Raw genomic sequence first — 57,671 nt, forward strand, 5'->3', positions numbered from 1 at the left:
CAGATAGTCCATGTGATCGTTCAGTGTGGATTCTGAATCCAAATCCGCAACACGATCAGATATTTCTTCGATCTCTCGGACGATAGCCCGGTCCATAGCCGCTATGATGTCCGGAGAGACGTTTGGTCGGTGCTCCTCAATCGCATCGGAGATTTTCTGAAGATCGTCCGTTCCCATGTAACAGTTGAGTATGTCAATGACGCCGGCTTCTAAATGTCCGACCATTACCTCGACAAAAGGAAAACGTTCGAAATAGTCGGGATCGGGCAGCTCATAGAGGAGTTCGATTATCTCCGCCCCATCCCGCCAGGCGCTAAATCCGCCCGGAGGGTTTGCTGCCAGTTCAACCGCGAGAACCGCGAACCGAACTTCGTCGCTGGCTGACCACCAGGCCAGGAGCAGCTTGAGCCGATCGATAACCCCTATATCCGATAGGATGAGTGAGTTGGGCTTGTCCGGATCCGGGGCCCACATCCTGATGGCTGGAAAAGTTTCAGCCACGGACTGAAATGCAAGCGCTAGATCTCGCCGGGCGGGAGTATTGAACCAGTCTTTGCTCCCGAACTTCCAGATCGCTTTTGCGTAGTTGGCTTTATGCGCGGCACGGGCGAATACTGCCAGTAAGGTGTAGTCATTCAGATACTCCGTCATATAGTCGCGAACGGACGGATTGATGTAGCTGATCGACCTGCCGCTGATAGAAATAAAGCCGCCTTCCAGCGTTCGTATCGCTTCCTCAAAGTCTTTTGGGTCATGTGCAACGCCGTAGCGTGCGCATAGCGCCGTGTGGAGTGGATCATAGGCTTGCCGGAGCGTATCGCGCTCAACGCCGTACTCGGAGCAGAAGAACATCGCGAAAAGAAGGTGGCGACACTTCTCATCGATATGGGTTCGAAACGCATTGTCCCACAACCGCGAGGGATTCTTGAGCGTGGTCAGGAAGGCGTTCGCATAGTCTTCCGGCTCGACATCCTGGATATGAATGGCGTCGGTCATCCATTCGATGATGCGCGGGTTGTAGTTCCTGTGGTCGACGATCTCGGGAATTTTCCCGCTGTGAATGAGTGTCTGCACATGCGCGACTGGCGTCCCCGCCACTACGAGATGGTTGTAGAGGATGCGCGCCCGGACACGCCGCGCATAGACGCCTACGTCCAGGACGTATTTGGTGACGTCGAGGCGGTGGTCGGCGAGGTTCTCAGACAGCCGCCTTGCGTCTTCGAAAATGTAGGCTCGTGTTGTCAGAATGAAGCGGGCGTTAGGCGACTTGCGCACCCGTTTCATGAAGCGCGTGAGGTCGGAGTCCTTCGAGGCGAGCGCCTGCTTGTCGAGAGCGATCTTTCCCAGAAAGTCGTCGAAGAGAAAAACCTGTTTCTTGGCGTCGATAATAGCCGCAAAGCCGTCTTCAAGGCTACGGATGGGTACAAGGTCCCAATCCTGTCCGAGATAGGCATAGGCGATCATTTCACCGAGCGTGGTTTTGCCCACCCCGGGCGGTCCGGAGATGATGAGGAGATGGTGCTTTTCTAGTCTCTCGGATGCCTCAGCAAAGCTGGGGTTTGGGACATAGACCTTCACCTTCGCCTCGATCTCTTCCTTCGTGATGGCGGCGTAGGCGTGTGATGCGGATCGTACGACCCGGTCGAGTATGGCGGCGCTGGACAGCCAGAGCTTGATATGGGCGTTCTCGATGGTCGGATGTTTGCGAAGCAGGGACGCTAGATCGTCCGGACCGAGTATGTCACTTTCCGACAGAAGAGCCGGACCGATTTCGCTGGCGAGCGACGCCTTGTTCGCAGGGGTCAGCGACCGTGAGGTCGCCAGCACATAGCGCGAAGGCGAAAGTTTATCAATCGATGCGCGCTCCTTTCGCATCGCGGCCTTAAGCGCGGCGAAGCTCGAGCCTTCCATGTGCTTGGCCTGGAGAATGGTCGGCGCTTTGGCTGCACCCGGCGCATGCCGTCCATCGATCCCACCGTCCGGCCCGGCGCAGAATGCCTCGAATCGGATGCCGAGTTCTTCACCGATCAGATCGCGGACGAGATCTTCGAAGTCGGCCCCGTTGAGGGGTGAGAAATTTCTGCTCAAGCCTATTCGCCTTCGCCTCGGGTGAGGAATGTAGCTTGATGTTTAGCTCGCAAGCGCGCGTGGAGCGAGGTCGCTTAGCCAGCCGCGCGAACTGTTTTTCCGGGATCCGTCGCGCATAGCGTAGCCGCGATCACTGCGCCTCAGCCTTGCCACTAGCCCGGTCGTTCGGCTTTGCCTACTACGCCATGCTGGACAAACCAGCCATGGCAGCGTGACTCAAACGAAATGGCCTCCGACAAACCCGGCGCGGTTCAGCTTGTTGAGGTGCGCCAATTGCGGACTCTGGTGTCCGATTTTGGCGTATGGGTAGCGATAGTTTCGCCGCGGCAAGAGGTTCTCCTACCAAGCCTCTCAAAAGGGCGTTCTAGGTGCGAAAATGGAGTCGAACACCGGCGCTTTTTTGCTCGGTGTAGAACTTCAGACCCTCATCGCTTCGAGGATTGGGCAGGACGGTCAAGGTCGCTCGTTCCGGCCTCAAGGCATCGGTTACACGCAGTATCCGATAGTGGGACCGGTTTTCGGCTCGGCACACCTCGGCTTTAGCGATCTCGGTCGAACCCAGCTCGATCATGCCGAGGTCGCCCGGATCAGCGATGTATGTCGACTTGACTTCGAAGAACCAAGTCGATCTTCCGCTTTGAATCTCGAAATCGTAGCCCAGCCGATCTTCGCCGGTTTCGCCACAGGCGTGGAAGCGATACTCCGACTTCCAGCACGCGTAGTCGACGACCCGGTTTCGCCCGAATTTCGCTTGCAGCCAAGCGAACGCGATGGCCTCACCGAAGTAGCCAATGACCTTCTTTTCATCGTCGGTCATGCGGCTGGTAGAGTTTCCATACCCACCGGATCCGCCACCACCGCCGCCTCCGGGAGGCCTCGGTACGGGCGCGATCCCGCGCGCGGTCTTCGTGCTCGATGCCAACAAGTCGGCATTGCTCTGGGCGAGGTCGCTAATTTGCTGTGTCACCGCCGCGAGGCTCGTTTGCCCGACGACAAAGTCGCCACCGGAGTACTGCAGGATCCGAGGAGGGTTCAGGACCAGTTCGCGGGCCTTGCGCTCGGCCGCCTTCAAAACCTCGATGTCGTTCCCTGTCAGGCCGTGGTCGGACAGGGTCAAAGATAGGGGCAACCCCGCCGGCCAGTGGGCAGATCGCGCCAGCCAGCCCAACATGGCAGCCTCATCCAGAAGGTCGAAATCTATCCATCCTCCGACATTCGCCAAGCCCGCAAGTCGACCTTCCAAACCGTCGGGGTCGCGCCAGAAGCGCACGGCTTCGACATCCGCTCCCAGCCTCTTGATCAGGATAAGGCGGGCCATGGGCGCCGCCGCCTTCAGCAACTTCAGGTTTTGATCGCGCACCGTGTCGAGCGATTGGCTGTTCGGAGGCAGTACGTCCAGCTCGTTGACGCCCAGGCGGCGAAACCAGTCCGTCATCCAAGAAGCCCACTCCGCAGGCGTACTGCGAAGCAGGCTCGATCCGGCACCCGGGGGAACCGTGGGCGGAGGCAAATTCCTTGCCGCTATATATCCAGACAGATCTCCGGTCTCGAATTGAGGTCTGAAAGCCGCTCTCAAGCTCTCGCGTACCCGACGCTGCTGGCGCACTAGATGGGCGGCGAAGCCCTCCTTGTGATGAGATGTTCTATCGATTGCCTGATACGGCGGGCCTAGTTTAATCAGCACGCCGTTCAGCGCGGCCAGATCCACGTCGAGCTCGAGCGCGGCGGCTTCCACCGACCCAGTCCGGCAGGCCTCGATCAGTCGCTCGCCAGAGAGAGGCTTGTCTTCCAACTCGTCCAGTGCGGCGGCCATCTCCGCCTCGGTACTCCACTGCTGATCGGCCAACGCTTCGAGCGTTGAGCCTTCCGACCACATGCCGATGAAAGGCTTTGCGACGTGGACCAGCGCCGCGATGACGGACCGCGTGTCCTGCATGGACGCGAGGACATCGTCTTGCGACAGACCCAGGGCATCAGCCAAGCCCTGACTGGTAAGTCCGAGTCCCGTTTGCGCCATTCGAGAAGCGGCCGCGAAGAAGGCATCGCTTGCAAGTGCCCTCGACGCTATCGCCTCTCCCAGACTGGAAGCCAGAACCATCAACTCCCGGTCGGTTCCCTTGGCTGACCGCGGCGCAAGCAGCGTGTCGCCCTGCTCGGACGACACCAGCACTGCTGAATGCTGGAACGCCGGCACTTCGAGCTGGTGACTGCCGAACTGGAGCTTGAGCTCGTCTACCCAGCGGATACGCAGCGCTGACAGTTTGCCCACGATCCGGTCGGGACTTGCAGTGATGAACCTGCATTTGTAACGGACGGTCAGCAAGGCGAAGCTGCGTAAGTCGCCCGAAATCTCTGTTTCAATCAGCGGATCGGAATTGTCGTAGACGAACGGCTCCTCGGGCGTCCTGTAAACCAACTCCATCTCGGACATGCGCCGCAGGCGACCGGGGAGCTGTGCGCTCAGGTAACTGGCAACTTCCCGCGCTTTCGCCAATGGCGGCTCGAATATGATGACGCCTGGGGCGGCGCGGGAAAGGGCAGCCACCATGGTGCGATCGTCCGCGTCGGCGATGTAGATCGTCCGGGTCTCCGTACGAGGATCAAAAGCGATCACATCCCCGTCGGCCTTGGCAAGCAGGCGCAGTCCTGCCGGCAGAGGCCGTTCCAGACTAGCCCGAGCCCAGGCGTCCTGTGTAAGGGACCAGAGCCTGTCGCCCGGCTGCGACGAAGACGTTAGCCATAGACCTGCCTGTGTGATCAGCGGCCACGCGGAGCCCGGCTGTCCGAAGACGGACAAACCCAGATCGATCAGTGCCTCACGGGCTCGGTCAGAGCGTTCAATCGCAGCTTTGGCTCGGTGGCTGACCAATGGAGCCTGCACAGGAGGCGTCTCGCTTGCCGCCGGTAGCCAGGAGCGCCCCAGCAGCTCCCTGTTTCCCCCGATAACGGGTACCCATTGCTCGGAAACGAGAAACGCTGCGGCCGGCGAGGGCCATTGGCGCGCATTCGGGGCATGTGAATGATTGGGCCTGAAGACCGTCATGGCCACGATGCCCGGAGACTCTTCGAGCATGCGGACGATCTGCACCGCGTAAGCGTCCGCCGCTACCTTGGCTATCTCGGCATAATCGGCCTGTCCTGGAAACCTTGAGGCATCTCTGACAGAGAAGTCTGTGTTTGGATTTGTCAGCGTGCCCTGCTGATTGAGCTGGGTGATCCAGGCCTTCTTCTGCTCAACCGAAATAGCGACGTTGCGCCCTGACAATGTCTGGACCAGCCAATTACCGGTCTGTCGAACGGGTTGGCCGGTCAGTGCAGGAAGCGGCCGGAGATGGTCGCGAACACCCGCCAGCGTCAGGAACTTGATCCACGCGTCGCGGCGGCCGGAAGGAACGTGCCAATCTGGATATGGCTTCAGCCGAAACTCCCCGAGAGCCTGCAGCTCCCTGGACACGGGGCCAGCCCTTTCGAACAGCTCGTCGAGCTCGTCGGAGTGTGTTCCAGGCCAACCGCCGAAGAAGGTGTCTGACGCCCGCTGCCAACCGCTATGGGTCGGCAAGCGAAGATTAATCTCCGTGGCATCAGCAAGCGCACCGCCGTCTGCGGTGCAGATAGCCAGGATGGCGTTAAGCGCCTCCCATCGAGCCTGCTCTGGATCCTTCGCCTGCCCGGGGTCCGCTATTACGCTCGCGATGACCCGAAGGACCTCACGGCGGTCATACTCGCGAACGAGATTAGAGCTGGTGAGAAACTTGCGTCCCGGATTTGCACCGTCCCCGACGCAAGCCAGTTCCCCATGCAGGTACGTCATCCTGCGCTGCACCGCGAGCGGCAGGTCGAGTGGTGCAGAGTTGGCGCGCAACGCTGGGAGGAACACGGTCGACAGCCGGCGGCGCGTCCGTGAGGTCACTGTCGCAGCAGCCCCTTCTGCCGCGACCAGCTCCATGCGCTCGGTGAGGAGGATGGGACGACCCTGCAAGCGGGCACCATTACCAGGAAGGAGTTCAGGGAGAGCCGCATAGAAACGATCCCATTCGGCTATGGGGCTTTTTCTCCCGAACAGCTCCTGCGCGACGGCCACGATGACGTCCGCCTTCTGATCGGCGGTGACCGCCAGACTGGTGGCATTGCCGACGAACCTCCTGAGGGCCGCGATCCTCGTCAGACCCAGTCTGGTGTCAATTAGGGGAAAGGTAGCGACGGCTGCGGCGCGCTTCGCTGTGAAGAAGCCCGTGTGCTCCCAGTTGCGCACGGATTTCAGGTCCGACCACATCGGAGTTCCACGACGGGATTCGGCAGGGATCAATGCGACTTCGCCGTCCAACAAGGACTGCCGTATCGCCGCCGCCTCCGGCCCGGTCCACATGAGCAGGTCAGCCACAACGTGCCTGGCCTGTTCGTCCGGCAACACCGCTTTGGCTAGTGCCGCGGCGTCGAAGGCCAACCCCCGGCACTGCGCCAAAAGGTACGGATTCAGCGATCCGCCTTCCTCCACGTGCTTTCGCTCGATGGTCGCGAAGAACGGCGCGTCTAGATGCCCCGAAAGTGGAGCCTCGACGTCCCTGCCCATAGGAAGGAACGTATAGAGCCGGCCCTTCAGCGGCTCACCGGCGGCCGTCACGGCGAGCGACACGACCGCGTCACCCCGCCAGTCAGCCCAGCTCTCGGGCAGAGTCTCCGATGCAACGTCTTCGTCTATGACGGTCCGCACATCCGCCTCGCTCAGTGTCCGGCGTGCGACAACGTAGCTGCGAGACCCGCAGGTTACGCGTTGAAGCAGTATCCTGTCCTGGTGGGCGAGCGTCTCGACATGCCGGCCAAGGATATGGGTCTGGCCGTCGACCTCGATCTTCAGCTCGGCGATCCGGTCGAGAAACAGCTGTACGTCCGGCTCGCCAGCGACCAACTCGCCGAGCTGAGCTTCAACTGCAAGACGCGCATCCGCATTCTTGAGCGGTAACCTCATCACCGTGGAGTAGCCCTCGAGGCCTAAAGCCTGGACGATTTCCGACGGCTCATCGAGAGGCGTCGCCAGATAGAGCTGCGGCATGCTGGCGGCAATATGCTGGGTACGCGCGCCGAGACCCTCGAGTTCAAGAAATGCGCCCAATTTCGCGGCATCCGCGAAGGCGAAGCAAAACCCGTCAAAGTCGGCAGAAGCGGTTGGGCGAGTCCGTGAATAGACCTCTGGATGCGAGCAGATCTGAAAGACGCTTAGGAAGCCCACGCCCTTGTTGCCGATTGCCTCGTTCACCGCTTTCGTCGTGCGGGTCGGGCTACAAAGAGCGGTGAAGTTGTCCTGGGAGAATCCACGACCATCGTTGGCCGCATACAGCGTTCCAAAGTCGCCCTCCTCAGCCAGATAGAACCTTATTCTGCCACCCAGCTCTCCGATGTCGTGAGCGTCATGTGCATTCTGCAGCAGCTCAAGAACCGACCGGTTTCGGTAGGAGACCGATACTGTGGTGCACAAGCGGCGAAGGTCGGAGTAGACGTGAACGTCCTTCGGTGACGCCAGAAAGTGGTTGATCCGTTCGAACGTGGCGGTCCGAATTGCATCGGATGCTTTCATCGCCACAAAAGCATCCAGAAGGTCGTCCATCTGCCCGCGCCCAAGCTTCGTTGCCCCAGGGTGAAATAGCCAATATCCGTCTGGAAGTCATCGGGGCGACGGAATACACAACCGTTCTCTTGGGGCCCCGCATTGGGTCAGATGCTATCGGGACGATTCGCGTTAGATTTGGGTTCCGGTGCGGTGCTCAAAAGCGGACCTTCCCGACGGTAGCGATGGGTCAAACCTTCCCGTTGGCGGTCATCGTCGCCCTGCCGCCCGAAGCGGAGACAACCCGCTTTTCCTTCGGTTTCGAGTGGACTTCCCTGCGCAAGGAAGCAGTAGTGTGTTGCGGCGGCGGAGAGCCCGGTCGCGGATGAGCCCTGGAACCTGAGAGGTCCGGGGCTCGGGGTGGTGCAAGCGGACGCATGCCGCGTCTCGCCCACCGAGGACCCAACATGACCCGCCGTACCCGCTCCACTCCCGCCCAGCCCAGGATCGAGCCGAAGGCCGTTGTCGCCGTCGCCCGCAAGCCCCAAGTGAAGGCCGAGGTGAAGGCCGAAATGAAGGCCAAGGCCGCTGCTCCGTCGCGGACCGTGCCGGAGCCCGCACCACTTCCGTCGCCGACCACGCCCAAGGCGCCCTCCGGCAAGCTGGGCACCCTGCTCGGCCAGATCGGCAACCCTGCCGGCGCCGGCATCGACGAACTCGCCGATGCGACCGGCTGGCAGGCGCACACCATCCGCGCCGCCTTCAGTCGCCTCCGCCAGCGCGGCTTCCCGATCGCCCTCGTCACTGGCACTGATGGCCGCAAGGCCTACCGGCTCGAAGCGAAGGAGGGCTGATCCATGACCCTCCTTGATGACGGCCTCTCCATGGATTCGACCGGGGGCGCCTCGGCGCCTCCGGCTCACGTCGACCTTCGCGCGGAGCTGCCTTCCCGCCTCGCAACCCTCGGCACCCTGGACCGTGACGCCCTTGCCGGAGAGTGGCGACGCCAGTTCCGCGCGGCCCCGCCGGACCGCGTCCGGCGCGATCTGCTGGAGTTGGGCATCGCCTGGAAGCTTCAGGAGAAAGCCCTCGGCGGGCTGAAGAAGGCCATCTCCACCGAGCTGCGGGATCTGGCCCAGGCGCTTGCCGCCACCGGCGACATCCGCCGGGCCAAGGCGCCCCGCCTGAAGCCGGGCGCCCGGCTGGTGCGGGAATGGGGCGGCGTCACCCACGAGGTCACCGTCACCGAGGCGGGCTTTCTTTGGAACGGCAAGAGCTGGACATCGCTCTCCGCCATTGCTGGGGAGATCACTGGAGTCCACTGGTCCGGGCCGCGCTTCTTCGGGCTTGCCGGTGGCGGCAAGACGGCAGGGCGCAACAAAGCTAAGCCACGCATGGCTGGTGAGCAGGACGCTGGCGATGCGTAGGAATTCGCGAACTGGTGTCCGAGCGCCGACCACCAAGCCCTCCTTGGTCCGCTGCGCCATCTACACCCGCAAATCCTCCGAGGAGGGGCTAGAGCAGAGCTTCAACTCCCTCGACGCCCAGCGCGAGGCCTGCGAGGCCTATGTCGCCAGCCAGAAGGCGGAAGGCTGGATCGTCCTGCCACGGATGTACGATGATGGCGGCTTCTCCGGCGGCACCATGGAGCGTCCGGCCCTGCGGCAGCTCCTCGCTGATGTGGAGGCCAAGCTCATCGACACGGTGGTCGTCTACAAGGTCGACCGCCTCACCCGCGCGCTCGGCGACTTCGCCAAGATCGTCGAGGTGTTCGATGGGGCCGGCGTCTCCTTCGTGTCGGTGACCCAGTCCTTCAACACCACCAGCTCCATGGGTCGGCTCACCCTCAACATGCTGCTGTCCTTCGCCCAGTTCGAACGGGAGGTCACGGGCGAGCGCATCCGCGACAAGATCGCCGCCTCCAAGGCCAAGGGCATGTGGATGGGCGGACGCCCACCGCTCGGCTACGAGGTCCGCGACCGCAAGCTGGAGATCGTCGAGGTTGAGGCGCAGACGGTCCGGCACATCTTCGGGCGCTATGCCGAGCTTTGGTCGGTTCTGGAGTTGGGGGAGGAACTGGCCGCCGCCGGCATCACCGCCAAACGGCATGTGTCGGCCACCGGCAACGTGACCGGAGGCGGTCAGCTGGGCCGGGGTGCCCTCTATCACCTGCTGCAGAACCGGCTCTACCGCGGCGAGATCAGCCACAAGGAGATGATCTATCCCGGCCAGCACGAAGCGATCGTCGATGAGGTGCTGTGGGAGAAGGTGCAGGCCGTGCTTACCGAGAACCGGGTGGAACGGGCTGTTCGCTCCGATGCCGCCGCCCCCAGCCTCCTGGCCGGGCTGGTCCGCGATGAGGATGGGATCGCCCTCACCCCGAGCCACGCCAACAAGAAGGGGCGGCGCTACCGCTACTATGTCAGCCACGACCTGATCGCTGGACGGAAGGGTGTGGGCGATGATGGTGACAATAGGCCGAAGCGTCGCCGCAGCGCAGCGCGGCGCATCCCGGCGACAGACCTGGAAGCCATCGTCGAAGGACGCATCACTGCACTCTTCACCGATGCATCAGCCATCGACACGATCGTCGCGCCGCGCGCTCGGGATGTGGAGGAGCGCCGCGGGCTCGTTGCCCGGACCGGCGACCTTGCGCATCGCTGGCCCGGCCTTTCTCCGACGGAGAAGATCGCCAATCTGCAGCGGCTGGTGCAGGAGATCGTCGTGACTTCTGACGCGGTGGCCATCACCCTTCGCAGCGAAGCCATCCTTGCCATGCTCCGTGGCGAAGCCGATTCCCAGCGGGACGACGATGGTGAGACCCTCACCCTCGCCGTGCCGGCGACGCTGAAGCGGGTGGGGATGGAGATGCGCCATCTCATCGATGCCCCGCAGGCCCAGCAGAACCGCAAGCCCGACCACAGCCTGCTGCGGCTCATCGCCCGCGCCCAGAAATTCCGGGATCTGATCCTCCAGGGCGATGGCGCCTCCATCACCGACCTCGCCGCAGCAAGCTCCGTCACGCCATCCTATTTCACCCGCGTCGTCCGCCTGGGGTTCCTCGCGCCGGAGGTCATCGCGGCGATCCTTGACGGGCGCCAGCCCATCGAACTCTCGGCCCTGAAATTGTCGCTGGCCAGCCTGCCGAAGGACTGGTCGGAGCAGCACCGCGAACTCGGCTTCAGGTGATTCCATCGACTATCCGCAACCCGAGCAACTCGCGCCCCGCCATCCGGCGGGGCTTTTCGTTCCGGGGCCGGGAGTCCGCGACGCGTGATGGAGAGCATCGCAAAGCAAACCGTACCACCAAAGGGGCCTCGGGAGATATCGGCGGGTGATGCGGGCCGGTTCCGGTACCGATCCGGTCTCTCCATGCAGCTGCAGGACGAGCCTCGACACATGCCTTTGAACCGCCCGCGCTATTCGCGGCAGACGGAAAAAGTCCAAAAACATTGCAAAATCAATTAGTTCTGGCGGAGAGGGGGGGATTCGAACCCCCGATACGGTTGCCCGTATGCCGCATTTCGAGTGCGGTGCATTCGACCACTCTGCCACCTCTCCGCGAGGGCACGGCGCATCGGGGCGCCGGGCGTGTGGTTCTGCGCTTCTAGCGGACCCGAAGCGCGACGACAAGCCGTCCGATGCGTCGCAGGCCATATCCCCACAAGGAGGTCCAGGGCCGGATCGGCGCACAGCCACCGCGGCCCTTCAGCATGGGGGGGGCACGGGGGGGGGGGGGCGCGGGGCGGTGGCACGCAGGGGTGCCACATCATCGCCGGGGAACTGTTCTTCAGGGCTTACACCGCCTTGAGATGCCGAAGCGGCCGGCCGGGCGAAATGGCCTGGGCGGCGGCGACGATGGCGGCGGTGTCGAGGCCATATTGCGCGTAGAGGTCGCAGAGCGTCCCGGTCTGGCCGAAATGTTCCACGCCCAGAGCCCGCACCCGATGGCCCGCCACCGCCCCCAGCCAGCCCAGCGTCGCCGGATGGCCGTCGATGACGCTCACGATGCCGCAATGGCGGGGCAGCGGCTCCAGCAGCCGCTCCACATGGCTGGTGGCGCCCGCAAAGCCGCGCTCGCGGGCGCGGGCGGCCGCCGTCCAGCCGGCGTTCAGGCGGTCGGCGGAGGTGACGGCGAGCAGGCCCACGTCGCGCCGGTCCTCGGCGATGAGGGCCACCGCCGCTATGGCTTCAGGGGTCACGGCGCCCTGCACCGCCACCACCACCTCGCAATTGGGGCCGGGCTCCCGCAGCCAGTAGGCGCCGTCCACCATGCCACGCTTCTGTGCCTCGGTCAGCAGACGCTTCGGCTGCTCCAGCGGACGGGTGGAGAGGCGGAAATAGATCGAACCGCCGGTCTCGTCGCGCAGCCAGTTGCGCTCGTCGCCCGTCCCCTCCCCGTCGCGCTGCACATAGTCGAAGGCAAATTCCATCAGCACCGCCAGTTCGTCCACGAAGGCCGGCTCGAAGGCGGCGAGACCGTCCTGTGCCATGCCGATCAGCGGCGTCGAGATGGACTGGTGCGCCCCGCCCTCGGCTGCCAGCGTGATGCCGGAGGGCGTCGCCACCAGGATGAAGCGGGCGTCCTGATAGCAGGCATAGTTCAGCGCATCGAGGCCGCGGCAGATGAAAGGATCATACAGCGTGCCCACCGGCACCAGCCGCGCGCCGAACAGGGAATGGGACAGGCCGAAGGCCGAGAGGGTGAGAAACAGGTTCATCTCGGCGATACCCAGCTCCACGTGCTGGCCCTTGGGCGAGAACTCCCAGGCGAAGGTGGAGGGGATGCGCTCGCGCTTGAACACGTCCGCCAGCGCCGCGTGGGCGAACAGGCCGCGCCGGTTCACCCATGGCCCGAGATTGGTGGAGACGGTCACATCCGGCGAGGTGGTGACGATGCGATCGGAGAGCGCGCTCTCGCCCTTGGCCAGATCCTGCAGCATGAGGCCGAAGCCGGCCTGGGTGGAGATCACCGGGTTGGGCGGCGGCGCCAGAGCCGGCACGGCGAGGGCCGGGTCGGAGAAGCGGCGCGGGCCGCCCTGCGCGAAGGGCACGCGATCGAGGAAGGCGGACAACTCGGCTGCCGGGCGCTTCAGCCCCTCGAAGGGCTCCCATTCGCGGCCCTCGCCCACCCCCATTGCGGCGCGCAGGGCCTCCATCTGGGTCGGGGTCATAAGGCCGGCCTGGTTGTCCTTATGGCCGGCCAGCGGCAGGCCGTAGCCCTTCACCGTGTAGCACAGGAAGGCCACCGGCCGGTCGTGGTCGATGGCGTCGAAGGCTTTGATGAGGGCGGCGATGTCGTGGCCGCCCAGATTGGTCATGAGGGCGGACAGCTCGGCATCCGAGCGCCGGGCGATGAGGGCGGACACCTCGCCCTGGTCGCCGAGGTCGTCCATCAGCCGCTTGCGCCAGGCCGCCCCCCCATTGGCCGCCCCACCCTGGAAGGTGAGCGCGGCATAGTCGGCATTGGGGCAGGTGTCGATCCAGCCCTTCAGGGCGGCGCCGCCCGGCTCGGCGAAGGCGGCCTGCTGCAGGGTGCCGTATTTGAGCACGACCACCTGCCAGCCCATGGCCTCGAAGATGCCGGTGAAGCGCTCATAAAGGCCCTCGCGCACCACGCCGTCGAGGCTCTGGCGGTTGTAGTCGATGATCCACCAGGTGTTGCGCACCTCGTGCTTCCAGCCTTCCAGCAGCGCCTCGAAGACGTTGCCCTCGTCCAGCTCGGCATCGCCCACCAGGGCGATCATGCGCCCCTTGGGACGGTCGCCGGCAAGGCCGTGGGCGTGCACATAATCCTGCGCGAGGCTGGCAAACAGGGTCTGCGCCACGCCGAGGCCCACGGAGCCGGTGGAGAAGTCCACGTCGTCCGCGTCCTTGGTGCGGGAGGGGTAGGACTGGGCCCCCTTGAAGCCGCGGAAATTCTCCAGCCGCGCGCGGGTCTGGCGGCCCAACAGATATTGGATGGCGTGGAAGTTGGGGCTGGCGTGGGGCTTCACCGCCACCCGGTCCTCCGGGCGCAGCACATGGAAATAGAGCGCGCTCATGATGGCGGCGAGGGAGGCCGAGGAGGCCTGGTGGCCGCCCACCTTCAGCCCATCCGGGCTCGGGCGCAGATGATTGGCGTTGTGGATCATCCAGCTTGCCAGCCACAGCACCTTGCGTTCCAGCTCCGCGAGGATGGCGAGGTCGTCTGCGCTCGGCGGCGCCGGGCGCGGACGCAAGGGGGCGGAGCGGACGGTTGGGGAAGTCTGGCGAGACGTGGGGCGGTCCATGGCAAGTTCCTTGGGGCGGTCCTTGGGGGCGGTCCTCGAAGGGCGCGCTTCGAGCCCCGCTATTGGGCCAGCGCGCCGGCGACGCAGTCTAGCGCGCATGGGCCGGCAGCTTCGCTCAAATCTGCCTTAACAGACGAAGGATTGAGGCATAATCTGCCAATATAGGCTACTTCTGGAGCGGAAACATGCGCCTCGACGCCATCGACCGGAAGATCCTCGCCGCCCTCCAGGGCGACGGGCGCATGAGCATCGCCGACCTTGCCGACGCGGTGGGCCTCTCCCCCTCGCCGTGCCTGCGGCGCGTGCGGGCGCTGGAAGAAGAAGGGCTCATCGCGCGCTATGTGGCAGTGCTGGACCAGCGCAAGGCCGGCCTGCCGGTGAGCGTGTTCGTCTCCATCAAGCTGGAGCGGCAGAAGGAGGAGGCGCTGGATGCCTTTTCCGCCGCCATCCGCACCTGGCCGGAGGTGCTGGAATGCTATCTCATGACCGGCCAGCGGGACTACCTCTTGCGGGTGGTGGCCGCGGACCTCGATGCCTATGAGAGGTTCCTGAAGCAGAAGCTGACCCGGCTGGAGGGGATCGCCTCCATCGAAAGCTCATTTTCGCTGGAGCAGGTGAAATATTCCCACGTCCTGCCGCTGCCCTGAAGCCGCGCGGAGGTTGGCAACACGGTCGGCAGGATCTGGCAGGAGAAAGCCCCATGGGCGTGCGCGTCGGCATCGGCGAATGGACGACCGGCTCGGCCCGGACAGCTGACAGATCCAGCCAGAAATCAATAATATTTATATTTTACTTTACGTACGACTCCGCATCATCAATTCAGCTTCATAAAGTGCTTTGCCCAATCCGCCTTGACGAAGCGCGGACCCATGTCGTCCGTGATTTCGGGCGTGCGGCTGTCCACCGCGCCGTCCCAGCCGCCGCCGAGCGCCTTGTTGAGGTTCACGTATTGGGTGGCGATGGAGACGCGGCTTTCCAGGTAGCTGTCCTCCGCCGTATAGAGCGAGCGCTCGGCGTCGAGCACCTCCAGGAAGCTGGTGGCGCCCGCCTGATAGAGCGAGCGGGATAGGCTCGCCGCCTGCCGGTAGGAACTTGCCGAAGCCGCGAGGCTCCGGCTCTGGATGCGCCCTTGCTGGAGGGCGACCATGGCATTCTCCACGTCCTCCAGAGCGGTCAGCACGGCTGAGCGGTAGGCAAGGAAATACTGGTCCCGCTGGGCCTGGGCATATTCCACCGCCGCCTGCAGCTGGCCCGCGTTGAAGATAGGCACGGTAACGCTCGGACCAAAGCTCCAGGAAATGGAGGACGACTTGCCGAGGTCGCCGAATTTGGTGCCGGATGTATCTATGTTTCCGGCAAGACTCACATCCGGATAAAGCGCCGCCTGGGCCTCGCCGACCTGCGCGGTATACTGGGCGAGCTGCCGCTCGGCCATGCGCACGTCCGGCCGGCTGACGAGAACGTTTGCCGGCACGCCCTTGGGAATGGGCAGGCGCGGCACCGGGATGGGCGCGGACTTGCGCATATACGCGTTCAGGGTCGAAGGCGGCGCGCCCAGAAGGATGGAAAGCCGGTTGACCGCCTGCTGGTAGGAGGACCTGAGCGCCGGGATGTTGGCCTCGGTGCTGGCCGCCTGCCCCTCCGCATTGGCCACATCCACCGCCGAGGCGGAGCCGGCCTGAAGCTTGGTCCGGGTGAGGACTGCCGTCTCCCGCTGCGAGGTCGCCGTGCGTTGCGCCAGATCGATCCGGGCCTGATAGCCACGCGCTTCGGCGTAATAGGTCGCGACATCACCGACGAGGGTCAGGAGCGTGTTGCGCAGGCTCTCCTCGGAGGCATCAAGGCCGTATTTTGCGGCTTCCGCCGCCCGCCGGTTGGCGCCGAACAGGTCAAGCTCCCAGCTGGCGTTGAGCCCGAACTGGTAGGAATCGTAGGGGCCGGACACGGTCACGTCGCCGCTGCTGGACACATTGCTGCCGTCCTGGCCGCGGGTATAGCTCCCCGAGCCGGTGGCGGTGGGAAACAGCCCCCCCACCGCCTGCCGGTAGGTGGCGCGCGCCTGCCGCACGCGCGCCTTCGCCGTCGCCACGTCAAGGTTGCCGGCCACCGCCTCTTCGACGAGGCGGTTCAGCGCCTTGTCGTTCAGGCGCTCCCACCAGCGGCCGAGCTGGGGCGGCTTTGCGGCCGCTGCGTCCTTGCCGTCGGTGGCGACCACGGTGCTCGACGCTCCCCATGTGGCGGGCATCATCAGGACCGGCGCCTCGTAGTCGGGACCGACCGCGCAGCCACCGAGCACAGAGGCGAGGAGAACCGCCCCGAGGAGGGGCAGCGCCGGCGTCCCGCGACGCGGCCGGCATGAGGGTTGAAGAGGAAGCTGGGCACAGGTCATTCTGTCACCGCCGGAGAAGGGTTGCGGGAAGCGGGAGGATCAGGGCGCCGGGGACGATGCCGGACCCACCGAGGGGGCATCGGCTCCGGCGCCTGCCGCGGCAGTTCGCGCAAAGAGCCGCCGCACCAGGACGAACAGCAGCGGGACGAAGAAGATGCCGATCACGGTGGCGGCGATCATGCCGCCCATGACGCCGATGCCGATGGCGTTCTGCGCGCCCGAGCCGGCGCCGGTGGCGATGGCCAGCGGCGTGACGCCCAGGATGAAGGCGAGCGAGGTCATCAGGATCGGCCGCAGCCGCTGGCGGGCGGCGTCGAGGGTCGCCTCCACCAGCGGGATGCCGCGGGCCTGCCGCTCGATGGCGAACTCCACGATGAGGATGGCGTTCTTGGCCGAAAGCCCGATGGTGGTGAGCAGGCCGACCTTGAAATAGACGTCGTTGGACTGCCCGAAGAGATGGGCACCGAGCAGCGCGCCGAAGATGCCGATGGGCACGCAGAGCATGACCGAGAAGGGAATGGCCCAGCTCTCGTAGAGCGCGGCGAGACACAGGAACACGACCAGCGCCGAAAGCGCATAGAGCACGCTCGCCTGGCTGGAGGAGAGCCGCTCCTGGCTGGAAATGCCGGTCCAGGAATGGCTGTAGCCGGCCGGCAGCTGCGCGACGATGGCGTCCATGGCATCCATGGCATCGCCGGAGGAAACGCCGGGGGCCGCCTCGCCCTGGATCTCCAGCGCCGCGCTTCCGTTGTAGCGTTCGAGGCGGGGCGAGCCGTAGGTCCAGCGGCTGGAGGTGAAGGCGGAAAAGGGAACCATGCCGCCCTCCCCGTTTCGGACGTACCACTTGCCGAGGTCCTCCGGCTGCATCCGGAAGCCGGCGGCGGACTGGAGGTAGACCGGCTTCACGCGGCCGCGGTCGATGAAGTCGTTCACATAGTCCGAGCCCCAGGCGGTGGAGAGGGTGGTGTTGATGTCGGATTCCGAGATCCCGAGCGCGCCGGCCCGCTCCTGGTCGATGTCGATGACGAACTGCGGCTCGTCGTCCTGGCCGTTGGGACGGGTGGCCATCAGCCGCTTGTCCTGCGCTGCCGCGGCAAGCAGCTGGTTGCGGGCGGCCATGAGCTTGTCGTGGCCCGCACCGTTGATGTCCTGCAGGTAGAAGGTGAAGCCGTTGGAATTGCCCATGCCCTGGATCGCCGGCGGGGCGAGGGCGAAGACCATGGCGTCGCGGAATTTCGAGAAGGCGGCCGTGGCCCGTCCCGCCACCGCCTGGGCCGACAGGTTGGCCGCGGTCCGCTCCGCGAACGGCTTGAGGCTCAGGAAGGCGATGCCCATGTTCTGGCCCTGGCCGGAGAAGCTGAAGCCGGCAATCGTGAACACGCCCTCGACCGCCTCCTTCTCCTTTTCGAGATAGTGGCGGGTCACCGCATCCAGCACCTCCTGGGTGCGGTCGGCGGTGGCGCCCACGGGGAGCTGGACCGAGGTGATGAGCATGCCCTGGTCCTCCTGCGGCAGGAAGGAGGATGGCAGGCGCACATACATCCAGCCGGCCGCAACGATGAGGGCGAGGAAGACCGCCATGAAGCGCGCGGGCCACGCGATGACGCCCCCGGCCCCGCGACGATACGCATCCGCCCCGCGATCGAACATGCGGTTGAACCAGCCGAAGGCGCCGCCTTTTTCCCCGTGACTGCCCTTCGGCGCCTTAAGGATGGTGGCGCACAGGGCCGGCGTGAGGATCAGCGCCACCAGCACGGAGAGCACCATGGCGGCGACGATGGTGACCGAGAACTGGCGGTAGATGACCCCCACTGACCCGCCGAAAAAGGCCATGGGGATGAACACGGCGGAGAGCACGGTGGCGATGCCCACCAGCGCGCCGGAGATTTCGCCCATGGACTTGCGTGTCGCCTCTTTGGGCGGCAGGCCCTCCTCCTGCATCACGCGCTCGACGTTTTCCACCACCACGATGGCGTCGTCCACGAGCAGGCCGATGGCGAGCACCATGGCGAACATGGTGAGGGTGTTCACCGAATAGCCGAAGGCGGCGAGTACGCCGAAGGTGCCGAGCAGCACCACCGGCACGGCGATGGTGGGGATGAGGGTGGCGCGGATGTTCTGCAGGAACACGAACATCACGATGAAGACCAGCGCGATGGCCTCGAACAGGGTGCGCACCACCTCCTCGATGGAGAGCACCACGAACGGCGTCGTATCGTAGGGATAGTGGACCTCGATGCCTTCCGGGAAGGTGGAGGACAGGCGCTCAAGCGTCGCCTTCACCGCTTGCGAGGTGTTGATGGCATTGGCGCCGGTGGCGAGCTTGATGGCGAGGCCCGCCGCCGGTTTGCCGTTGTAGGTGGCGGAGGTGGTGTAGGTCTCCGCGCCGAGCTCGACGGTGGCGACATCATTGATGCGCACCAGTGCGCCGTCCGTGGCGCTCTTCAGGATGATGTTGCGGAATTGCTCCGGCGTCTGCAGGCGGCTGCGCGCGGTGACAGACGCGTTGAGCTGCTGGCCCTTGCGCTGGGGCAGGCCGCCGAGCTGGCCGGCGGAAATCTGGGTGTTCTGCGCCTCGATGGCGGAGGCCACGTCGCCGGGCATGAGCTGGTATTTGTGGAGCTTGTCCGGGTCGAGCCAGATGCGCATGGCATAGGCCGAGCTGAACAGGGTGGTGGAGCCCACGCCCTCCACCCGCTTCAAGGTGTCGTTGAGGGAGGAATCCACATAATCGGCGATGTCGATGGAGGACATGCGCCCGTCCTTCGACACGAAGGCGATGACCATCAGGAAGCTGTCGGAGGCCTTGTCCACCGATAGGCCGTTGGTCTGCACCACGCTCGGCAGCTGCGACTGGACCAGCTGCAGCTTGTTCTGCACCTGCATCTGCGCCACATCCGGGTCGGCGGCGCTGGTGAAGGTGAGGGTGATGGTCACCTCGCCGGTGGAGGTGGAGGTGGAGGTCAAGTAGTCGAGATTGTCGATCCCGGTCATGCCCTGCTCGATGACCTTGGTCACCGAGTTTTCCACCGTCTGGGCATCGGCGCCCGGATAGCTCCCGGTGATGCGTACCGTGGTGGGCGCGATCTGCGGATATTGCGCGATAGGCAGCGTGCGCAGGGCGAGGAGGCCGCCCAGCATGATGAGGATGGCGATCACCCAGGCGAAGACCGGCCGGTCGATGAAGAAACGGGACATGGTGCCTCAATCCGCCTTGGTTGCCGGTGCGCCGGGCGCCGCCGCGTGGGTCGTCGCCCTGTCGGGCCGCGCGCCCTGCTGGCGGCGGTCGCGGACCTCGCCGGTGGTGTCGTCCACCACCACCTCGACGGCGGTCACATCCTGGCCGGTGCGGACGAATTGGCTGCCCTCGACGACGACGCGGTTGCCGTCCGCGATGCCGTCCCCGACGAGCCAGCTGTTACCGACGCTGCGGCCCACGGTGAGCACGCGCTGCTCCACCTTGCCGTCGGCGGTCACCACGAAGGCGACCTGCTCGCCCTTGGTGTTGCGCGTCACACCACGCTGGGGGACCAGGAAGCTGTCGGGCGCCACGCCCTCTTCCACGAGGGCGCGCACATACATGCCCGGCAGCAGCAGCCGATCCGGATTGGGAAACTCCACCCGCACCCCATAGGTGCCGGTGGTGGTGTCCACATGGGAGGACGTAAATTCCAGGGTGCCCGGATGCGGATAAAGGGTGCCGTTCTCCAGCTTGAGGCGCACCTTGACGTTGTCGCCGGAGATCTTGATCCGCCCCTCCTTGATGGCCTGGCGCAGGTTGAGCAGGTTGGTGCTCGACTGGGTCACGTCCACATTGATGGGATCGAGGGTGCGGATGGTGGTGAGCACCGTGTCCTGGCCCGCGGTGACGAGGGCACCCGGCGTGAGCGACGACTTGTCGATGCGGCCGGAGATCGGGGCGGTGATCACAGTGTAGTCGAGGTTGATCTTCGCCGTCGCGACGCTGGCCTTGGCGGAAGCCACATCCGCCTTCGCCTGGGCGAGGGACGCGACGGCGTCGTCATAATCCTGCTTGCTGACCGCGTTCTGCTTGATGAGCGTCTGATAGCGCTCGACCTTGGCCTGCGCGCTCGGCACTGCCGCTTCCGCCTTCTGCAAGCTTGCCACGGCGCTGTCGTAGGACGCCTGGTAGCTCGCCGGGTCGATGGTGTAGAGCGCCTCGCCCGCTTTCACCTCCGATCCTTCCTGGAACAGGCGTGCCTTGATGAGGCCGCCCACCTGCGGACGGACCTCGGCGACCAGGGAGGCGGTGGTGCGCCCCGGCATCTCGGCGGTGATGGCCACCGACTGCGGATGAACGGTCACGACGCCCACCTCCGGACGGCTCCGGCCCGCCCCCGGCGCGCCGGCTCCCTGGTCCTGCTGCTGGCCGCACCCCAGAAGAACGCCCCCCGCGAGGAGCAGGAGGACAACGACGCCGGGGCTTCCCGGCCGGGCGGCGGACGGCCCGGCCGGGGGAAGCTGAGGGGCCGGGGGGTGCACATGGGAGATGGGCAACACGGACACCTCGTATTTAGGAAACCTACTGGTTCCTTAATTAGAGACACCACCCTTGTCAACGCTTGACAGCCCCCCCGGCCGGATGCGCAAGTCATCGATAGGCAACCGGGACCAGTCCCGACAGACAGGGTGTTCGCCGACGATGCAGACGCAATCCGCCACGCCCCAGGCGGTGAGAGGGCGCGGCCGGCCGAAGGTCCATCAGGACGCGGAGCTTGCAACGCGCATTGTCCAGGCCGCCTACGCCATCCTGGGCGCGCAGGGCTATGCCGGCATGAACATGGGCGAGGTGGCGGTCCGCTGCGGCATCTCCAAGAAAACCGTCTACCAGCTGTTTCCCAGCAAGCTGGCGCTGTTTCGTGCGATCACTGACGTGCATCGGGATGCGATGATCGATCTTCGGCAGGATCTCGACGACATTCCCGTCGCGGACGCCCTGATGAAGATCTTCCGCATGGACATCGACGAGAAGAGCGACGCGGCCCGCCGCTCGTTCATGCGCGTGGTGATGATCGAGTCGCTCCAGGTGCCCGAACTGAAGCAAATCGTCGACGAGCATGGCCGCGACCGCACGTTTTTTCACCTCGCAGAGTGGCTGGATCGCCAGAGGACACGCGGGCGGATCGTGGTCGCCGACGTGCAGGGTCTCACGAAGATGATCATCGACATCGCCTTCGGCGCGATCCTGCATCCTGCGCCGGAGGCCTGGCAGATGAATGACCGCGCTCTGTATCTCAGGCAATGTTTCGGCGTGCTCGCCGCCGGCATCACGCCACCCGGTGCTTCGCACGCCGCGGCGGCGACCCGTAGCCGCAAGCGCCCACCGCTGCCGCCGGCATCATGAGCCAAACGTCGTGCGCACAGGCGAGCGCCGGCAGCCGGTGCCGTGCTCCCGGCCTTATACCAACGGCCCCCGATCTTTGCCCGCTGCCGAGAGGGCTGCGCTCAACGCGCCGAGCCGACGCCCCGTGCCCCGGAAAAAGCCGCCCGCGCGGCGCTGTTACGGCACGGAGCCGACTAACGGACAATGGGATCTGATCGCACCGCTGATCCCCGAAGCGCAGGCGGCAGGAGAGCGCAGGAGGCGGGAGACGGCGCCATGGGTGAAAACCAATAGGGCACGATGAATGTGCGTGCGATCTTGGACCAGTCGAGCGCGCGTCCACCCACGGTAAAATATGGTTCCCCCTCGCACGGCATCCATGCGCTCCGGAGAGTCTTAGATACTCAATAAGTATGGAAATATACCGAGTTGATCTTAGGGAATACGCCCTGGAGCGTATAGCTTCAGGCTGGAGCCATATCTGGTGGATCAACGGGCCTATCTCGTCTCGCGCAACGCCGCGGGGGGACCAGGGCAAGGCGGACCGGCTACCGTGGAGTGAGAGCACGCGCCGGTCGGGCGCGGGCATCGGGAAGCGCCCGATCCCACTCTCACCTCGCTACACCAAAGGGGAAACGCGTGTCAGACCAGAACGCCCGCTTTCGACGCTTCGAGGGCAGGAGCCTCATCGTTACCGGTGCCGCGCAGGGCGTGGGCAAGCAGGTTGCGCTCGATGCCGCGGCCGAGGGCGGCAGCGTGCTCGTGGTCGATCGCTCGCCCCTCGTCGAAGAGGTCGCCGCCGAGATCGAGGCGACCCATGGCGCAGGTCGCGCCGTCGCCATGGTGGAGGATCTCGAGACCTACGCCGGGAATGACCGCGTGATGACGCGGGCCGACACCGTCTTCGGAAAACTCGACGTGCTGGTGACCAACGTCGGCGGCGCCATCTGGATGCGGCCGTTCCAGGAGTTCGACGAGCGCCAGATCGCGGCGGAGATCAGCCGCTCCCTGTTTCCCACCCTTTGGGGCTGCCGCACCGCCTTGCCCTACATGCTGCGTGACCGGGGCGGGGCGATCGTCAACGTGTCGTCCATCGCCACCAAGGGCATCAACCGGATTCCCTATTCGGCCGCGAAAGGGGGTGTGAACGCGCTCACCGCCTCGCTCGCGTTCGAGCTTGCGGGAACCGGCATCCGCGTGAACGCGGTCGCTCCGGGCGGCGTGAGCGCGCCGCCGCGCCGCGTTCCACGGGGCACCGACCCGATCCTGGAGCAGGACCAGGCGTGGATGCAGCAGGTGACCGACCAGACGCTGCGCGCGACGCATCTTAGGCGGTACGGCGAACTGCGGGAGATTGCCTCCGCGATTCTCTTCCTCGCATCCGACGATGCCTCCTACATCACCGGGACCATCCTGCCGGCCGGCGGGGGAGACCAGGGCTAGAGCACGCGCCGATCAGATGGCATCGCAAGCTGATCGGACAACGCGCTCTCGTTTCCTGAAGTTAAAGCATGCACCGGCGCACCGGCCAATGACTACCCGGCAAAGGAGGGCCGTGTCGGCAGATTGTGCTCGACGCTGAGCCAGGGCGGGTTCTCCGCATACATCTCCTTGATGAGTTCCTTCACGAGATCGATGTAGGGCGAATTGTCCCCCACCCGGTGATACAGGATGATCGGAGAGGTGGCGCGCTCCCCCTCGATCAGCCGGTAATGCACATCGCCGCGCATCTGCCGCGCCGAGGAAGGGATGATGCACAGGCCGGTTTCCGCGGCGACGAGCCCGAGGGCGGTCTGGATCTCGCGCACCTCCTGAACCTCCGCCGGCCGCACGTCGTGACCATGCAGCAGGTTGAGCACATGGTCGGCATATCCCGGGCGCGGCTCCTTCGGATAGACAATGAGCCTGTGTCCCGTCAGGGCGGTGACGGGAAGGGGGCCGCTCTCCTGCGCCAGTTCCGTGCCCTTGGGGATGGCGACCGCCAGACGCTCCTCGCGCAGCACGATCCCGACCACGCCGGAATCGCTGTGGTGCAGGCGCCCGAAGCCGATGTCGATGCGCCCTTCCTTGAGGGCCGGAATCTGCTGCACCGACATCATCTCCAGCACCTGGATCTCGATGTCCGGGGCGCGCTGGCGCAGCTTGCGGACCAGCGACGGCAGGCCGCCATAAAGGGTCGAGGCGACGAACCCGATGGACAGGACACTGTTCTGGTTCAGGCCCACGCGCCGCGTCGCCGCACGCATCTGCTCGACCCGGCCGAGGACCTGCAGCGCCTGCTCGTAGAACAGGCGGCCCGCCTCGGTCAGCCGTATCGGCCGGCTGTTGCGGATGAGAAGGGCGACGCCCAGCTCCTCTTCCAGCGCCTGGATCTGCCGGCTCAAGGGCGGCTGGGCAATGTGCAGCATCTCAGCCGCGCGGGTGAAATTGCGCTCCCGCGCGACCGCGACGAAGTAGCGAAGTTGGCGAAGGTCCATGCTGCCGGCTCCGGCCCCGTAAGAAAAATGGCGTCATTCTCGGTATGCTGCAGTGCGGGAACGCTAAGTTTTATTGAATTATTCCGCGTATCATACCCTACACGTATAGTTAGAAACGCAAAAGGTTTTGGACGTCCACCTCTCGCCCGCAGCAAGATGGCGCCATGAACGCGACATTTCCACATGCCATCCCGCCGGCCGCACCCTTGCCCCCCGTCATCGAGCGGGTGGAAACGGCGCTGATCGACCTGCCCACCATCCGGCCGCACAAGCTGTCGGTGGCGACCATGAACGGGCAGACCCTCATGCTGGTGCGGGTCTTCTGCAGCGACGGCGTGGTCGGCATTGGCGAGGGGACGACGATCGGTGGGCTCGCTTATGGTGGCGAGAGTCCCGAAGGCATGAAGCTTGCCATCGATACCTATTTCGCTCCCCTCATGGTGGGGCAGGATGCCACCGCCGTGCGCGCGCTGCTGCTGCGCATCGGCAAGATGGTCAAGGACAACCGCTTCGCCAAATGCGCGGTGGAAACCGCGCTGCTGGATGCGCACGGAAAGCGGCTCGGCCAGCCCGTCAGCGCGCTCCTGGGCGGCCGCCTGCGCTCCCGCCTGCCGGTGGCCTGGACCCTTGCCTCGGGAGACACCGCCAAGGATATCGCCGAGGCGGAGAGGATGCTGGAGCTGCGGCGGCACAGGATCTTCAAGCTGAAGATCGGCGCACGGACGCCGAGCGCCGACGTGGCCCATGTCGCGGCCGTCAAGCACGCGCTGGGCGATCGCGGCGCGGTGCGGGTCGATGTCAACATGGCCTGGAGCGAGACCGAGGCGGCCTACGCCATGGCCGCGCTCGCCGATGCGGGATGCGAGCTTGTAGAGCAGCCGGTGGCCTCGGCCACGGCCATGGCGCGGCTGGTACGTCGCTTTCCGGTGGCGCTGATGGCGGACGAGTCCCTGCAGGGTCCGGAAAGCGCGTTCGAGATCGCAAAATGCGCCGGCGCGGACGTATTCGCCGTGAAGATCGAGCAGAGCGGCGGACTGTTCGGCGCCCAGCGCGTCGCAGCGATCGCGGATGCCGCGGGCATCGGCCTTTATGGCGGCACGATGCTGGAAGGCGCGGTCGGCACCATCGCCTCGGCACATCTGTTCTCGACCTTCGTCAACCTGCAATGGGGCACCGAACTGTTCGGCCCCTTGCTGCTGACCGAGGAAATTCTCGCCGCTCCGCTGGACTACAGCGATTTCGAACTGACGGTCCCCGCCGGGCCGGGGCTCGGCATCGCGCTCGACGAGGACCGTGTGGCGTTCTTCACGCGCGGCCGGCACCGAAAGACCACCAGCATCGCCATCTAGAGCGTATTCGAGCGAAGTGGATACCAGCTCGCGTAAATAAAACGCGTTAATACAAGGGTCTAGAGCGCCCGCAAGGAACAGCCCAAGCGCAGCCGGCGGCGATCCGGGAAGGCCTGACATTCAGGCCACCACCGCCCCCCGCCGGTCGAAGCGCAGCATCTCAAGGGAGGACACGATGTCAGTGGTTGCCGAAAAAGCCCGTGATCTCGATCGCCTGCTCGCCACGGCGGTGCAGGACGACAAGGAGGCAGGCGTCTTCCGCTGTCGCCGCGACATCTTCACCAATGAAGACCTGTTCGAGCTTGAGATGACGCATCTCTTCGAGAACAACTGGGTCTACCTGGCGCATGAAAGCCAGATCCCCCAGAACAATGATTATTACACCACCTTTATCGGCCGCCAGCCGGTTGTGGTGACGCGGGACAAGGCCGGCGCGCTCCATGCCGTCATCAATGCCTGCGCGCACCGCGGTGCGCTGCTGTGCCGGCGCAAGCACGGCAACAAGGGCTCCTTCACCTGCCCCTTTCACGGCTGGACCTTCGCCAACACCGGCAAGCTGCTCAAGGTGAAGGACGAGAAGACCACCCAGTATCCGCCCCAGTTTGCGCAGAACGGCTCCCATGACCTGAAGCGGGTGGCCCGCTTCGAGAACTACCGCGGCTTCCTGTTCGGCAGCCTGAACGAGAACGTGGCCTCGCTTGCGGATTATCTCGGCGAGACCAGGGTCATCATCGACCAGATCGTCGACCAAGCGCCGAACGGGCTCGAAGTGCTGCGCGGCAACTCGTCGTACATCTATGATGGCAATTGGAAGCTGCAGATGGAGAACGGCTGCGACGGGTACCACGTCAGCTCCGTGCACTGGAACTACGCGGCCACCATGGGCCGCCGCAAGGTGGAAGGGACCAAGGCGGTCGACGCCAACGGCTGGAGCCGTTCGGTCGCCGGCGTCTACGGCTTCGAGAACGGCCACATCCTCCTGTGGACCAACAGCATGAACCCCGAGGTCCGTCCGGTGTACGCCCACCGCGACGAGATCGCGGCCCGCGTCGGGCAGGAAAAGGCTGACCTGATCGTCAACCAGACGCGCAACCTCTGCCTTTATCCGAATGTGTTCCTCATGGACCAGTTCAGCACGCAGATCCGGGTCGCGCGCCCCATCAGCGTGGACAAGACCGAGATCAGCATCTTCTGCTTCGCCCCGAAGGGCGAAAGCGCGGCCGACCGCGCGCTGCGCATCCGCCAGTACGAGGATTTCTTCAACGTGTCCGGCATGGGCACCTCGGATGATCTCGAGGAATTCCGCGCCTGCCAGGCGGGCTATGCCGGCATCTCCGCGCCGTGGAACGACCTGTCGCGCGGCGCGCCCCTGTGGATCGACGGTCCTGACGAGAACGCGCGGCGGCTGGGCATCCGTCCGCTGCTCTCCGGCGAGCGCAGCGAGGACGAGGGACTGTTCGTGCGCCAGCACGAATACTGGGCGCGGGCGATGCGCAATGCGCTCTCCACCCAGACGAGGAGCGTTGCGGCATGAGCATCTCCCTGGAAGCCGCACGCGCCTTCCTCTACCGCGAGGCGCGCCTGCTGGATGACCGCGCGTGGGACGAGTGGCTCACCTGCTACGCGCCGGACGCCACCTATTGGATGCCCGCCTGGGACGACGACGACAGGCTCACCGAAGATCCGCAGTCGCAGATCTCGCTGATCTACTATCCCGATCGCGACGGGCTGGAAGACCGCATCTTCCGCATCAAGACCGAGCGGTCCGGCGCATCAACACCGGAACCGCGCACGAGCCACAACGTGACCAATGTCGAGTTGCTGGCGACCCGCGGAGACGCGTGCGACATCCGGTACAATTTCTACACCCTCAGCCATCGTTACAAGGTCACGGACCAGTTCTTCGGAACGGTGTTTGCCACCTTGCGCGAGAGCGACGGGCAGATCGTCATCTCAAGCAAGAAGATCGTTCTGAAGAACGACTATATCCGCCAGGTCATCGATATCTATCACGTCTGATATCGATGTACGCCCGGCCAGGGGAGGGTTCCATGTCCAGCCACACCATCGCGCTCAATTTCGAGGATGGCGTCACGCGCTTTATCGACTGCAAGGCCGGGGAAAAGCTGCTCGACGCCGCCTTCCGCAACAAGATCAACCTGCCCATGGACTGTTCCGACGGGGTGTGCGGAACATGCAAGTGCAGGGCGGAGAGCGGCGCGTACGATCTCGGCAGCGATTATATCGAGGACGCGCTTTCCCCCGACGAGGCGTCGCAGGGGCTCGTGCTGACCTGCCAGATGGTGCCATCGAGCGATTGCGTCATCTCTGTTCCGGTGAGCTCCGTCGCCTGCAAGACAGGGCAGCAGACGTTCGCCGCGACGGTCGCCCAGGTGACCCTGCACAACGATGCAGCGGTTGTCCTGCACTTGGACGTGGAGGGCGCCGCCCCCGTCTTCCTGCCGGGCCAATACGTCAATATCGACGTGCCCGGGAGCGGTCTGAGCCGCGCCTACTCCTTTTCCTCGGCTCCGGGCGAACGGCGCATCACCTTCCTGATCAAGACGATTCCCGGCGGCCTGATGAGCGGCTGGCTCGCCCGCGCGCGGCCGGGCGACACGCTCAACCTGACCGGACCTCTGGGCAGCTTCTATCTGCGCGACGGCCACGCGCCGCTCCTGTTCCTCGCGGGGGGCACGGGGCTCGCGCCGTTCCTGTCCATGCTGGAGGTGCTCGCCCGTGCCGGCACGCAGCAGAAGATCCACCTGATCTACGGCGTGACGCGCGACCTTGATCTCGTGCTCGTGGATACCCTGGAAGCCTACAGCGCGGGATTGGCAAACTTCAGCTTCGCGACGGTTGTTGCTGACGAAGCCTCCTCTCACCCGCGCAAGGGATGGGTCACCCAATACATGCCGGAGGACATGCTTCGCGAAGGCAGTCCCGACGTTTATCTGTGCGGCCCGCCGCCCATGGTCGATGCCGTCAGACGGTATTTCGATGAAAAAGGCGTGACGCCGAATTGCTTCCACTACGAGAAATTCACCCCCAACGCGCCGCTGAAGGCAATCGCCTGAGGGCGAACCTGCGGATCCAGGGGACAGATTGTCACGAAAGCAATGTGCATAAGCACCCGGGGAGGAACAGCCATGCGAAACATCGATATCACCGAGGCCATAGACAATACGCCGTTCGGGCGTTTCCAGTGGATGGTGGCTGGGCTCTGCGGCCTGCTGCTGGTGGTCGACGGCTATGACGTCTTCGTCGCCGGCACGGTGCTGCCCGCGCTGATGAAGGACTGGGGCCTGAACAAGCCGCAGGCCGGCGCCCTCCAGGCGTGGGCGCTGTTCGGGATGATGTTCGGCGCCCTCGTGTTCGGCCCGCTCGCCGACAAGATCGGGCGCAAGAAGGGCATCGCCATCTGCTTCCTTCTGTTCACCGTGTCCACGCTGCTCGCCGGCTTTGCCAATTCGCCGACGCAGTTCGCCATCTTCCGCTTCATCGCCGGTCTCGGCTGCGGTGGCCTGATGCCCAATGCTGTGGCGCTGATGAACGAATACGCGCCCAAGCGCCTGCGCAGCACCATGGTGGCCGTGATGTTCTCCGGCTATTCCGTGGGCGGCATGGTGGCGGCCGGCCTCGGCATCGGGCTGATCCCGCAATTCGGCTGGAAGCCCATGTTCTTCGTCGCCGCCGTTCCGCTGCTTTTGCTGCCGCTGGTCCTTTGGAAGCTGCCGGAGTCCCTCGGCTTCCTGATCCGGCAGGGTAAGCAGGAAGAGGCGCGGCGCATCTACGCCAAGATCGCGCCCACGTCCCCGCTCGGCGCCGCGGACCGGCTGGTCTTTACCGAGACCAAGGGCGCCTCGGCCTCCGTGGCCGAGCTGTTCCGCCACCAGCGCGCGGTGAGCACGCTGATGCTCTGGGCTGCCTTCTTCTGCTGCCTGCTGCTGGTCTACCTGCTGTCGTCCTGGCTGCCGAAGGTGCTGCAGGAAGTCGGCTATGCCGAGAAGGCAAGTCTTCTGAGCCTGTTCTCGCTCAATTTCGGCGGCATGCTGGGAGCGATCCTCGGCGGCCGGCTCGGCGACAAGTTCGGCCTGCCCCGGGTGGTGATCGGCTTCTTTACCGTCGCCGCGGTCTCCATCGCGCTCATCGGCTATGGCCTGCCGGCGGCACTGCTGTTCGTGATGGTCTTCATCGCCGGCGCGACGACGATCGGGACGCAGATCCTGCTCTACGCCAGCGTGGCGCAGCTCTACAATCTGTCGGTGCGCTCCACCGGCCTCGGCTGGGCGTCGGGGGTCGGTCGCATCGGCGCCATCGTCGGCCCCACGCTGGGCGGCGTGCTGCTCGCCCAGGAGCTGCCCCTCCAGCAGAACTTCCTGATCTTCGCGGTTCCAGCTGCCCTGTCCGCCCTGGCGATGCTGGTGTTCGCGGTGAACAACGCGCGCCGTTCCGCGACGGTCGCGGCAGTGGCGGCGGCCTGACGGCAGCCACGGCCTGCTGCGGCGCGCGATGGTGCGGGCCGCAGCATATCTCGCCTGTTTTCGATGTCAGGGATAAGGCCGAGCTGCACGATATCATCGTGGCCCTGCCGCTGTTTCCCTACATGACCATATCGGTGACGCCCCTGTGCCGTCACCCCTCGTCGATCCGTGACGACGACCGCTGAGCAAAATCAACCGGCGTGAAGGGCTTGCTGAAGGCCACCGCCATCATATGAAGTGGAGGACGCAAGGATGGGCGTAAAGATTTTCGACGGTAAGGATGTGCAGGATTTCCTGCGCGTGATTGCCAATCTGGACGCCGCTGGCGGCAACGAGCGGGCGAAGCAGGTGGTTCACCGCATCGTCTCGGACCTGTTCAAGACGATCGAGGACTTCGACCTCACCCCGGATGAGGTGTGGGTCGGCATCAACTACCTCAACAAGCTCGGCTCGGAGAACGAGGCCGCGCTGCTGGCGGCCGGCCTTGGGCTGGAGCACTATATCGACATGCGGCTCGATGCCGAGGACGCGGAGCTGGGCATCTCCGGCGGCACACCGCGCACCATCGAGGGGCCGCTCTACGTGGCCGGTGCGCCGGTCGCCGAGGGCAAGGTGCGCATCGACAAGAATCCTGATGCGGATGCCGCTGCGCTGCGCATACACGGCACCGTCACCGGCCCCGACGGGGCACCGGTCGCCGACGCCCTCGTGGAGGTCTGGCACTCGGATTCGAAGGGCTTCTACTCCCATTTCGACCCCACCGGCCGGCAGAGCCCGTTCAATCTGCGCGGCGCGATCCGGACCGGCGCCGATGGTCGCTACGAAGTGCTCACACGGATGCCGGCCTCCTATGGCTGCCCTCCGTCGGGAGCGACCCAGACTCTGCTGAACCAGCTCAACCGCCACGGCAACCGGCCCGCGCACGTGCATTTCTTCGTGACGACCGACCGTTTCCGCAAGTTGACGACGCAGTTCAACATCGAGGGGGACCCGCTGATCTGGGACGACTTCGCCTTCGCCACCCGTGAAGGCCTGATCCCGCACGTGGTCGAACGGACTGGCGGCGGCGCCGTCGGCTTCGAGGATGACGCCTATCGCGATATCGAGTTCAACATCGAACTTGTCCCGCTGGTCGCGGGCAAGGACAACCAGGTCGTCGAGCGCGCCCGCGCCGCCGCCTGAGCGCTCGCTCCCGCTGATCTGTGCGCGCAGATCAGCGGGAGTGCCAATCCGGTGCCGGCCATCGCGGGCGATGACGATCCGGTCTGCGCGCCGCCCGACCTGCAATCATCGCCGACCGCGAGCGAAGGGCCGGCACATCGTCCATCTTCAATCGGCGCAGGCGTTCGATGCGATACTCCTCGACTTCCTCGCTGGCCGAGGAGTCAGCCACGGGCTGCGGCGACCACGAGGCGGCGCTGCGCGACCTGCAGCGCGCGCTGCCGCACCGCGCGCTCGACCTTGCCCGCTTGCGGGAGCTGGCCGATGACGGCGCGCCGGTGGTCTGCGTCATCGGCAAGTACAACCACGGCAAGAGCCGGCTGCTCAACGAGCTGGTGCGCCGGGATGCCTTCGCCGTGGCCGACCGGCGCGAGACGGTCGAGCTGGCCGAATGCCACCACGCAGGCGTGTGCTGGCTGGATGCGCCCGGGTTGGATGCCGACGTGGGTCAGGAGGACGACCGGCACGCGCGTGTGGCCGTCTGGCTGAAGGCAGACATTCGCCTGTTCGTCCATGCTGCCAGGCAGGGGGAGTTCGACGCGGCGGAACTGGCGTTGCTTCACCAACTGCGTGCCGACGAGATTCGCACGCTGCGCCAGACCCTGATCGTGATTTCGCAGGCCGACCAGCTCGCCGATGACGGCGATCTCGGCCAGGTTGTGGGCGCCATTGCCGGCCAGGTCCCCGACGCCGCCCTGTACGTCGTATCCGCCACGCGCCACCGCCAGGGGATCGAGACGGCGAAGACGCTGCTGATTCAAAGGAGCGGGATGCCGCAGTTGGAAGGCGCGATCGCCGATGCGCTGGGCCGCGTCCCCGCCGCGCGGAGCCACGAGGTCGCGCTGCTGCTGCGCGAGATCCGCGACGAGCTGGAGGGGCTCCGGAGCGGCCGGGCGCAGGCGCTCGAAGCCCTGCGCCAGGAGGAGGAAAATCAGCGACGCGGCTTCGATCAAGGGCTCGAGGGGGTCCTCGGCAAGGTTGCGGCGGACATGGCCGCTCTCGTCGGTGCCGGCGGACCGGACCTCGCCATGGTGCCTGACACCGCGCGCGACAGATTCGCCGTGACGGCGGCGAAGCTGGAGCGCGCGCGCATCCAGGTCGCCTATTCGCGGGCCTGCATCCAGATCGACGGATTCCTGGTCGGACAGGGCGTGGCGCGCCTTCCCAGGGACCAGGAGACGGCAACCGGCAGCCTGAACACCGTAATGGTGGCGGTCATGGGCGTTTCGGTGAAATTTCGCGCCGATCTGCACCGCATGTTCTGCGAGGCGCGCGGGCGTGCCCGGCTGCACGCGGCGTTTGCACACTACTTCGAGCTGTCGAAGCGCAGAACGGCGTTGCGCGCCAGGATCGCGGAGGCGTCATCGGCGCTGGAGGCCGCCGCGCGCGCCCTTGCGGCGTTGCAAGTGCTGGAACCCGTGCTGGAACCCGGCCCATGACGACGGACGCGGTTCACAAGCGGCATGTCCACCAGCAGCCGTCCCGAGAGTTGCCCCCGCACGCGTTGCCCTCGCACGAAATGCCCTCGCACGAGCTGCGCTTCATGGCTGAGATCGATGCGGCGGCGTTCGGCGAGGAAGAGGGCCTCAAGATCGTCCTCGTGCGCCTGGAGGAATGGCTGGCCAGCCTGAGCGCCGCCTTGCCTGCCGCCGTCCTCGGCTCCGCGGGTTTGCGGGAGGGCAGCGCGCTCGCCCGGCAGGCCGAGGGCGTCAATGCCGCGCTCAGGGCCTGCATGTCGGCCTGGCCCCGGCAATGGGAGGCGCTTCAGCCCGCACGCGCGCTGGCGCACAGCCTGGACGACAAGGCCGTCCTGCTGGTGTTCGGAAAGTTCAACGCGGGCAAGAGCGCGCTGTGCAACTTCATCGCCGATCGCTTTGCCGAGCAAGGCAGGGCGATCGCATATTTCCATCTCGACCGCGGACGCATGGTGAAGATCCCGAAGGGCTTCGCGGAGGGCGCGACGGAGACGACGGCCCGCCTTCAGGGCGTGATCCTCGGGGACAGGCTGGTGCTGCTCGATACGCCGGGGCTGCATTCCGCGACGCCTGAGAATGCGGCGCTCACCCGCAGCTTCACCGACAGCGCCGACGGCGTCCTGTGGCTCACCAGCTCCGCCGCCCCGGGACAGGTGCAGGAGCTGGACGAACTGGCCCGCGAGCTGCGCCGCGCCAAGCCGCTGCTGCCGCTGGTGACGCGCAGTGACTTCTATGAGGAAGACGAGATCGACGGCGCGCTGGTGAAGCGCCTGCGGAACAAGTCGGCGGCGACCCGCGCCCAGCAGGAAGCGGATGTCGCCGCGCGTGCCCAACACAAGCTGGCGGCCATGGGCGTCGACGTGGCGCAGCTGATGGCGCCGGTGTCCATATCCACCCACATGGCCCGCGCGCAGGGGGCGACGCCCGCGGGCATCGTCGAGGCGGGCATGGAACATCTCTATGCGGGCCTGCGGACCCTGTTGGAGCCCGCGCTCGCCTACAGGCGGCGCAAGCCGGCTGAGGTCCTGCTGCACCATCTGGAGGAGAACGTGCTGGGCGGGTTGCTCGATCAAGTGCTCCCGATGCTGGCCGAGTTCACTGCGGCGCTCGAAACCGCCCGGGAGCAGTTGGAAGAGCAGCACGAACAGATTGCAGACGACGTCTGGCGCACGACAGTCCCACTATTGGCCGGCATGATCGAGGACCACGCTGCCGGGCGCGACATGAACGCCCTCTGCCACTGCCTGTCGCAGGTCCTGCGGCGTGCATTCGAGGTGGCGGCGGATGAGCATTTGTCGGGCTATCGGCTCGATCCCGCTGGGCGTTGCCCGGCGATCGCCCTCGGCGAGAACCTCGATTTCGAGGACCTTGTGATCGATCTGGATGGCGACCGCCCGTCGGTCGCGGTGGATTATGCGCGTCTCCATGCCACGCTGGAACAGCAGATCCGCGATTGGGTGCTTCGATCTGCCGATGCGACTTTGGAGCAGTGCCATTCGTGCATCCGCCAATTGACCGAAAGCGCCGCTCGCATCGAAGCTATCCTGCGCAGTCGTGAGAAGGCGCTGCTTGACATAAGGGTGGCTATACTGGGCGATTGCGTTTTCCGCGCGTCTTGACTCGCACCACGGCCGCCGAGAATTACGCGGGGCTGCCGTTCTGATCGGCGGCCGCCGGGAGCCGGAGCGCCGCGACCAGAGCGAGAGCCGTGCGCGTCGCGGCGCCGGCGGCCACCACCAGTTGCGGCAGGATCATCCATTCCAGCGTCCAGGCGGCGCCGGAGCGCTCGTTCTCGTGCACCAGGGCCTGGTCGAGCCCGCCCTGCTGGGCGGCGGCGAACCGCGCCAGGGTGACGAGGATTTCCGCCGCCACCGGATTATTCTTCTCCGGCATGGCGGACGAGCCGCCACCGCCGGCGATGGTCACCTCGCCCACCTCGTTCTGCGCCATCAGGCAGATGTCGGCGCCGAACTTGCCCAGGGTTCCGCAGACCAGCGTGCACCAGTGGCCGAAGGCGACGACGCCGTCGCGCTCGGCATGGGTGGCACGCGGCGCGCGCAGCAGGCCGAGCCGGTCGGCAAGACCATCGGCCACCGCCTGCGCCGCCGCGCCCAGCTCGGCACGATTGCCCACGGCGCCACCCAGCTGCACCCGGAACAGGTTCATCGCCACGTCCGGCAGGCGCGCCCGATGCCGCGCGAGGGGATCGCGCCAGCCCGCGACTTTGTGGGCGAGCGAGACGGGTCGCGCGCGCTGCATGCGCGTGTGACCACAGAGCATGTGCGTGCCGGCCTCGGCCTCCAGGCGGTCGAAGGCCCCCATGAGCGCGCCGAGCCGGGCATCGAGGATGTCCGCCGCCGCCTTGAGGCGCAGGAACAGGCTGGTGTCGATCACGTCCTGGCTGGTGGAGCCCTTGTGCGCGAAGCCGGCATGGGGCTCGCCGACAGCGGCGCGCAGAAGACGTACCAGTTCCGGCACCACCACGCCGTCGCGGGCGACAGCTCCCGCAAGATCCGACGGGGCGATGCGCATGCGGGAGGCGGCGGCCACGATGGCCTCGGCCGCCGCGTCGGGGATGACCCCCGCCTCCGCCTCGGCCTGCGCCAGGGCCGCCTCGAAGCGCAGCATGGCGGCGATGTCCGCTTCGCCGCTGAAGCAGGCGGCCACCTCCTCGTCACCCAGCAAGGCGCCGAGGAACGGATGCGCGAACACGGACACGCTCATGGGATCATGGCCTCGATGCGGGAGATTGCGACCCGCAAGCTCGACCGCGACGGGGCCGGCCGTCAAGGGCACCGCGCGTCGCGGGGCTTTTGTCGATCCGCCATCAGGCATCGATCATGCCTCAATTTCATATCAAAAATCGTATGTATCTATACAAAAATGTCATTTTCCATGTCGAAGCTCGTATGGAACTCTCCCTGCGAGCCGAGCTTGCGCGATCGCACCCCACCGCTTCGCCCACAGATCGCCTCCGGATCGACTGCCCCAGAAACGGAGACGTCAATTGCCGTCCGCACCAGAACGCTCCGGCCGCTGGATCGCCGGCGACGCCATCCTCATCGAGGTGTGGCAGGCCCATGCGGGCGGTGGCTGCCGCCACAAGACCGACGGCGACCTCGCCCCGCTCGATCCGAATTTCGCCGGCACCAGGCGCTGCCTGACACTTTTCGAGAGCAAGCGGGAGGGCAATTGATGCCGCTCGCCGATCTGAAGGCGGCGCCGTTCCAGACCGGCATCCGCCTGCAGGGCGAAAACGACACCGTTTTCTTCGACATCTGACGAGACCATCACGACCGCCGCGCGCAGTGGCGTATTCGTCTCCAAATTCCAAGAAAGAGAATGCGTTACGATCCGGTCGCGAGGCCATCTGATCGGCGCGTGCTCCAGGGAGGACACCATGCGCCGAACATCCATCCGAAGCGCGGGAGCGGCTGCGCTCATCGCCGCCGCCATCGCCGCCGTCATGGCCGCCGTCATGGCCGCGTCGGGGCCTGCCCGCGCGCAGATTTCCGACGATGCGGTCAGGATCGGCGTGCTCAATGATCTGTCCGGCCAGTTTGCCGACATCGGCGGCAAGGGCGCGGTGCTTGCCGTGCAGATGGCCGCCGACGACTTCGGCGGCACGGTCGCGGGCAAGAGGATCGAAATCGTCTCCGCCGACCACCAGAACAAGCCGGACGTGGCCGGCGCCATCCTGCGCCAGTGGTTCGACCGGGAGGGCGTCGATGCGGTGACGGGCCTGCCCACCAGCTCCGTCGCCCTCGCCGCGCAGGAGATCGCGCGGGACAAGAAGAAGACCGCCCTGATCGCCGGCGGCGCCACCTCCGACCTCACGGGCAAGGCGTGCTCGCCCTATTCCATCCACTGGGCCGACGACACCTATGCCCTCGCCAACGGCACCGCCCGCGCGGTGACCCGGGCCGGCGGCAAGACCTGGTTCTTCCTCACGGCGGACTACGCCTTTGGCCATGCCATGGAACGCGACGCCTCCACCGCCATCCGCGACGGCGGCGGCAAGGTGCTCGGCGGCGTGCGCCACCCCTTCGCCGCGTCGGATTTCTCGTCTTTCCTGCTGCAGGCGCAGGCCTCCAGGGCGCAGGTGATCGGGCTCGCCAATGTGGGCGGCGACACCGGCAACGCCATCAAGCAGGCGGCGGAATTCGGCATCGTGGACAGCGGGCAGAAGCTCGCGGGCTTCCTCGTCTTCATTTCGGATATCCACGCCCTCGGCCTCAAGCTCGCAAAGGGGCTGCTGGTCTCCACCGGCTTCTACTGGGACCAGAACGACGCGTCGCGCGCGTTCGCCCGGCGCTTCTTCGAGAAGACCGGCCGCATGCCCACCAAGGAGCAGGCGTCGGGCTACGCGGCCGTGACCCACTACCTGAAGGCGGTGGCCGCCAGCGGCACCGACGATGCGGCCCGGGTCAATGCGCAGATGCGGCAATTGCCGGTGGACTATTTCGGCCATTCCGGCTCCATCCGCCCCGACGGCCGGGTGCTCTACGACCTCACCCTCTACGAGGTGAAGGCGCCGGAGGAGAGCAAGGGTCCGTGGGACTATTACAAACCCCTGGCCACCCTGCCCGCGGCCGAGGTGTTCCGCCCCATGAGCGAGGGCGGTTGCCCTCTGGTGAAGCCCTGACCGGACCCACCGCCTGAAGACCGCCGCTCGCGGACCATTGGGTTCAGTCGATCCGCGCCACCTTCCGCAGCAGCGCCACCAGCGTGTCGCGCCCGCCGGGACCCAGGAGGTGGGCAAAGTCGTCCTCCTGCGCCGACTGGAGCTTGCGCGCCTTGTTGAGGAGCGCGGTTCCCGCCTTGGTCAGGAACATCGCGTGGGAGCGCGCGTCGGTGGCCGAGCGCGTGCGCTCGGCGAGCCCGCGCTTCTCCAGCTGGTCGAGCATGACGACGAAATTGGTGCGCTGGATGCCGAGCACCCGCGCGATCTCCGACTGCTTGCGGCCGGGATTGTCGCTGATCACCAGCAGCACGGAATATTGCGCGGGCGTCAGATCGAGGGGCGCGAAACGGGCGCTGAAATCCTCGAACACCGCCATCTGCGCCCGCCGCAGGGTGTAGCCGACGACGCTCGTGAGGCCCGTGAGGTCGAGGTCGGAGGCATCGGTCCCCTCGTCCGCGTCGTCCGGCTCCACCGCGCGCGCCGGCTTGCGCCCGCGCCGCGCCGGCGCTCCGTTTGCGGACGTTGTCTTCTGCGCCTGTGCCTTCTGGGCCGGTGTCTTCTGGGCCGGCGTCTTGCGGGCCTGTGTCTTGCGGACCGGTATCAGGTCGTCTTCAGCACCCATCGTTCGCCCTTCGCACTCTAAATTCAAGAAAGAGAACGCGTTATCCGATCGGATTGCGATGCAATCCAATCGGCGCGTGCTCTTCGCTTCCGGTCGCGGAAGCGGCGACGGCCAAGACCGTCATTTTCCCTCGGACGGCCAAAGCCGTCCTGTCCATTTTGCAGGTTTCGGCCGTCTTGCCGACCCATGCAAATATTGTTATGATCCATATCAATTAAACAAGAACCTACCGGGAGGGACGTCCGCGTCCCGCACAATCACCGCCAGATCCGACGCCCTTTCGGGCGAACGCATCCGTGCGGCAGGACGCAAGAGCACGCGCCGATCGAATTGCCCCGCAATATGATCGGCAAAACGTTCTCTTTTCATAACGACAGAGCCGGTTTCACCGTTCAGGCCCAACACCCTGAACGAAGCCGGCCGGAGGGGGAGACACGCATCCGTGGACGGCACGATTCTGCTTTTCCTGTTGCAGGACGGTATCACGAACGGAGCGGTCTACGCTTTGCTCGGCATCGCCATCGTCCTCATCTTCGCGGTCACCCGCGTCATCTTCATTCCCCAGGGCGAGCTGGTCGCCTTCGGCGCACTCACCTATGCGCTTCTGGAGGCGGGCCGGCTGCCGGGCACGGTGTGGCTCACCCTGGCCTTCGGCGCGCTCGCCTTCGCCTTCGATCTCGCCGCATCGCTTAGCACCGGGATCGACGCGAGGAAACTCACCCGCAGCGCCGGCCTCACCCTCGCCCTGCCGGCGGCCCTCCTTGCCGTCACCTATGGCGTGGCCGGGGCGGGCTTCGGGCCCGGCGTGCACATCCTGCTCACCCTCGCCCTCGTCACGCCGCTCGGCCCCTACATCTACCGGGTGGCGTTCCAGCCCATCGCCTCGGCCTCCATCCTGGCCCTGCTCATCACCGCCGTGGGCGTGCATCTCGCCCTGGTGGGGCTCGGGCTCGTCTTCTTCGGTGCCGAGGGGGTGCGGGCGCCGAGCCTGTCGGAGCTAACGCTGGAACTCGGCCCCCTGCTGGTGAGCGGGCAGAGCCTCGTCATCTACGCGGTCACGCTGCTTGCCATCGGCGCGCTCTGGTTCTTCTTCGAGCGGGCCTTGTGGGGCAAGGCGCTGAAGGCCACCGCGGTCAACCGCCTCGGCGCGCGGCTGGTGGGCATCCGCACCACCTTCGCCGGCGCCCTCGCCTTCGGCCTCGCCGCGCTCGTGGGCGCGCTCTCGGGCATCCTGATCGCGCCGGTGACCACCATCTATTACGACACCGGCTTCCTCATCGGCCTCAAGGGGTTCGTGGCCGCCATCGTGGGTGCGCTGGCGAGCTATCCGCTCACCGCCGTCGCCGCCCTCGCGGTGGGCATCGTCGAGGCCTTCTCCTCCTTCGTCGCCTCGGACCTGAAGGAGGTCATCGTCTTCATGCTGATCATCCCGGTGCTGGTGTGGCGCTCCCTCACCCAGCCCCATGTGGAAGAGGAGGACTGAGCCCGTGACGCCCCCTCCCGCCGCGACCCATGCCCAACCCCTCCGCTCCGAGGCGCCGATGACCGCACGCTCCGAAGCCGCGTTGCCACCGACCGCCGCCGGCGGGCCGCAGGCCGAAAATCAACGCAGCATCCCGCGCGGCCGGCTGAAGCTGCCGCCGCTCGAACCCCGCATCGCCATCGCCGTGTTCGCGGCAATCATGGCGGCGCTGCCGCTCATTCCCGGCGTGCCGCTCTTCGCCATCACCCTGATCGGCAATATCGGCCTTGCCGCGCTGGTCGCCCTCGGGCTCGTCCTGCTCACCGGCGTGGGCGGCATGACCTCGTTCGGGCAGGCCGCCTTCTGCGGTTTCGGCGCCTACACCACGGCGGTGCTCACCACCACCTACGGCTGGTCGCCCTGGGCCACCCTGCCGGTGGCCCTGCTGGTGGCGGGCAGCGCGGCGGTGGTGCTCGGCCTTCTCACCGTGCGCCTGTCGGGACACTTCCTGCCGCTCGGCACCCTGGCCTGGGGCATCAGCCTCTATTACCTGTTCGGCACCCTCGACATCCTCGGCCGCCACGACGGCATTTCCGGCATCCCGCCCTTCTCCATCGCCGGCCATGACCTGACCGACCCGCGCACGGTGCATTACCTCATCTGGGGCCTGGTGATCGGCGCGGCGATCCTCACCATGCACCTGCTCGACAGCCGCGTGGGCCGCGCCATACGGGCCCTGCGGCGCGGACAGCTGGCGGGGGAATCCTTCGGCATCGACGCCGCGCGCATGAAGCTCGTGGTGTTCGTCTATGCCGCGCTCCTTGCCGGCCTCTCCGGCTGGCTCTACGCCCATGTGACGCGCACCGTCACCCAGACCCCGTTCGGCATCAATGCCGGCATCGAATACCTGTTCATGGCGGTGCTGGGCGGCGCCGGGCAGATCTTCGGCGCGGTGGTGGGCGCCGGCCTTGTCACCGTGCTGAAGGAAGCGCTCCAGCGCGTGCTGCCGCAGGTCTTCGGCCATGGCGTGCAGCTGGAGGCCGTGGTGTTCGGCATCCTGCTGGTGGGGCTGCTTCAGGTGGCGCGGGAGGGCGTGTGGCCCCACATCGCTGCCCTGTGGCCGGCGCGCGGGCGGCCCGTGCCCCCCGACGCCCCGGCCCTGGCGCGGCGCGGCGCCTCCGCAGCACCCGCGGAAAAGCTGCTGGTGCTCGACGGCGCGGTGAAGAAATATGGCGGCCTCACCGCCGTGAACGCCGTGTCCTTCGCCGTGGGGCGCGGTGAGATCGTCGCCCTCATCGGCCCGAACGGGGCCGGCAAGAGCACCACCTTCAACCTCATCACCGGCGTCACCCGCCTCACCACCGGCGCGGTGCGCTTCGAGGGCATGGACATCGCCGGCGCCCCGCCGCAGGAGATCGCGCGGCTCGGCATCGCCCGGACCTTCCAGCACGTGAAGCTCAATCCCGAGATGAGCGTGCTCGAAAACGTGGCGCTGGGCGCCCACCTGCGCGGCCATGCCAGCGTCCTCTCCTCCATGCTCCGCCTCGACCGGCGCGACGAGGCCCGCCTTCTGGCGGAGGCGCGCCGGCAGATCGAGCGCGTGGGCCTCGCCGCGCACATGATGAAGCCCGCCGGCAGCCTCGCCCTCGGCCAGCAGCGGGTGGTGGAGATCGCCCGGGCGCTGGCCCTCGACCCGGTGCTGCTGCTGCTCGACGAGCCGGCCGCCGGCCTGCGCCACAAGGAAAAGGAAGCGCTCGCCGCGCTGCTGCGCAGCCTGCGCGCCCAGGGCATGAGCGTGCTGCTGGTGGAGCACGACATGGGCTTCGTGATGGGGCTGACCGACCACATCGTGGTGCTCGACTTCGGCACCAAGATCGCCGAGGGCCCGCCCGCAGCCATCAAGACCAACCCCCAGGTCCTCGAAGCCTATCTCGGAGGTGTGGCATGAGCGCCGAGCCCGGCATCCGCCCCGGCGCCGTGGAAGCCACGGTGCTTCTCGACATCGCGGGCGCCTCCATCGCCTATGGCAAGGTGCGCGCGGTGGAAGGCGCCTCCCTGCGCGTCGGCGCGGGCGAGATCGTTACCGTCATCGGCGCCAACGGGGCCGGCAAGTCCACCCTGCTGAACGCCACCATGGGGGCGCTGCCGCTCGCTGCCGGCAGCATGACCTTCCTCGGTCGCGACGTCAGCCGACTGGCCGTGGAGGAACGCGTCGCCCTCGGCCTCAGCCTCGTGCCCGAGCGGCGCGAGCTGTTCTCCACCATGAGCGTGGAGGATAATCTGGTGTTGGGCGGCTTCCGCGTGGCCCGCGCCGTGGCCCGCGACACCCTCGCCGAGGTCTATGACCGCTTCCCCCGCCTCAAGGAGCGGCGGCGCCAGCTCGCCGGCACCATGTCCGGCGGCGAGCGGCAGATGCTGGCCATGGGCCGCGCCCTCATGGGCCGCCCGAAGCTGCTGATGCTCGACGAGCCCAGCCTCGGGCTGGCCCCGCGCATCGTCGCCGACATCTTCCGCATCATCGCCGACCTGCGCGCGTCCGGCGTCTCCATCCTGCTGGTGGAGCAGAATGCGCGCGCGGCGCTCGCCGCCGCCGACGTTGCCCATGTGATGGAGCTCGGCGCCGTGACCCTGTCCGGACCCGCCGCCGTGCTCGCCCGCGATGAGCGGGTGATCGAGAGCTATCTCGGCTTCCACTGATCCTTCCGACACCCCCGCGAGGGCGCCATGACCTATCGTCCGCCGATCGACGAGATCCTGTTCACCCTGGCCCAGGTTGCGGTGCCCCCCGGCAGCCCGCCGCCCGTGCCGGTCGACGAGCTTACCGCCATCCTGGAAGAGGCGGGCCGCTTCTGCGCCGAGCGCATCGCCCCCCTCGACCGCACCTCGGACCTGATTGGCGCGCGATGGGAGGACGGCCGCGTCACCACCCCGCCCGGCTTCAGGGAGGCCTATGCGGACTGGATCGCCGGCGGCTGGAACGCCGTGGCCCAGCCGGAGGCATACGGCGGCTCCGGCCTTCCCGTGTCGGTGGGCACCGCCGCCATGGAGATGTTCACCTCGTCCTGCATGGCGCTCTCCACCCTACCGGTGCTGTCGCAGGGCGCGGCGGACGCCATCGAGGCCCATGCCTCGGACGCGCTGAAGGCGCTGTATCTGCCCAGGCTCGTCTCGGGCGAATGGACCGGCACCATGAACCTCACCGAGCCGCAGGCGGGCTCGGACCTCGGCCTCCTGCGCACGCGCGCGGAACCCCTCGGCGAGGGACGCTACCGCATCACCGGCTCGAAGATCTTCATCACCTTCGGCGCCCACGACCTCGCGGCGAACATCATCCACCTGGTGCTGGCCCGCCTGCCCGACGCCCCAGCCGGGGTGAAGGGCATCTCCCTGTTCCTGGTGCCGCAGCACTTCGTGGCGGCGGACGGGACGCTGGGCGCGGAAAACGACCTGCGCTGCGCCGGCATCGAGCACAAGCTCGGCATTCGCGGCTCGCCCACCTGCACCATGGTGTTCGGCGATGGCGGCGGCGCCATCGGCTGGCTGGTGGGGGAGGAGAACAAGGGCCTCGCCTGCATGTTCACCATGATGAACAAGGCCCGCCTCGCCACCGGCCTCCAGGGCGTCGCCATGGCGGAGAAGGCAACGCAGAAGGCCACCACCTATGCATTGGAGCGCCGGCAGGGACGAGCGGCCGGCTTCGACGGCGCGGCACCCATCGCCGCCCATCCGGACCTCGCGAAGACCCTTGCCCGCATGAAGGCGCTGACCACCGCGGCCCGGGCCATCGCCTATGCGGCCGCCGCCGCCATTGACGGCGGAGCCTCTGGGGATGCGCGCGCCAGCCTGCTCACGCCGGTGGTCAAGGCGTTCTGCACCGACATCGGCTGCGAAGTTGCTTCCCTCGGCATCCAGGTCCATGGCGGCATGGGCTTCGTGGAGGAGACCGGCGCTGCCCAGCTGCTGCGCGATATCCGCATCGCGCCCATCTATGAGGGCACCAACGCCATCCAGGCCATCGACCTCGTAATGCGCAAGATCCCCCGCGAGGGCGGGACCGAGGTGGCGCGCCTGATCGCCGAATGCCGGGCGGACGTGGCACGGGCAGAGAACCGCGTCGGCCCCTCGGCGGCGATCCTGGCGGAGGCGCTCACCGCGCTCGAAGCCGCCACCGCCCACCTGCTGTCACCCACCACCGGCGAGGCTGCAAAGCTGCTGGTGGCGCAGACCTACCTGCGCCTGTTCGGCCTCGCCCTGGGCGGGGCGCTGCTGTCGCGCGGCGCCGCGGCGGCGGGGACAAGGGAAGGCGACTGGATCCGCCTCGCGCGCATCTATGCGGAAGACATCGCCGCCGAGGCCGAGGGCCTTGCCGGGCAGGTCCTCTCCACCCGCCGCGATCCCGCCGACTACCGCGCCCTCGCCGGCGTCGGCTGACGCTGCCGGAGCAATGGCCGGAGCAAATGGAAAGGGCTCCCGGATCGCCTCCGGGAGCCCTTTTTCATGGACCTCGTCTTTTTCATGGGCCTCGTTGAGAGAGCACGGCACCCCTCATCACTCGACCAGAACCCACCTGCCGTCCTTGACGGTGATCAAGATGCGGGCGCGGTCGTCCACGCCGTAATGGTTGGTGGGGGTGTAATTGTAGACGCCCTGGCTCGCCTTCAGCTCCTTCTCGCTTTCCAGCGCATCGCGCAGGGCGGTGCGGAATTCGGGCGTGCCGGGCCGCGCGGTCTTCAGCGCCACCGGCAGCACCCGCTCCAGCAGCTGGAACACATCGTACATATGGGCGCCGAACTGGGTGACGGTGCCTTCGCCGAACTTGGCCTCATAGGCCTTCGTGTAAGCAATGCCGGGCGCCTTGGTGGGGCTTGCCTCCGGCTGCTCGGCGGCGGCCACCACCGGCCCCGAAGTGAAGATCACCCCCTCCGCAGCCTTCCCGGCGATGCGGATGAAGTCGCGCGTCACCGCCCCGTGGGTCTGGTAGATGGGCCCCTTGTAGCCGCGCTCGCGCAGCGCGATCACCGGCAGGGCTGCGGCCGTGCCGGAGGCGGCGACCAGCACCGCATCCGGCTTCTGGGCGAGGAGCTTCAGCGTCTGCCCGGCCACCGAGGTGTCGGCGCGGGCATAGCGCTCGTCGGCCACCATGGAAAGGCCGAGCGGCTCGCCGTTGGCCTTGAACTCCTTCACCCAGAGGTCGCCCCAGCTGTCGGAAAAGCCGATGAGGGCCACCCGCTTCACCTTGCGCTTCAGCATGTCCTCATAGATGCCCTTGGCCATCAGGGACACGGGCTGGGGCATGGAGAAGCTCCATTTCTCCTTGCCGGGCTGGAAGGGAATGGGGCTGAGCGCGAAATGCGGCACCTGCACTTCCGCCGCCACGTTGGCGACGGCCAGGGTGGCCGGCGTCACCGCCGATCCGATGAGCACGTCCACCTTGTCCTCGGTGGCGAGGCGCCGGGCATTGGTGGTGGCGACCGTGGGGTCGCCCGTATCGTCGAGCGGGATGATTTCCAGCTTCAGCCCGGCGATCTCTTTGGGCACCACATCGAGGGTGTTCTTCTCCGGGATGCCGAGGGCCGCGCCCTGCCCGGTGGTGGAAATGGAGGCGCCGATGCGCACCACATCGTCCGCCGCCAGCACACCGGTGCCGCCGAGGGCAAGAAGCAGCGCCGCGCCTACGAGCGGACGCCGAAAGGCATAGGTCATTCTCGTCTCCTCCCCTGTTTGATTTGCCCCGGCCGCCCCGCTTTGCGGTGGTGTTCCGGCCAAAGGATTGGTTGCCGCTCAGCCTTCCGAGAGCCGCCGGATCACCTCCTGCGGGATCGGGCGGGACTTCAGCCGCTTGGGATCGTCGGGATGCGGGCCGACCCAGACGCGGGTCTCGTAGCCCTCGATGGCGAGCACCTCGCCCTCCGGCACCGGCTTCAGCACCTTGTGCAGCACGTCGAAGCTGGAGGTGCGGATGGCGCTGACGGTGGTCTCGATGACGATGTCGTCGCCGAAGGTGGACGGCACCATGAACTTCGCCCGCGTATCCACCATGGGATAGCCGACGATGTCGAACTGCCGGATGAGGTCACGCTTCAGCCAGCCCGCCTTCTCGAACAAAGCGTGGGTGGAGGCGTCGAACATGGCGAAGTAGCGCGGGTAGAAGACGATGTTGGCGGCATCGCAATCCCCCCATTCGATGCGCACGGTCCGGCGGTTCACCAGCATGGCTTCCTCCTTCAGCGGGGGGGCAGGCGCAGCGCGCCGTCGAGGCGCACGGTCTCGCCGTTGAGGAACGTGTTCTCCGCCATGTGCACGGCGAGGGCGGCGAACTCCACTGCCTCGCCGAGGCGAGAGGGGAACGGGATGGAGGCGCCCAGCGCCCGCTGCACCTCCTCCGGAAGGGTCTTCAGCAGCGGCGTGGCGAACAGGCCGGGGGCAATCACGTTCACCCGGATGCCGAAGGCGGCGAGCTCGCGGGCGATGGGCAGCGTCATCCCGACGATCCCGGCCTTTGAGGCGGCATAGGCCGCCTGCCCCACCTGCCCCTCGAACGCCGCCACCGATGCGGTGGAGACGACGACGCCGCGCTCGCCATCCTCCAGCGGGTCCAGCCTTGCCATGGCGGCAGCCGCGAGGCGCAGCATGTTGAAGGTGCCGAGGAGATTGACCCGCACCACCTTCTCGAAATCGGCCAGGGGCTGCGGGCCGTCCTTGCCCACCACGCGCTTCGCGCTGCCGATCCCCGCGCAATTGACGAGGATGCGCGCCGGCCCGTGGGCGGCCGCAGCGACGGCTAGCGCGGCGTCCGCCGAGGCGGGGTCGGCCACGTCGCAGGGCGCGGCGATGCCGCCGATGGCGGAGGCCACCTCCCGCGCCGCGTCGGTATTGAGGTCGAGCACCGCCACTCTGGCGCCACGCGCCGCCAGCGCCTGCGCGGTGGCGCGGCCGAGGCCGGAGCCGCCGCCGGTGACGATGGCGGCCGTCTGTTCAAGCTTCATCTGTTGCTCCCGCGTCCGCTCAGGCGGCTTCAGGGTTTTCGACCAGCATGGCGATGCCCTGCCCGCCGCCAATGCAGGCCGAGGCGATGCCGTAGCGCAGGCCCGATCGCTTCAGTTCGCGCGACACGGTGAGGGCGAGCCGCACGCCGGTGGCGCCCAGGGGATGGCCGATGGCGATGGCGCCGCCGTTCACGTTCAGCCGGTCGTCGTCGAGGTCGAGCTCGCGGGCACAGGCCATGATCTGCGCGCCGAACGCCTCGTTGATCTCGATGCGGTCCACGTCGGCGACGGCGATGCCCGCCTTGGCGCAGACCGCCCGGATGGCCGGCACCGGGCCGATCCCCATGATGTGGGGCGGCACTCCCACGGCGGCGCTGGCGACGATACGGGCGAGCGGCGCCCTGCCCTTCGCCTTCAGCCAGCCGCCGGAGGCGAGCACCACGCTTGCCGCTCCATCCACCACGGCGGAGGAATTGCCGCCGGTCTGCACCCCGCCGAAGGCCGGGCGGATCTTCGCCAGCACCTCCAGGGGCGAGGGCCGCACATGGCTATCCTCCTTCACCACCTCGCCCTTGGCCTTCAGCTTGATGGCGCGGGGCTTCAGGCCATCCGCCTCGAAGGTCTCGTCGGTCACGGCCACGATCTCGCCGTCGAAGAAGCCGGCGGCGCGGGCGGCGAGCGCCCGCTCGAAGGAGCGCGCGGCGAAGGCGTCCACCTCATCGCGGGTGATCTGGAAATCCCGGGCAAGGTTCTCCGCCGTGCCGCCCATGGTGGTGTCGCAGTCGGTGTCGAGCAGGCTTTCCCAGAGGAAGTCCTTGAACTCCACCTGCCCCATGCGAAAGCCGCCGCGATGGGTGTAGGCCGCCACCGGATTGCGGCTCATGGATTCGGTGCCGACGCACAGCCCCACCTCGGCGCGCTTCTGGGAAAGGGCGTCGGCGGCCTGGGCGATCACCTCCACCCCGGTGCCACAGATGCGCTGAACGAGATGGGCCGGCACCTCGGTGCGCGCGCCGCAATAAAGGCCCACATGGCGAGGCAGGAAATAGGCGTCGAAGCTGGCCTGCGCCATGTTGCCGGCCACCACCGTCCCGACCTCGGACGGGTCGACGCCGGCCCGGCGCAACGCCTCGCGCCCGGCCTTGATGCCGAGGTCGGTGGGCGAGACCTGGGACAACGCGCCGTTATAGTCCACGAACGGCGTGCGGGCGCCGTCCACGAGGAAGACGTCGTCGAAGCTGAGCGTGACCGCGCCGGGAACCGTGCTCATGGAAGGACCTTTCTTGCTGCGTGTTCTTGCGGCATGCGTCGGACCATCGGGCGCCGGCAAGGCCGCGCGCCCGCAAGATCGTCGGGGTGTTCGGGGGCATGGCCGGGAGCGGCGGGCGCCGCAGCCGGCCGCTGGGCGCTAGAGCCTCACCACGTTGGGCGCGCTCTCGGCGGCGTAAAGGGCCTCCACCTCGCTCGCGCGATTGGCGAGCACGGCGCGCTGGTTCAGCGAGCCCTTGTCGGTGGCCTCGCCGAGGTCGATGGAGGGCGGCTCGGCGAGCAGTGCGAGGCGCATCACCCGGGTGGAGGACCCGGTGGAGACCTTGGCGATCTCGGCGAGCCGCGCGCGGAAGGCGTCATGCACCGCCGGATCGGCCAGCACCTCGGCCAGCGGCGCATCGGCGGGCAGATGGGGGGCGAGGGCGCGGACCGCGTCCTCCTCCGGGAACACCAGCATGCCGATGTCGTCCCGGTCGTGGCCGGTGACCACGGCATCCTTCACCAGCGGATCGAGCTTGCCGATGAAGTCCACCCGCAACGGCCCGACGCTGACCCAGGTGCCGGTGGCCAGCTTGAAGTCCTCGGAGACCCGCCCGTCGAACTCGAAGCCGGCGGCGAAATTGTTCGGCTCGGCAAGCCGCAGCGCATCGCCGAGCAGATAGAAGCCCTCGGCGTCGAACGCGCTCTGGGTGAGGTCCGGGCGGCGCCAGTAGCCGGGCATGATGTTGGGGCCGCGCAGGCGCGCCTCCAGCTTGCCGGCATTGGGCACGAGCTTCAGCTCGACGCCGCGATGGGGCACCCCGACGATGCCCGGCCGGTCCACCTCGCGCACGCCGATGAGCGCGCCGGGGGCGGTTTCGGTGGCGCCGAGGGAGGTGGTCATGGTGATGGCATGGCCCACCGTGTCGATGGAGAGGTCGCGATAGGCGTCCCACACCGGCTTCGACAGCCCCGCCCCGGCATAGAACATGAGCTTCAGCCGGGAGAAGAAATGCAGCCGCAGCGCCTCGTCGGCCTGGAGATAGGGCAACAGCGCCTCGAACCCCTTCGGCACGTTGAAATAGATGGTGGGCGCGATCTCCCGCAGATTGCGCACCGTCGCCTCGATGCCGTTCGGCATGGGCTTGCCGGCATCGATGTAGAGGGTGCCGCCATTGTAGAGGGCGATGCCGAAGTTGTGGTTGGAGCCGAAGGTGTGGGCCCAGGGCAGCCAGTCCACCAGCACCGGTGGTTCGTCCTTCAGGAAGGCCATGGCCTCCGCCAGCATGGCCTGGTTGGCGCAGATCATGCGGTGGGTGTTGGTGACCGCCTTGGGATAGCCGGTGGACCCGGAGGTGAGCAGGAACTTGGCGATGGAATCCGGCCCCACCTGGGTGCGCGCGGAGACCACCGCCGATGAGATGGGGCGCTCCACCAGGCTGCTGAAAGGGGTAGCGCCCAGTTCCTCCGCGCTGTCGTCGGAGACGACGATCTCGATGCCGCGCTCCTTCACCTTCCTCAGCGCGCGGGCATAGGCCCTGCCCTCCGCCGCGAAGACGAGGCGCGGGGTGAGCAGGTCGAGGGCATAGCTGAGCTTGCCGAGGTCCTGCGACACCAGCGAATAGGCCGTGGACATGGGGCAGGTGGGCACGCCCACCGCCATGCCGGCGAGGGAGACGAGGGCGTGGTCGATGCCGTTGCCGGAGAGGATGAGCACCGGCTCGTCCTCCGACAGGTCGCGGGCAAGCAGTGCCGCACCGATATGCAGGATCTGCTCGAAGGCGGCACCAAAGGTCAGCTCGCGCCAGCCGCCGCCGGCCCTGCGCTCGGCGAGGAACACCCGCTCGGGCGTCACCTTGGCCCAATGCTCCAGCCGGTCCACCAGCGAGGCGGCGTAATGGGGCAGAGGCTTGGCCGAACGGACCACGATGACCCCGTCCGGCCGCGTCTCCACCACAGGGTCGAGCTTGCCGAACAGGCGCAGGGGTGCGCTCGGCGGAATCATGGCGTGCATCATTCCCTCCCGCAGGCTGTCGTCGCCCCATGGCGCGACGCCTCGTCGTTTCCTCGGCCCCGCCAGTTCTCCGGCGCGGGCCATCCTGCCGGTTGATCCGGCGTGATGCTTGGACCGTCCGGATCAGTCCGGGCGGGTCACCTTGGCGGCGCGCTTCTCGAGGAAGGCGCGCACGCGGGTCTTGGCTTCGCGATCGCCCTGGGCGACGGCGGAAACAAGGGATTCCATCAGGTAGCCCACGCGCGGATCACTGTCGGCGATGCGCGGCAGGGCCTGGATGACGGCGAAATTGGTAAGCGGGGCGTTGCCGCAAATGCGCCGGGCAAGGTCGAGCGCATGGGCAAAGCCCTCGTCCTCACCCACCAGATATTGCGAGAAACCGAGACCGACGCCCTCCGCCGCCGAATAGGAGCGGCCGGTCAGCATCATGTCCGCCATGCGCGCGACGCCGATGAGCTTGGGCAGCCGCACCGATCCACCGCCGCCCACGAAGATGCCGCGCTGCCCCTCGGGCAGGGCATAGAAGGCGGACGGCTCGGCGACGCGGATGTGGGCGGCGCAGGCAAGCTCCAGCCCGCCGCCGATGACCGCGCCCTTGAGCACCGCCACCACCGGCACGCGGCCGAACTCGATCTTCTCGAAGCAGCGGTGCCAGGCGCGGGAGTGGAACACCCCGTCGGTCACGTCCCGCTCGGAAATTTCCGAAAGATCGAGCCCGGCGGAGAAATTGGGGCCGATGCCGTGGATCACCACCGCCCGCACATCGTCGGGAATGGACGAGAAGCACGCATCCAGCGCCTCGATGGTGGAATCATTGATGGCATTGCGCTTGGCCTGCCGATCGAGACCCACGATGAGAATGTCGCCGTCCCGCGTGACCACGAGGGGGCCACCCGCATGGCGGTGCTGCGCCCCGTTGAACGCGCTCGCTGCCGGCGCCGATGCCGCCTCGGCCATGGGTTTCCTCCTCCCGCATTTCCATATTTGTTATTCTCTATAACATTTTTTGGAAGTCAACCGCTCCGTGGCGGCGGGCGCATTTTTTGGGCGCGATAGCCCTGCAGACGACCGCCTTGAGAAAGACGCCCGAGATGACATCGAGATTGACTGCAAGCCAAGGAAATCCATGACGTCGGCCGGGACGGCGAGAACGCGTTCGGCAGCTTCCCCATCACTGGAGGAAGATCATCGCGGGCTCGTCCCTCGCCGACGTCACCCCTCACATTCTCCGCCACAGCGTCGCCAGCGTCGCGAATGATCTCGGCTTCACCGGGGTCACCATCGCCGCCCTGGTCGGCCATGCGAAGGGTTCGGTGACGAGCAACGACATCCACAGCTGCAGACGGCGGCGGACTGGCTCGCGGCGCGCAAGATCCTGCCCGAGAAGATCATCGTCGCCGATCATCTCGCCCAATACTGACCCGCCCGAGCCGCACGCGCCACATCCCGAGGATTGCCATGAACAAGCCTGTCATCCCCCTGCCCGCCGAGACAGCCGGCACGCCCGCCATCCGGCGCTCGGCCGACCCTGCCGACTGGCGCGCACTGTTCGAACAGATCGGCGCCGGCTCCAGCGCGCGGGAGCGCGATCGCGTGCTCCCTTTCGAGGCGATCGGACTGCTGAAGGAGGCGGGCTTCGGCGCGCTCCGGCTCGCGCAGGCGGATGGCGGCGCGGGCGCGACCTTCCGCCAGACCTACAAGCTGGCGCGGGACCTCGCCGCGGCCGACGCCAATGTGGCGCACATCTTCCGCAACCATTTCACGGTCGCTGAGCAATACGCGCGGCTGCCCTATGATGCAAAGAGCCGGGCCTGGCAGGCCGAGGTGGCGGCGGGCGCGATTTTCGGCCTTGCCTCCACCGAGGCCGGCTCCAACCCCGCGGGCGGATTTGCCCCCGACACGAAGCTCGATGTGGACGGCGATGGCTTCCGCCTGAACGGGGTGAAATATTACAGCACCGGCACCCTGTTCGCCGATTCCGTGCTGGTGCGCGCGGCTTCGCCGACGGGCGGGTGGCCGCGGTCATCATCCCCACCCGGCGCGAGGGCATCGAGATCCTCGATGACTGGGACGGCGCCGGCCAGCGCCTCACCGCCTCGGGCACCACGCGCTTCCACACCGTGCGGGTCGAGGCGGACGAGGCGGTGTTCGACAGCCCCGGTCGTGGCTATAGCCTCGCCTATTCCAACACTCAGGCACAGCTCTTTCTCACCACCGTGGTGGCCGGCATCGCCCGCGGCGCGCTCGAAGATGCCATCGCTCTGGTGCAGCGGCGCAAGCGCAGCTTTTATTACGCGCCGGTGCCCAAGCCCGCCGACGATCCCTTCCTGCACCAGGCCGTGGGCCAGCTTGCCGCCAACGCCTTTGCGGCAGAGGCGATCATCCTCGCCGCAGCGGACGCCTTGACCTCGCGAGCGACGCCCGCGACCGGGACGACCCGCACCGAAGTGAGGGGAATGGGGAGGCGGCTGGGCTCCCCCGGGGCACCTCGCCACCATCGAGTTCTCGAAAAACAGGCCAATAGCAATGGCCCGCGAGTCAAACTCACGGGCCATTGCTATTACACGCCAGCTCCGGAACTCGAACTTCTGCTCCTTGATCAGCTGCGCACTCTATTGAATGGCGGGGGTGATGAAGGCCCTGCCCCGCTCATCCGGCCTTCCTGATGGCAGGGCAGGCACTCTGCGACAGCGGGCGGAAGGCCTGATCACCGGGAATGACCTCGAGCACATTGTAGACGTCCCATTCGGATTTCGACTGCTGGGGCGTCTTGACCTGAAGCAGAAGGGTGTCGTGGACGAGGCGCCCGTCCGCCCGCAGGGTGGCGTTGCGGACGATGTCGTCTTGCACGGGAATCTCGCGCATCCTGGCGGTGACAGTCTTGGGCTGCTTGGACTTCGACGCCGCGACGGCCTTCAAGTAGTGGCGGGTGGCCGAATACGCTCCCGCGTGGCTGATGGAGGGCATTTTTCCTCCGCCGGCAGCTTCGGCGAAACGCTCCGACCAGCGCCGGGTGCCGTCATCGAAGTTCCAGTAGAAGCTCTCCGTCAGTTGCGTGCCGGCGGCCGCCGCGAGACCGAGTGCCTTCACGTCCTGCAGCGTCAGGAACAGCGCCACGGGCTTCTTGCCGCTGGCCTGCAAGCCGAACTCGGAAGCCTGGCGGATCGAGGCGGTCGCATCGGCACCCGCGTTGGCAAACGCGAGGTAGTTTGCATTGGAAGCCCGCGCCTGCAGGAGAAACGAAGAGAAGTCGCTGGTTTGAAACGGATGCCGCACAGCACCGACCATCGTGGCCCCCTGCGCGTTGATGATTTCGGCGCCGTCCTTCTGCAGCGAATGGCCGAAGGCATAGTCGGACGCGAGGAAAAACCACCGGGTGCCCGGCTTGGCCAGGGGCTTCATCGCGCCTGCGACCTGGCTGTAGGTGTCCCACATCCACTGAACCGACGTTTCGGGGGAGCAATCCTCGTTGGTGAGCCGCGCGGTGCCGCCTGGGAACAGGACCGCGAACGTCTTCTTCTCGCGCGCGAGCGACTGGACGGCCAGCTGCACGGCCGCATTCACCACGTCCCCGATCGCATCCACATTTTCCGTGTCGACCCACTTGCGGGCGATGCCGAGGGCAACATCGGCCTTGTTCTGATGGTCGGCGGCGATCACGTCGATCTGCATGCCCTTGCACTCGGCCTTGAGGCAGTCCTCCACCGCCATCTGCGTAGCGATCACCGAGCCCTTGCCGGCGAAATCGGCGAAGGGGCCGGACAGGTCGGTGAGGACGCCGATCCTGACCTTGAAAGGTTGCTCCTGCGCCAGGCCTAGTCCGGCGATGCCGGCAAGAAGGAGGCCCGACACGGCGGTCGCGGCGGCGATCGTGATGCGCATGTTTCCATCCCCTTATTTTGGCCTGCCGCGGCTCGGCAGCTTTCAAGCCGGCCGGCTGGTGATCGCGCACGATGACCGTCGGCAGGCCGCCAAACTGTTAGTTGGACGAACGACCAAAACTTGAGACGAAGGGAATGTCAACGAAAATATGCCGAGCCGTGCGGGGTCACGCGATCGAAGGGGGCCGGGCCTGCTTGCCGTCGTCCGCGCCACCCAGGCGCTCGAAGCCGGCAGAGAGGAAGGGCAGCATCACATCGAAGATTTGGTCGATGTCCGTGGACCGCATGGCCCCGTCGGACAGTTGCTCTGCCCGTCCCGTCTCGGCTGCGATCCCGAGCATCACGCTGACCATGAAGGTGAAGCCTGCCACGAGTCTGGGCTCGGGGCAGGTCGGGAACGTGCGGCGGAACTCATTGAGAAAAACGGTAGCCACCGGATCGTAATACGTGCTGATCAACCCCGTCCATCGCGGTGAATTGGCAACACTCGATATGATTTTCGTATAGCTCTTCCATTCCGGCCCGGCGCTGTGGGCCAGGTCCAGAAATGGCCATGTATAGGCGTGGATGATACGCTCAGCCGGAATAGCCATCGGCAGGAATGACTTCCGTGCTTGGGTCAGAAGACTAAGGCGCCTCCGGCCGACCTCCGAGGATCGGCGCTCGATGAGCGTCTCGTAGAGCATCTCCTTGTTCTGGAAGTGATAGGAGACCAGGCCGATTCGCGTCTCCGCCTTGATCGCGATGTCGCGCAGGGACGTGGCATCATAGCCGTGGGTGGCGAACAGATGCTCGGCTGCACTCAAGATGCGTTCGCGCGTCGGTGGGGCTGCATCCGGAGCGGCTTTCTTTTTCACTTAATCCCTCGCCATCGGCCCCAACTGGCCTGTCCGCATGATTGCCCATCGGCCGTGTTGCGGCAACCGGTTGACAGGCACGTTCTCGGCCGATATTTGATTGGACGACCGACTAATAATGTTCCAGGGCCCGGGCAAGGAAACAGGACATGGCGAGCCAGAAGAAAGTCGAGTTCAGGAGCGGCGATCATACGCTCAGTGGCACCCTCATCATGCCGGACGGCGCGACCGGCCCGGTGCCGATCGTCGTGATGGGGGGCGGATGGTGCTATGTGAAAGAAATCGTCATGCCGCACTATGCCACGGGCATCGTGGCGGCCGGCGCTGCCGTGCTCATGTTCGACTATCGCAACTTCGGCGAGAGCAGCGGAACCCGCCGCCAGCACATCGATCCATGGGAGCAGATCGAGGATTTCCGCAATGCCGTCACCTATGTGGAGACATTGCCCGAGATCGATCCCCGGCGCATCGGCGTGTGGGGTATCTCCTATGCCGGCGGCCACGTCATCGCCGTGGCCGCCATCGATAGCCGGGTGAAGCTCGCGGTCTCCAACATTCCGGTCGTCAACGGCTACGAGACCATGCGGCGGACCCACGGTTCCATCCGCTTCAACGACCTTGAAGACCTTCTGCTCGAGGACCGCAGGGACCGCGCGAAGGGGCATGACGGCCGCATGCCCATGTCCTCGCTCACGCCGCCGACGGAACTGTCGACCTGGCCGTTCCCCACGATCCATTCGGTGTTCAACGACATCAAGGCCCGCGAGGCCCCGAACCACGAGCACTGGAGCTCGATCGAGAGCACCGAGCTGCTTTTGAACTACGATGTGGGGCCGTTCGCGCGGCGCATCTACGACAAGCCCATCCTGTTCGTCATCGCCGAGGGCGACGAGATCACCCTGTGGGATCTGGAGATCGCCACCTACCATTCGGTCCCCTCCGCGCGGAAGGAGCTGGCGGTGATCCCCAAGGTCTCGCACATGAGCCTCTACTCCCAGCAGGACCACCTGTCCCGCGCCGGCGCCACGGCTTCCGCTTTCATCCGCAAGCATCTCGTCGACGCCTGAACCGCGACGCAAGGAAGCTGGAGACAGGCTCCGGCTTCCGCTCTCCGGCGTCTTTTTTCGGCCGGCAGGCGCGACGGACCGTCCTGTGCGGCGCCGCCGATCACCCGCGGCCCGGCGGCGGGTGCAGACAAGACGTCTCTTGGTCCAGTCGAGATTGCACAGGCGCCTGCTCCCCTCTGCGGGGAGCGACGGGCGCGACCCAAGGAAGGCAGCAATGACACGTGACATCGTGATCGTCGGCGCCGCACGCACGGCCATAGGCACCTTCGGCGGGGCCCTCAGGGACGTGCCCCTGTCGCAGCTCGCGACCACCGCCGTGAAGGCCGCGCTGGAGCGCAGCGGCGCCGCGCCGGGCAAGGTCGGCCACGTCGTCCTCGGCAACGTCATCCCGACCGAGCCCAAGGACGCCTATCTCAGCCGCGTCGCCGCGCTCAATGCGGGCCTGCCCGAGACGGTGCCGGCCTTCAACGTCAACCGGCTCTGCGGTTCCGGCCTCCAGGCCATCATTTCGGCCGCGCAGACGATCGCGATCGGCGATGCCGACATCGCGATCGGCGGCGGCGCCGAATCCATGAGCCGGGCGCCCTACATCTCCCCCGGCATGCGCTGGGGCCAGCGCATGGGCGATGGACGCATGGTGGACTACATGCTCGCCGTCCTGCACGACCCGTTCCTGGATATCCACATGGGGATCACCGCGGAGAACGTGGCCGCCCGCCTCAAGGTGAGCCGGGAGGACCAGGACGCGCTTGCCGCGGAGAGCCATCGCCGCGCCGCCCATGCCATCGCCGAGGGGCATTTTCGCGAGCAGATCGTGCCGGTGGAGATCGTCTCCCGCAAAGGCACGACGGTCTTCGATACGGACGAGCACGTGCGCGTCGATAGCACCTTCGATGTCCTGTCCCGGATGAAGCCGGCATTCAAGGCGGACGGCACCGTGACCGCCGGCAACGCATCCGGGATCAACGACGCTGCAGCCGCGGTGGTGCTGGCCGAGGCGGAGCTTGCCGAGAGGATGGGGCTGAAGCCCCTCGCGCGCCTGGTGAGTTACGCCCATGCCGGCGTCGCTCCCGACGAGATGGGCATCGGCCCCATCCCGGCGACGCGCAAGGTGCTGGAACGCACCGGGCTTTCCGTCGCGGACCTCGACGTGATCGAATCCAACGAGGCCTTCGCCGCCCAGGCCTGCGCCGTGGCGCGGGAGCTCGGGCTCGATCCCGCGAAGGTCAATCCCAACGGCTCGGGCATCTCCCTCGGCCATCCCGTGGGGGCGACGGGAGCCATCATCACCGTGAAAGCCATCTACGAGTTGCACCGCATCGGCGGGCGCTACGCGCTGGTGACCATGTGCATCGGCGGCGGCCAGGGCATCGCTGCCATCTTCGAGCGGATGTGAGGGCGGCCGGGCTTGCAGCCCAACTGACCGGAAGACGCTCCGCAAGAGGGCGGCCGCGTTCGACGAAGAACAACAGGGGCGCGAGGGAGGAACAATAATGAAGGGCCTGATGCAGCGCCGTGACCTGAACGTGTCGGACCTCCTCCGCTTCGCGTCCAAGTACCATACCCAGGCCACCGTCACCACGCGACGCGCGGACGGCAGCCGCGTGGTGTACACCTACCCCGAGATCGAGGCCCGGGTGGCGCAGCTGGCCCATGCGTTGAGGCGACGCGGCATTGGGGTGGGCACGTGCATCGGCACCCTTGCCTGGAACGATCACCGGCACCTCGAACTCTATTACGGCGTGGCCGGGGTTGGCGCCATCTGCCACACCATCAATCCACGCCTCTTCCGGGAGCAGATCGCTTACATCGTCGCCGACGCGTCAGACACGATGCTGTTCGTCGATCCACTTGAGATGCCTGTCCTGGAGCCGCTGGGGGCCGAGCTGAAACGCTCGGGCGTGAACACGCTGGTGGTGCTCGGCGCCGACAGCGACGTGCCGCAAACCGCCCTCACGACACACCTTGAAGTCCTCTCCTACGAAACGCTCATCGCCGGTGAGCCCACCACCATCGACTGGCCGCGCTTCGACGAGAATGAGGCGGTCAGCCTCTGCTACACCTCCGGAACCACCGGGCACCCGAAGGGGGTCCTTTATTCGCACCGCGCGGTGATGCTGCACGGCTATTCCACCAATCTTCCGGACTTCTTCGGCCTGCGCGCGGTGGATGTGGCCATGCCGGTGGTGCCCATGTTCCACGTTAACGG

General features: G+C 66.5%; 42 protein-coding genes, 1 tRNA gene and 1 pseudogene (1 of these 44 running past the window's edge). 26 read left to right on the forward strand and 18 right to left on the reverse strand.

The window, feature by feature from the left end; genetic code table 11:
* A partial coding sequence (locus V5F48_RS17025) for an nSTAND3 domain-containing NTPase (protein WP_394259663.1) occupies nucleotides 1-2,088 on the reverse strand: 2,088 nt, incomplete at its 3' end.
* 364 nt (nucleotides 2,089-2,452) lie between these two features.
* On the reverse strand, nucleotides 2,453-7,690 hold the full coding sequence (locus tag V5F48_RS17030) for an ATP-binding protein (protein ID WP_394259664.1): 5,238 nt from the start codon (nucleotides 7,688-7,690) through the stop codon (nucleotides 2,453-2,455).
* 407 nt (nucleotides 7,691-8,097) lie between these two features.
* On the opposite strand from V5F48_RS17030, the gene V5F48_RS17035 reads away from it, so the two are divergent.
* The 3 genes from V5F48_RS17035 to V5F48_RS17045 are packed head-to-tail and all read left to right on the forward strand — an operon-like array spanning nucleotide 8,098 to nucleotide 10,819.
* Complete coding sequence (locus V5F48_RS17035; protein WP_394259665.1) at nucleotides 8,098-8,484, forward strand: DUF3489 domain-containing protein; 387 nt, start codon at nucleotides 8,098-8,100, stop codon at nucleotides 8,482-8,484.
* 3 nt (nucleotides 8,485-8,487) lie between these two features.
* Complete coding sequence (locus V5F48_RS17040) at nucleotides 8,488-9,057, forward strand: DUF2924 domain-containing protein (protein WP_394259666.1); 570 nt, start codon at nucleotides 8,488-8,490, stop codon at nucleotides 9,055-9,057.
* Nucleotides 9,050-10,819 carry a recombinase family protein gene (locus V5F48_RS17045; RefSeq protein ID WP_394259667.1) on the forward strand — a complete coding sequence of 590 codons (1,770 nt, stop codon included), beginning with the start codon at nucleotides 9,050-9,052 and terminating at the stop codon, nucleotides 10,817-10,819. Before V5F48_RS17040 ends, V5F48_RS17045 begins: the two co-directional genes overlap by 8 nt.
* 282 nt (nucleotides 10,820-11,101) lie before the next feature.
* On the opposite strand, the gene V5F48_RS17050 is transcribed toward V5F48_RS17045, so the two are convergent.
* A tRNA-Ser gene (locus V5F48_RS17050) sits at nucleotides 11,102-11,191 on the reverse strand.
* A gap of 236 nt (nucleotides 11,192-11,427) precedes the next feature.
* The gene (locus tag V5F48_RS17055; protein ID WP_394259668.1) at nucleotides 11,428-13,902 is read right to left on the reverse strand and encodes a transketolase family protein; all 2,475 of its coding nucleotides are present in this window, start codon (nucleotides 13,900-13,902) and stop codon (nucleotides 11,428-11,430) included.
* A gap of 185 nt (nucleotides 13,903-14,087) precedes the next feature.
* Here V5F48_RS17055 and V5F48_RS17060 point away from each other — a divergent pair, with 185 nt between their 5' ends.
* The gene (locus V5F48_RS17060) at nucleotides 14,088-14,549 is read left to right on the forward strand and encodes an Lrp/AsnC family transcriptional regulator (RefSeq protein ID WP_394111268.1); all 462 of its coding nucleotides are present in this window, start codon (nucleotides 14,088-14,090) and stop codon (nucleotides 14,547-14,549) included.
* Between the two features lie 167 nt (nucleotides 14,550-14,716).
* Here V5F48_RS17060 and V5F48_RS17065 read toward each other — a convergent pair whose 3' ends face one another.
* From V5F48_RS17065 to V5F48_RS17075, 3 genes are read right to left on the reverse strand one after another with little or no spacing between them, the layout of a single operon-like run.
* A complete protein-coding gene (locus tag V5F48_RS17065; RefSeq protein WP_394259669.1) occupies nucleotides 14,717-16,291 on the reverse strand; it encodes an efflux transporter outer membrane subunit in 1,575 nt (524 codons plus the stop codon).
* A gap of 39 nt (nucleotides 16,292-16,330) precedes the next feature.
* Nucleotides 16,331-19,489 (reverse strand): efflux RND transporter permease subunit, encoded by a 3,159-nt coding sequence (locus V5F48_RS17070; RefSeq protein ID WP_394259670.1) that lies wholly within the window; start codon nucleotides 19,487-19,489, stop codon nucleotides 16,331-16,333.
* Nucleotides 19,490-19,495: 6 nt separating this feature from the next.
* Entirely contained in the window at nucleotides 19,496-20,716 is a 1,221-nt protein-coding gene (locus tag V5F48_RS17075) for an efflux RND transporter periplasmic adaptor subunit (protein ID WP_394259743.1), read from the reverse strand.
* Nucleotides 20,717-20,954: 238 nt separating this feature from the next.
* Between V5F48_RS17075 and V5F48_RS17080 the strand changes: the two genes are divergently transcribed.
* Nucleotides 20,955-21,656 carry a TetR/AcrR family transcriptional regulator gene (locus V5F48_RS17080; RefSeq protein ID WP_394259671.1) on the forward strand — a complete coding sequence of 234 codons (702 nt, stop codon included), beginning with the start codon at nucleotides 20,955-20,957 and terminating at the stop codon, nucleotides 21,654-21,656.
* Between the two features lie 618 nt (nucleotides 21,657-22,274).
* On the forward strand, nucleotides 22,275-23,078 hold the full coding sequence (locus V5F48_RS17085; protein ID WP_394259672.1) for a 1,6-dihydroxycyclohexa-2,4-diene-1-carboxylate dehydrogenase: 804 nt from the start codon (nucleotides 22,275-22,277) through the stop codon (nucleotides 23,076-23,078).
* Between the two features lie 92 nt (nucleotides 23,079-23,170).
* On the opposite strand, the gene V5F48_RS17090 is transcribed toward V5F48_RS17085, so the two are convergent.
* A complete protein-coding gene (locus V5F48_RS17090; RefSeq protein WP_394259673.1) occupies nucleotides 23,171-24,112 on the reverse strand; it encodes a LysR family transcriptional regulator in 942 nt (313 codons plus the stop codon).
* A 164-nt stretch (nucleotides 24,113-24,276) separates the two neighbouring features.
* On the opposite strand from V5F48_RS17090, the gene V5F48_RS17095 reads away from it, so the two are divergent.
* The 9 genes from V5F48_RS17095 to V5F48_RS17135 all read left to right on the forward strand — a co-directional run bounded on the left by V5F48_RS17095 (nucleotide 24,277) and on the right by V5F48_RS17135 (nucleotide 34,260).
* A complete protein-coding gene (locus V5F48_RS17095) occupies nucleotides 24,277-25,461 on the forward strand; it encodes a muconate/chloromuconate family cycloisomerase (protein ID WP_394259674.1) in 1,185 nt (394 codons plus the stop codon).
* Nucleotides 25,462-25,636: 175 nt separating this feature from the next.
* Complete coding sequence (locus V5F48_RS17100) at nucleotides 25,637-26,995, forward strand: Rieske 2Fe-2S domain-containing protein (protein WP_394259675.1); 1,359 nt, start codon at nucleotides 25,637-25,639, stop codon at nucleotides 26,993-26,995.
* Nucleotides 26,992-27,480, forward strand: a complete 489-nt coding sequence (gene benB / locus V5F48_RS17105) for a benzoate 1,2-dioxygenase small subunit (RefSeq protein ID WP_394259676.1) — start codon at nucleotides 26,992-26,994, stop codon at nucleotides 27,478-27,480. The genes V5F48_RS17100 and benB overlap by 4 nt, the downstream gene beginning before the upstream one ends.
* Before the next feature lie 32 nt (nucleotides 27,481-27,512).
* The gene (gene benC, locus V5F48_RS17110; protein WP_394259677.1) at nucleotides 27,513-28,538 is read left to right on the forward strand and encodes a benzoate 1,2-dioxygenase electron transfer component BenC; all 1,026 of its coding nucleotides are present in this window, start codon (nucleotides 27,513-27,515) and stop codon (nucleotides 28,536-28,538) included.
* 72 nt (nucleotides 28,539-28,610) lie between these two features.
* On the forward strand, nucleotides 28,611-29,945 hold the full coding sequence (locus tag V5F48_RS17115; RefSeq protein WP_394110189.1) for an MFS transporter: 1,335 nt from the start codon (nucleotides 28,611-28,613) through the stop codon (nucleotides 29,943-29,945).
* A gap of 47 nt (nucleotides 29,946-29,992) precedes the next feature.
* On the forward strand, nucleotides 29,993-30,130 hold the full coding sequence (locus V5F48_RS17120) for a muconolactone Delta-isomerase family protein (protein WP_463596055.1): 138 nt from the start codon (nucleotides 29,993-29,995) through the stop codon (nucleotides 30,128-30,130).
* 67 nt (nucleotides 30,131-30,197) lie between these two features.
* Nucleotides 30,198-31,127, forward strand: a complete 930-nt coding sequence (catA, locus tag V5F48_RS17125) for a catechol 1,2-dioxygenase (protein WP_394259678.1) — start codon at nucleotides 30,198-30,200, stop codon at nucleotides 31,125-31,127.
* A 167-nt stretch (nucleotides 31,128-31,294) separates the two neighbouring features.
* Nucleotides 31,295-32,605, forward strand: coding sequence for a GTPase (locus V5F48_RS17130; protein WP_394259679.1), 1,311 nt, complete (start codon nucleotides 31,295-31,297; stop codon nucleotides 32,603-32,605).
* Entirely contained in the window at nucleotides 32,602-34,260 is a 1,659-nt protein-coding gene (locus V5F48_RS17135) for a GTPase (RefSeq protein ID WP_394259680.1), read from the forward strand. Before V5F48_RS17130 ends, V5F48_RS17135 begins: the two co-directional genes overlap by 4 nt.
* A 22-nt stretch (nucleotides 34,261-34,282) precedes the next feature.
* Here the strand turns inward: V5F48_RS17135 and V5F48_RS17140 are convergent, their stop codons facing one another.
* Nucleotides 34,283-35,365, reverse strand: a complete 1,083-nt coding sequence (locus V5F48_RS17140) for a 3-carboxy-cis,cis-muconate cycloisomerase (RefSeq protein WP_394259681.1) — start codon at nucleotides 35,363-35,365, stop codon at nucleotides 34,283-34,285.
* A gap of 283 nt (nucleotides 35,366-35,648) precedes the next feature.
* Between V5F48_RS17140 and V5F48_RS17145 the strand changes: the two genes are divergently transcribed.
* Nucleotides 35,649-35,837, forward strand: a complete 189-nt coding sequence (locus V5F48_RS17145; protein ID WP_394259682.1) for a hypothetical protein — start codon at nucleotides 35,649-35,651, stop codon at nucleotides 35,835-35,837.
* A gap of 204 nt (nucleotides 35,838-36,041) precedes the next feature.
* Nucleotides 36,042-37,286 carry an ABC transporter substrate-binding protein gene (locus tag V5F48_RS17150; protein WP_394259683.1) on the forward strand — a complete coding sequence of 415 codons (1,245 nt, stop codon included), beginning with the start codon at nucleotides 36,042-36,044 and terminating at the stop codon, nucleotides 37,284-37,286.
* Nucleotides 37,287-37,329: 43 nt separating this feature from the next.
* On the opposite strand, the gene V5F48_RS17155 is transcribed toward V5F48_RS17150, so the two are convergent.
* On the reverse strand, nucleotides 37,330-37,947 hold the full coding sequence (locus V5F48_RS17155) for a MarR family winged helix-turn-helix transcriptional regulator (protein WP_394259684.1): 618 nt from the start codon (nucleotides 37,945-37,947) through the stop codon (nucleotides 37,330-37,332).
* A 442-nt stretch (nucleotides 37,948-38,389) separates the two neighbouring features.
* Here V5F48_RS17155 and V5F48_RS17160 point away from each other — a divergent pair, with 442 nt between their 5' ends.
* From V5F48_RS17160 to V5F48_RS17175, 4 genes are all read left to right on the forward strand, one after another.
* The gene (locus tag V5F48_RS17160) at nucleotides 38,390-39,430 is read left to right on the forward strand and encodes a branched-chain amino acid ABC transporter permease (protein ID WP_394065002.1); all 1,041 of its coding nucleotides are present in this window, start codon (nucleotides 38,390-38,392) and stop codon (nucleotides 39,428-39,430) included.
* A 199-nt stretch (nucleotides 39,431-39,629) separates the two neighbouring features.
* Nucleotides 39,630-41,357: a branched-chain amino acid ABC transporter ATP-binding protein/permease gene (locus V5F48_RS17165; protein ID WP_394259744.1), complete on the forward strand. Its 1,728-nt coding sequence runs from the start codon at nucleotides 39,630-39,632 to the stop codon at nucleotides 41,355-41,357.
* Nucleotides 41,354-42,106: an ABC transporter ATP-binding protein gene (locus V5F48_RS17170; protein WP_394259685.1), complete on the forward strand. Its 753-nt coding sequence runs from the start codon at nucleotides 41,354-41,356 to the stop codon at nucleotides 42,104-42,106. The genes V5F48_RS17165 and V5F48_RS17170 overlap by 4 nt, the downstream gene beginning before the upstream one ends.
* A gap of 27 nt (nucleotides 42,107-42,133) precedes the next feature.
* On the forward strand, nucleotides 42,134-43,840 hold the full coding sequence (locus V5F48_RS17175; protein WP_394259686.1) for an acyl-CoA dehydrogenase family protein: 1,707 nt from the start codon (nucleotides 42,134-42,136) through the stop codon (nucleotides 43,838-43,840).
* A 117-nt stretch (nucleotides 43,841-43,957) separates the two neighbouring features.
* Here the strand turns inward: V5F48_RS17175 and V5F48_RS17180 are convergent, their stop codons facing one another.
* The 6 genes from V5F48_RS17180 to V5F48_RS17205 all read right to left on the reverse strand — a co-directional run bounded on the left by V5F48_RS17180 (nucleotide 43,958) and on the right by V5F48_RS17205 (nucleotide 50,614).
* Complete coding sequence (locus tag V5F48_RS17180; RefSeq protein ID WP_394259687.1) at nucleotides 43,958-45,112, reverse strand: ABC transporter substrate-binding protein; 1,155 nt, start codon at nucleotides 45,110-45,112, stop codon at nucleotides 43,958-43,960.
* Nucleotides 45,113-45,190: 78 nt separating this feature from the next.
* Nucleotides 45,191-45,622, reverse strand: coding sequence for an acyl-CoA thioesterase (locus V5F48_RS17185; protein WP_394259688.1), 432 nt, complete (start codon nucleotides 45,620-45,622; stop codon nucleotides 45,191-45,193).
* An 11-nt stretch (nucleotides 45,623-45,633) separates the two neighbouring features.
* Entirely contained in the window at nucleotides 45,634-46,395 is a 762-nt protein-coding gene (locus V5F48_RS17190; protein ID WP_394259689.1) for an SDR family NAD(P)-dependent oxidoreductase, read from the reverse strand.
* 19 nt (nucleotides 46,396-46,414) lie between these two features.
* Nucleotides 46,415-47,665 (reverse strand): thiolase family protein, encoded by a 1,251-nt coding sequence (locus tag V5F48_RS17195; RefSeq protein WP_394259690.1) that lies wholly within the window; start codon nucleotides 47,663-47,665, stop codon nucleotides 46,415-46,417.
* A gap of 138 nt (nucleotides 47,666-47,803) precedes the next feature.
* On the reverse strand, nucleotides 47,804-49,657 hold the full coding sequence (locus tag V5F48_RS17200; RefSeq protein ID WP_394259691.1) for a feruloyl-CoA synthase: 1,854 nt from the start codon (nucleotides 49,655-49,657) through the stop codon (nucleotides 47,804-47,806).
* Nucleotides 49,658-49,780: 123 nt separating this feature from the next.
* Complete coding sequence (locus tag V5F48_RS17205; protein ID WP_394259692.1) at nucleotides 49,781-50,614, reverse strand: crotonase/enoyl-CoA hydratase family protein; 834 nt, start codon at nucleotides 50,612-50,614, stop codon at nucleotides 49,781-49,783.
* Between the two features lie 177 nt (nucleotides 50,615-50,791).
* Between V5F48_RS17205 and V5F48_RS17210 the strand changes: the two are divergent.
* Together V5F48_RS17210 and V5F48_RS17215 are read left to right on the forward strand one after the other, a co-directional pair.
* Nucleotides 50,792-50,994 (forward strand): annotated as a pseudogene (locus V5F48_RS17210) (integrase); the annotation flags it as partial.
* Nucleotides 50,995-51,669: 675 nt separating this feature from the next.
* A complete protein-coding gene (locus tag V5F48_RS17215; protein WP_394259693.1) occupies nucleotides 51,670-52,323 on the forward strand; it encodes an acyl-CoA dehydrogenase family protein in 654 nt (217 codons plus the stop codon).
* Here the strand turns inward: V5F48_RS17215 and V5F48_RS17220 are convergent.
* Both V5F48_RS17220 and V5F48_RS17225 read right to left on the reverse strand, forming a co-directional pair.
* The gene (locus V5F48_RS17220) at nucleotides 52,307-53,539 is read right to left on the reverse strand and encodes an ABC transporter substrate-binding protein (protein ID WP_394259694.1); all 1,233 of its coding nucleotides are present in this window, start codon (nucleotides 53,537-53,539) and stop codon (nucleotides 52,307-52,309) included. The genes V5F48_RS17215 and V5F48_RS17220 overlap by 17 nt on opposite strands.
* Nucleotides 53,540-53,705: 166 nt before the next feature.
* Nucleotides 53,706-54,395 carry a TetR/AcrR family transcriptional regulator gene (locus V5F48_RS17225; RefSeq protein ID WP_394259695.1) on the reverse strand — a complete coding sequence of 230 codons (690 nt, stop codon included), beginning with the start codon at nucleotides 54,393-54,395 and terminating at the stop codon, nucleotides 53,706-53,708.
* Between the two features lie 149 nt (nucleotides 54,396-54,544).
* Between V5F48_RS17225 and V5F48_RS17230 the strand changes: the two genes are divergently transcribed.
* From V5F48_RS17230 to V5F48_RS17240, 3 genes are all read left to right on the forward strand, one after another.
* A complete protein-coding gene (locus V5F48_RS17230) occupies nucleotides 54,545-55,462 on the forward strand; it encodes an alpha/beta hydrolase (RefSeq protein WP_394259696.1) in 918 nt (305 codons plus the stop codon).
* 214 nt (nucleotides 55,463-55,676) lie between these two features.
* Nucleotides 55,677-56,858, forward strand: coding sequence for an acetyl-CoA C-acyltransferase family protein (locus tag V5F48_RS17235; RefSeq protein ID WP_394259697.1), 1,182 nt, complete (start codon nucleotides 55,677-55,679; stop codon nucleotides 56,856-56,858).
* A gap of 97 nt (nucleotides 56,859-56,955) precedes the next feature.
* A protein-coding gene (locus V5F48_RS17240; RefSeq protein ID WP_394259698.1) for a long-chain fatty acid--CoA ligase crosses the window boundary here: on the forward strand, nucleotides 56,956-57,671 show its start. 931 nt of this gene lie beyond the right edge of the window; the window shows 716 of its 1,647 coding nt (coding positions 1-716); its start codon is at nucleotides 56,956-56,958; the stop codon falls past the right edge of the window.

The sequence above is a fragment of the Xanthobacter autotrophicus ATCC 700552 genome, from assembly GCF_043194565.1.
Taxonomy (GTDB): domain Bacteria; phylum Pseudomonadota; class Alphaproteobacteria; order Rhizobiales; family Xanthobacteraceae; genus Xanthobacter; species Xanthobacter autotrophicus_F.

Bases quoted from the DNA above. Each gene is read 5' to 3' on its own strand.
- V5F48_RS17030 (WP_394259664.1), bottom strand. From the start codon at position 7,690: ATGGACGACCTTCTGGATGCTTTTGTGGCGATGAAAGCATCCGATGCA.
- V5F48_RS17035 (WP_394259665.1), top strand. From the start codon at position 8,098: ATGACCCGCCGTACCCGCTCCACTCCCGCCCAGCCCAGGATCGAGCCG.
- V5F48_RS17040 (WP_394259666.1), top strand. From the start codon at position 8,488: ATGACCCTCCTTGATGACGGCCTCTCCATGGATTCGACCGGGGGCGCC.
- V5F48_RS17045 (WP_394259667.1), top strand. From the start codon at position 9,050: ATGCGTAGGAATTCGCGAACTGGTGTCCGAGCGCCGACCACCAAGCCC.
- V5F48_RS17055 (WP_394259668.1), bottom strand. From the start codon at position 13,902: ATGGACCGCCCCACGTCTCGCCAGACTTCCCCAACCGTCCGCTCCGCC.
- V5F48_RS17060 (WP_394111268.1), top strand. From the start codon at position 14,088: ATGCGCCTCGACGCCATCGACCGGAAGATCCTCGCCGCCCTCCAGGGC.
- V5F48_RS17065 (WP_394259669.1), bottom strand. From the start codon at position 16,291: ATGACCTGTGCCCAGCTTCCTCTTCAACCCTCATGCCGGCCGCGTCGC.
- V5F48_RS17070 (WP_394259670.1), bottom strand. From the start codon at position 19,489: ATGTCCCGTTTCTTCATCGACCGGCCGGTCTTCGCCTGGGTGATCGCC.
- V5F48_RS17080 (WP_394259671.1), top strand. From the start codon at position 20,955: ATGCAGACGCAATCCGCCACGCCCCAGGCGGTGAGAGGGCGCGGCCGG.
- V5F48_RS17090 (WP_394259673.1), bottom strand. From the start codon at position 24,112: ATGGACCTTCGCCAACTTCGCTACTTCGTCGCGGTCGCGCGGGAGCGC.
- V5F48_RS17095 (WP_394259674.1), top strand. From the start codon at position 24,277: ATGAACGCGACATTTCCACATGCCATCCCGCCGGCCGCACCCTTGCCC.
- V5F48_RS17100 (WP_394259675.1), top strand. From the start codon at position 25,637: ATGTCAGTGGTTGCCGAAAAAGCCCGTGATCTCGATCGCCTGCTCGCC.
- benB (WP_394259676.1), top strand. From the start codon at position 26,992: ATGAGCATCTCCCTGGAAGCCGCACGCGCCTTCCTCTACCGCGAGGCG.
- benC (WP_394259677.1), top strand. From the start codon at position 27,513: ATGTCCAGCCACACCATCGCGCTCAATTTCGAGGATGGCGTCACGCGC.
- V5F48_RS17115 (WP_394110189.1), top strand. From the start codon at position 28,611: ATGCGAAACATCGATATCACCGAGGCCATAGACAATACGCCGTTCGGG.
- catA (WP_394259678.1), top strand. From the start codon at position 30,198: ATGGGCGTAAAGATTTTCGACGGTAAGGATGTGCAGGATTTCCTGCGC.
- V5F48_RS17130 (WP_394259679.1), top strand. From the start codon at position 31,295: ATGCGATACTCCTCGACTTCCTCGCTGGCCGAGGAGTCAGCCACGGGC.
- V5F48_RS17135 (WP_394259680.1), top strand. From the start codon at position 32,602: ATGACGACGGACGCGGTTCACAAGCGGCATGTCCACCAGCAGCCGTCC.
- V5F48_RS17140 (WP_394259681.1), bottom strand. From the start codon at position 35,365: ATGAGCGTGTCCGTGTTCGCGCATCCGTTCCTCGGCGCCTTGCTGGGT.
- V5F48_RS17150 (WP_394259683.1), top strand. From the start codon at position 36,042: ATGCGCCGAACATCCATCCGAAGCGCGGGAGCGGCTGCGCTCATCGCC.
- V5F48_RS17155 (WP_394259684.1), bottom strand. From the start codon at position 37,947: ATGGGTGCTGAAGACGACCTGATACCGGTCCGCAAGACACAGGCCCGC.
- V5F48_RS17165 (WP_394259744.1), top strand. From the start codon at position 39,630: ATGGCGGCGCTGCCGCTCATTCCCGGCGTGCCGCTCTTCGCCATCACC.
- V5F48_RS17170 (WP_394259685.1), top strand. From the start codon at position 41,354: ATGAGCGCCGAGCCCGGCATCCGCCCCGGCGCCGTGGAAGCCACGGTG.
- V5F48_RS17175 (WP_394259686.1), top strand. From the start codon at position 42,134: ATGACCTATCGTCCGCCGATCGACGAGATCCTGTTCACCCTGGCCCAG.
- V5F48_RS17180 (WP_394259687.1), bottom strand. From the start codon at position 45,112: ATGACCTATGCCTTTCGGCGTCCGCTCGTAGGCGCGGCGCTGCTTCTT.
- V5F48_RS17185 (WP_394259688.1), bottom strand. From the start codon at position 45,622: ATGCTGGTGAACCGCCGGACCGTGCGCATCGAATGGGGGGATTGCGAT.
- V5F48_RS17190 (WP_394259689.1), bottom strand. From the start codon at position 46,395: ATGAAGCTTGAACAGACGGCCGCCATCGTCACCGGCGGCGGCTCCGGC.
- V5F48_RS17195 (WP_394259690.1), bottom strand. From the start codon at position 47,665: ATGAGCACGGTTCCCGGCGCGGTCACGCTCAGCTTCGACGACGTCTTC.
- V5F48_RS17200 (WP_394259691.1), bottom strand. From the start codon at position 49,657: ATGCACGCCATGATTCCGCCGAGCGCACCCCTGCGCCTGTTCGGCAAG.
- V5F48_RS17205 (WP_394259692.1), bottom strand. From the start codon at position 50,614: ATGGCCGAGGCGGCATCGGCGCCGGCAGCGAGCGCGTTCAACGGGGCG.
- V5F48_RS17220 (WP_394259694.1), bottom strand. From the start codon at position 53,539: ATGCGCATCACGATCGCCGCCGCGACCGCCGTGTCGGGCCTCCTTCTT.
- V5F48_RS17230 (WP_394259696.1), top strand. From the start codon at position 54,545: ATGGCGAGCCAGAAGAAAGTCGAGTTCAGGAGCGGCGATCATACGCTC.
- V5F48_RS17235 (WP_394259697.1), top strand. From the start codon at position 55,677: ATGACACGTGACATCGTGATCGTCGGCGCCGCACGCACGGCCATAGGC.